Annotated in this window: 48 protein-coding genes, 1 tRNA gene and 1 pseudogene (1 of these 50 running past the window's edge); 27 read left to right on the plus strand and 23 right to left on the minus strand. The window is 66.3% G+C overall.

Translation table 11 applies throughout. The annotated features are described in order from the left end of the window. The 6 genes and pseudogenes from Q0Q36_RS00005 to Q0Q36_RS00030 all read right to left on the minus strand — a co-directional run. A pseudogene (locus Q0Q36_RS00005) lies at positions 1 to 295 on the minus strand (type VI secretion system baseplate subunit TssE); the annotation flags it as partial. A gap of 119 nt (positions 296 to 414) precedes the next feature. Continuing rightward, positions 415 to 897 carry a type VI secretion system tube protein Hcp gene (locus Q0Q36_RS00010; RefSeq protein WP_265059867.1) on the minus strand — a complete coding sequence of 161 codons (483 nt, stop codon included), beginning with the start codon at positions 895 to 897 and terminating at the stop codon, positions 415 to 417. Between the two features lie 139 nt (positions 898 to 1,036). Beyond that, positions 1,037 to 2,542, minus strand: coding sequence for a type VI secretion system contractile sheath large subunit (tssC, locus tag Q0Q36_RS00015; RefSeq protein ID WP_293794670.1), 1,506 nt, complete (start codon positions 2,540 to 2,542; stop codon positions 1,037 to 1,039). A 143-nt stretch (positions 2,543 to 2,685) separates the two neighbouring features. Continuing rightward, a complete protein-coding gene (gene tssB / locus Q0Q36_RS00020) occupies positions 2,686 to 3,216 on the minus strand; it encodes a type VI secretion system contractile sheath small subunit (protein ID WP_293794671.1) in 531 nt (176 codons plus the stop codon). 122 nt (positions 3,217 to 3,338) lie between these two features. Then, positions 3,339 to 4,793 (minus strand): type VI secretion system ImpA family N-terminal domain-containing protein, encoded by a 1,455-nt coding sequence (locus Q0Q36_RS00025; protein WP_293794672.1) that lies wholly within the window; start codon positions 4,791 to 4,793, stop codon positions 3,339 to 3,341. A 70-nt stretch (positions 4,794 to 4,863) separates the two neighbouring features. Beyond that, the gene (locus Q0Q36_RS00030) at positions 4,864 to 5,421 is read right to left on the minus strand and encodes an OmpA family protein (protein WP_265059871.1); all 558 of its coding nucleotides are present in this window, start codon (positions 5,419 to 5,421) and stop codon (positions 4,864 to 4,866) included. A gap of 118 nt (positions 5,422 to 5,539) precedes the next feature. On the opposite strand from Q0Q36_RS00030, the gene Q0Q36_RS00035 reads away from it, so the two are divergent. Genes Q0Q36_RS00035 through tagH form a run of 3 tightly spaced genes read left to right on the plus strand, consistent with a single transcriptional unit; the run spans position 5,540 to position 9,404 of the window. Next, on the plus strand, positions 5,540 to 7,399 hold the full coding sequence (locus Q0Q36_RS00035; protein ID WP_293794673.1) for a type VI secretion system Vgr family protein: 1,860 nt from the start codon (positions 5,540 to 5,542) through the stop codon (positions 7,397 to 7,399). Between the two features lie 37 nt (positions 7,400 to 7,436). Further along, positions 7,437 to 7,985 carry a hypothetical protein gene (locus Q0Q36_RS00040; protein WP_293794674.1) on the plus strand — a complete coding sequence of 183 codons (549 nt, stop codon included), beginning with the start codon at positions 7,437 to 7,439 and terminating at the stop codon, positions 7,983 to 7,985. Positions 7,986 to 8,018: 33 nt separating this feature from the next. Continuing rightward, entirely contained in the window at positions 8,019 to 9,404 is a 1,386-nt protein-coding gene (gene tagH, locus Q0Q36_RS00045; RefSeq protein ID WP_293794675.1) for a type VI secretion system-associated FHA domain protein TagH, read from the plus strand. 125 nt (positions 9,405 to 9,529) lie between these two features. Here tagH and Q0Q36_RS00050 read toward each other — a convergent pair whose 3' ends face one another. The 3 genes from Q0Q36_RS00050 to Q0Q36_RS00060 form a co-directional block, all read right to left on the minus strand. Beyond that, positions 9,530 to 9,883, minus strand: coding sequence for a RidA family protein (locus Q0Q36_RS00050; protein ID WP_293794676.1), 354 nt, complete (start codon positions 9,881 to 9,883; stop codon positions 9,530 to 9,532). Positions 9,884 to 9,942: 59 nt separating this feature from the next. Continuing rightward, complete coding sequence (locus Q0Q36_RS00055; RefSeq protein ID WP_293794677.1) at positions 9,943 to 10,725, minus strand: hypothetical protein; 783 nt, start codon at positions 10,723 to 10,725, stop codon at positions 9,943 to 9,945. 67 nt (positions 10,726 to 10,792) lie between these two features. Further along, on the minus strand, positions 10,793 to 11,296 hold the full coding sequence (locus tag Q0Q36_RS00060) for a PAAR domain-containing protein (protein ID WP_293794678.1): 504 nt from the start codon (positions 11,294 to 11,296) through the stop codon (positions 10,793 to 10,795). Between the two features lie 176 nt (positions 11,297 to 11,472). Here Q0Q36_RS00060 and tssK point away from each other — a divergent pair, with 176 nt between their 5' ends. From tssK to Q0Q36_RS00090, 6 genes are read left to right on the plus strand one after another with little or no spacing between them, the layout of a single operon-like run. Then, complete coding sequence (gene tssK, locus Q0Q36_RS00065; RefSeq protein WP_293794679.1) at positions 11,473 to 12,810, plus strand: type VI secretion system baseplate subunit TssK; 1,338 nt, start codon at positions 11,473 to 11,475, stop codon at positions 12,808 to 12,810. Beyond that, complete coding sequence (gene tssL / locus Q0Q36_RS00070; RefSeq protein ID WP_293794680.1) at positions 12,807 to 14,249, plus strand: type VI secretion system protein TssL, long form; 1,443 nt, start codon at positions 12,807 to 12,809, stop codon at positions 14,247 to 14,249. Before tssK ends, tssL begins: the two co-directional genes overlap by 4 nt. Positions 14,250 to 14,261: 12 nt before the next feature. Beyond that, complete coding sequence (tssM, locus tag Q0Q36_RS00075; protein ID WP_293794681.1) at positions 14,262 to 17,894, plus strand: type VI secretion system membrane subunit TssM; 3,633 nt, start codon at positions 14,262 to 14,264, stop codon at positions 17,892 to 17,894. Between the two features lie 3 nt (positions 17,895 to 17,897). Beyond that, positions 17,898 to 18,605, plus strand: coding sequence for a type VI secretion system-associated protein TagF (gene tagF / locus Q0Q36_RS00080; protein WP_293794682.1), 708 nt, complete (start codon positions 17,898 to 17,900; stop codon positions 18,603 to 18,605). A 10-nt stretch (positions 18,606 to 18,615) separates the two neighbouring features. Beyond that, on the plus strand, positions 18,616 to 19,410 hold the full coding sequence (locus tag Q0Q36_RS00085; RefSeq protein WP_293794683.1) for a PP2C family serine/threonine-protein phosphatase: 795 nt from the start codon (positions 18,616 to 18,618) through the stop codon (positions 19,408 to 19,410). Next, positions 19,407 to 21,491 carry a serine/threonine protein kinase gene (locus tag Q0Q36_RS00090; protein ID WP_293794685.1) on the plus strand — a complete coding sequence of 695 codons (2,085 nt, stop codon included), beginning with the start codon at positions 19,407 to 19,409 and terminating at the stop codon, positions 21,489 to 21,491. Before Q0Q36_RS00085 ends, Q0Q36_RS00090 begins: the two co-directional genes overlap by 4 nt. 242 nt (positions 21,492 to 21,733) lie before the next feature. Here the strand turns inward: Q0Q36_RS00090 and Q0Q36_RS00095 are convergent, their stop codons facing one another. From Q0Q36_RS00095 to Q0Q36_RS00105, 3 genes are all read right to left on the minus strand, one after another. Beyond that, complete coding sequence (locus Q0Q36_RS00095) at positions 21,734 to 22,012, minus strand: hypothetical protein (protein ID WP_265059884.1); 279 nt, start codon at positions 22,010 to 22,012, stop codon at positions 21,734 to 21,736. Between the two features lie 57 nt (positions 22,013 to 22,069). Continuing rightward, complete coding sequence (locus Q0Q36_RS00100; RefSeq protein ID WP_293794686.1) at positions 22,070 to 23,866, minus strand: transglycosylase SLT domain-containing protein; 1,797 nt, start codon at positions 23,864 to 23,866, stop codon at positions 22,070 to 22,072. Positions 23,867 to 23,932: 66 nt separating this feature from the next. Beyond that, positions 23,933 to 25,486 carry a class I SAM-dependent methyltransferase gene (locus Q0Q36_RS00105; RefSeq protein WP_293794687.1) on the minus strand — a complete coding sequence of 518 codons (1,554 nt, stop codon included), beginning with the start codon at positions 25,484 to 25,486 and terminating at the stop codon, positions 23,933 to 23,935. Between the two features lie 373 nt (positions 25,487 to 25,859). On the opposite strand from Q0Q36_RS00105, the gene Q0Q36_RS00110 reads away from it, so the two are divergent. Together Q0Q36_RS00110 and Q0Q36_RS00115 are read left to right on the plus strand one after the other, a co-directional pair. Next, positions 25,860 to 27,989, plus strand: a complete 2,130-nt coding sequence (locus Q0Q36_RS00110; protein ID WP_293794688.1) for a caspase family protein — start codon at positions 25,860 to 25,862, stop codon at positions 27,987 to 27,989. A gap of 273 nt (positions 27,990 to 28,262) precedes the next feature. Continuing rightward, positions 28,263 to 28,336 (plus strand) — tRNA-Gly (locus Q0Q36_RS00115). Positions 28,337 to 28,406: 70 nt separating this feature from the next. Here Q0Q36_RS00115 and Q0Q36_RS00120 read toward each other — a convergent pair. Together Q0Q36_RS00120 and Q0Q36_RS00125 are read right to left on the minus strand one after the other, a co-directional pair. Beyond that, on the minus strand, positions 28,407 to 29,924 hold the full coding sequence (locus Q0Q36_RS00120; RefSeq protein ID WP_293794689.1) for a tripartite tricarboxylate transporter permease: 1,518 nt from the start codon (positions 29,922 to 29,924) through the stop codon (positions 28,407 to 28,409). Continuing rightward, positions 29,924 to 30,346, minus strand: coding sequence for a tripartite tricarboxylate transporter TctB family protein (locus Q0Q36_RS00125; RefSeq protein WP_265059889.1), 423 nt, complete (start codon positions 30,344 to 30,346; stop codon positions 29,924 to 29,926). Before Q0Q36_RS00125 ends, Q0Q36_RS00120 begins: the two co-directional genes overlap by 1 nt. A 344-nt stretch (positions 30,347 to 30,690) precedes the next feature. Here Q0Q36_RS00125 and Q0Q36_RS00130 point away from each other — a divergent pair, with 344 nt between their 5' ends. The 6 genes from Q0Q36_RS00130 (at position 30,691) to Q0Q36_RS00155 (ending at position 35,488) form a co-directional block, all read left to right on the plus strand. Beyond that, on the plus strand, positions 30,691 to 31,410 hold the full coding sequence (locus Q0Q36_RS00130) for an amino acid ABC transporter permease (RefSeq protein WP_293794691.1): 720 nt from the start codon (positions 30,691 to 30,693) through the stop codon (positions 31,408 to 31,410). Then, positions 31,407 to 32,063, plus strand: a complete 657-nt coding sequence (locus tag Q0Q36_RS00135; RefSeq protein ID WP_293794693.1) for an amino acid ABC transporter permease — start codon at positions 31,407 to 31,409, stop codon at positions 32,061 to 32,063. The genes Q0Q36_RS00130 and Q0Q36_RS00135 overlap by 4 nt, the downstream gene beginning before the upstream one ends. Further along, positions 32,060 to 32,788: an amino acid ABC transporter ATP-binding protein gene (locus Q0Q36_RS00140; protein WP_293794694.1), complete on the plus strand. Its 729-nt coding sequence runs from the start codon at positions 32,060 to 32,062 to the stop codon at positions 32,786 to 32,788. The genes Q0Q36_RS00135 and Q0Q36_RS00140 overlap by 4 nt, the downstream gene beginning before the upstream one ends. 7 nt (positions 32,789 to 32,795) lie before the next feature. Further along, positions 32,796 to 33,395, plus strand: a complete 600-nt coding sequence (locus tag Q0Q36_RS00145; RefSeq protein WP_293794695.1) for an XRE family transcriptional regulator — start codon at positions 32,796 to 32,798, stop codon at positions 33,393 to 33,395. Between the two features lie 89 nt (positions 33,396 to 33,484). Continuing rightward, the gene (locus Q0Q36_RS00150) at positions 33,485 to 34,555 is read left to right on the plus strand and encodes an NAD/NADP octopine/nopaline dehydrogenase family protein (RefSeq protein WP_293794696.1); all 1,071 of its coding nucleotides are present in this window, start codon (positions 33,485 to 33,487) and stop codon (positions 34,553 to 34,555) included. 60 nt (positions 34,556 to 34,615) lie between these two features. Then, positions 34,616 to 35,488, plus strand: coding sequence for an amino acid ABC transporter substrate-binding protein (locus Q0Q36_RS00155; protein WP_293794697.1), 873 nt, complete (start codon positions 34,616 to 34,618; stop codon positions 35,486 to 35,488). Between the two features lie 69 nt (positions 35,489 to 35,557). Here Q0Q36_RS00155 and Q0Q36_RS00160 read toward each other — a convergent pair whose 3' ends face one another. The 4 genes from Q0Q36_RS00160 to Q0Q36_RS00175 all read right to left on the minus strand — a co-directional run bounded on the left by Q0Q36_RS00160 (position 35,558) and on the right by Q0Q36_RS00175 (position 40,949). Further along, positions 35,558 to 36,430, minus strand: a complete 873-nt coding sequence (locus tag Q0Q36_RS00160) for an ABC transporter permease (protein WP_293794898.1) — start codon at positions 36,428 to 36,430, stop codon at positions 35,558 to 35,560. 12 nt (positions 36,431 to 36,442) lie between these two features. Then, the gene (locus Q0Q36_RS00165) at positions 36,443 to 37,384 is read right to left on the minus strand and encodes an ABC transporter permease (protein WP_293794699.1); all 942 of its coding nucleotides are present in this window, start codon (positions 37,382 to 37,384) and stop codon (positions 36,443 to 36,445) included. 174 nt (positions 37,385 to 37,558) lie between these two features. Beyond that, the gene (locus Q0Q36_RS00170; protein ID WP_293794700.1) at positions 37,559 to 39,079 is read right to left on the minus strand and encodes an ABC transporter substrate-binding protein; all 1,521 of its coding nucleotides are present in this window, start codon (positions 39,077 to 39,079) and stop codon (positions 37,559 to 37,561) included. Positions 39,080 to 39,119: 40 nt separating this feature from the next. Next, entirely contained in the window at positions 39,120 to 40,949 is a 1,830-nt protein-coding gene (locus Q0Q36_RS00175; RefSeq protein WP_293794702.1) for a gamma-glutamyltransferase family protein, read from the minus strand. On the opposite strand from Q0Q36_RS00175, the gene Q0Q36_RS00180 reads away from it, so the two are divergent. Then, positions 40,948 to 41,853, plus strand: a complete 906-nt coding sequence (locus Q0Q36_RS00180) for a GntR family transcriptional regulator (protein ID WP_293794899.1) — start codon at positions 40,948 to 40,950, stop codon at positions 41,851 to 41,853. The two genes, Q0Q36_RS00175 and Q0Q36_RS00180, sit on opposite strands and share 2 nt — an antisense overlap. Before the next feature lie 14 nt (positions 41,854 to 41,867). Next, positions 41,868 to 42,275 carry a nuclear transport factor 2 family protein gene (locus tag Q0Q36_RS00185; RefSeq protein WP_293794704.1) on the plus strand — a complete coding sequence of 136 codons (408 nt, stop codon included), beginning with the start codon at positions 41,868 to 41,870 and terminating at the stop codon, positions 42,273 to 42,275. A 45-nt stretch (positions 42,276 to 42,320) separates the two neighbouring features. Here Q0Q36_RS00185 and Q0Q36_RS00190 read toward each other — a convergent pair whose 3' ends face one another. Together Q0Q36_RS00190 and Q0Q36_RS00195 are read right to left on the minus strand one after the other, a co-directional pair. Beyond that, entirely contained in the window at positions 42,321 to 45,044 is a 2,724-nt protein-coding gene (locus Q0Q36_RS00190) for an EAL domain-containing protein (RefSeq protein WP_293794706.1), read from the minus strand. After that, positions 45,041 to 46,093: a TRAP transporter substrate-binding protein gene (locus Q0Q36_RS00195; RefSeq protein ID WP_293794708.1), complete on the minus strand. Its 1,053-nt coding sequence runs from the start codon at positions 46,091 to 46,093 to the stop codon at positions 45,041 to 45,043. The genes Q0Q36_RS00190 and Q0Q36_RS00195 overlap by 4 nt, the downstream gene beginning before the upstream one ends. 537 nt (positions 46,094 to 46,630) lie before the next feature. Between Q0Q36_RS00195 and Q0Q36_RS00200 the strand changes: the two genes are divergently transcribed. Continuing rightward, positions 46,631 to 46,948: a hypothetical protein gene (locus Q0Q36_RS00200; protein ID WP_293794710.1), complete on the plus strand. Its 318-nt coding sequence runs from the start codon at positions 46,631 to 46,633 to the stop codon at positions 46,946 to 46,948. 52 nt (positions 46,949 to 47,000) lie between these two features. On the opposite strand, the gene Q0Q36_RS00205 is transcribed toward Q0Q36_RS00200, so the two are convergent. Both Q0Q36_RS00205 and Q0Q36_RS00210 read right to left on the minus strand, forming a co-directional pair. After that, the gene (locus Q0Q36_RS00205; RefSeq protein WP_293794712.1) at positions 47,001 to 47,369 is read right to left on the minus strand and encodes a hypothetical protein; all 369 of its coding nucleotides are present in this window, start codon (positions 47,367 to 47,369) and stop codon (positions 47,001 to 47,003) included. Between the two features lie 25 nt (positions 47,370 to 47,394). Then, the gene (locus Q0Q36_RS00210) at positions 47,395 to 47,697 is read right to left on the minus strand and encodes a DUF6522 family protein (protein ID WP_293794714.1); all 303 of its coding nucleotides are present in this window, start codon (positions 47,695 to 47,697) and stop codon (positions 47,395 to 47,397) included. A 616-nt stretch (positions 47,698 to 48,313) separates the two neighbouring features. Here Q0Q36_RS00210 and Q0Q36_RS00215 point away from each other — a divergent pair. From Q0Q36_RS00215 to Q0Q36_RS00245, 7 genes are all read left to right on the plus strand, one after another. Beyond that, on the plus strand, positions 48,314 to 48,910 hold the full coding sequence (locus Q0Q36_RS00215; protein WP_293794715.1) for a flavin reductase family protein: 597 nt from the start codon (positions 48,314 to 48,316) through the stop codon (positions 48,908 to 48,910). Between the two features lie 23 nt (positions 48,911 to 48,933). Further along, the gene (locus Q0Q36_RS00220) at positions 48,934 to 49,938 is read left to right on the plus strand and encodes an MsnO8 family LLM class oxidoreductase (RefSeq protein WP_293794716.1); all 1,005 of its coding nucleotides are present in this window, start codon (positions 48,934 to 48,936) and stop codon (positions 49,936 to 49,938) included. A gap of 27 nt (positions 49,939 to 49,965) precedes the next feature. Next, positions 49,966 to 51,309, plus strand: coding sequence for an LLM class flavin-dependent oxidoreductase (locus Q0Q36_RS00225; RefSeq protein ID WP_293794718.1), 1,344 nt, complete (start codon positions 49,966 to 49,968; stop codon positions 51,307 to 51,309). A gap of 39 nt (positions 51,310 to 51,348) precedes the next feature. Further along, positions 51,349 to 51,885, plus strand: coding sequence for a GNAT family N-acetyltransferase (locus tag Q0Q36_RS00230; RefSeq protein ID WP_293794720.1), 537 nt, complete (start codon positions 51,349 to 51,351; stop codon positions 51,883 to 51,885). A 38-nt stretch (positions 51,886 to 51,923) separates the two neighbouring features. After that, a complete protein-coding gene (locus Q0Q36_RS00235; protein ID WP_293794721.1) occupies positions 51,924 to 53,726 on the plus strand; it encodes an amino acid ABC transporter permease/ATP-binding protein in 1,803 nt (600 codons plus the stop codon). A gap of 32 nt (positions 53,727 to 53,758) precedes the next feature. Further along, entirely contained in the window at positions 53,759 to 54,691 is a 933-nt protein-coding gene (locus tag Q0Q36_RS00240) for an ABC transporter substrate-binding protein (protein WP_293794722.1), read from the plus strand. A gap of 65 nt (positions 54,692 to 54,756) precedes the next feature. Continuing rightward, the gene (locus Q0Q36_RS00245; protein WP_293794900.1) at positions 54,757 to 55,665 is read left to right on the plus strand and encodes an ABC transporter substrate-binding protein; all 909 of its coding nucleotides are present in this window, start codon (positions 54,757 to 54,759) and stop codon (positions 55,663 to 55,665) included. Positions 55,666 to 55,671: 6 nt separating this feature from the next. On the opposite strand, the gene Q0Q36_RS00250 is transcribed toward Q0Q36_RS00245, so the two are convergent. Next, positions 55,672 to 56,327, minus strand: partial view of a DUF2891 domain-containing protein gene (locus Q0Q36_RS00250; protein WP_293794723.1) — the 3' portion only. 355 nt of this gene lie beyond the right edge of the window; only the last 656 of its 1,011 coding nucleotides appear in the window; its start codon lies off the right edge, out of view; it ends in the stop codon at positions 55,672 to 55,674.

A 56,327-nucleotide genomic window follows, 5' to 3' on the forward strand; every position in this document is an offset into this window, starting at 1 on the left:
GGATCGCATCGACCCGATGCTCGTCGATCGACAGCCGGGTCATGTCGGGAAAGCCGTGGTTGAGCACCGAGCGGCGCACATGCTCCAGCCCGGACAGGTCGAGCGAGGAGCCGAGATTGATGGTGTTGACCAGCGCATCGAGGTCGATCGCGATCTCGCGGCGCAGCTTCTGCTCGGTGATCGCCGCCCGAGGCGCGGCGCGGCGCGGCGCGATCACACGTTCGCCGCCCTCGTCCCTCAGGTCGAGCGCGGTCTTCGCATCCTTCTCCAGATGCGCCTCCCGGAATGCGAACATCAAAGGCGGCCGCAGCCGTTTCTTCGAGATCGGGTCGACCATGGCCTGACGCACCATTGGCAAGGCATAGCGAGACGGAATATCGGCTCCGGCAGATGCCGGAGCCGATATTCTTCGTCTCACTTCGAGTGGGTCTTGATGTCCCAGGTCATGGTGCTCGGCGCATCGAGCGAGCCATCGGCCTTCTGCGGCTTGTATTCGAATTTGATCTTGGCGTAGTTCAGCGAGAACTGGTCGGTCGGGATGCTGGAGCCGCCGGCATGGTCGCCGGACTGGTAGCTCGACACCAGCAGATCCTCGAGCGTCAGCGTATAGTAGTCCTGCTGGGTCTCGCCCTGCTTGCGGACGAAGAGCACCGCCTTCTTGATGTGCTTGCCGCTGGCGCAGGACAGCGCCAGGTTCGTCGAGGCCTTGCCGACCGAGGCCGTGAAGTGGATGTCCTGGAAGCTCGCCTTGCCGGCGCCGCCACCCGCGTTGGAGGCGTGCGAGCCCGCATTGTTGACGCCCCATGAGAAGGAATCGACCTCGATCGTATCCTTGTGGTTCTTGTCCTTGCTTTCGCCCTTGATACCGTCGATCTCGAGCAGGAAGTCGCTAGCCATTGTTACCTCCAGAAATAGGGGTTGCCGTGGGTTGGCGGGTGCGAACCCGCTGTGGACGCACTTCTCCTGTCGCGCCGCCCTCAAGCGGCCGGCGCGCCGAAGATCCTCGTTGTCGCCGTCACCCGGGATCAGGTGACGGTCACTGCTTGGGAGCTGGCAGTCGCGAGACCAGGCTCAGGCCGATATCCATGCCTTCGAGCTGGAAGTGCGGCCGCAGATAGAACTTGGCCGAGTAGTAGCCAGGGTTCTCCTCGTCCTCGAAGACATCGATGCGCGCATCGGAGAGCGGGCGCCGCGCCTTCGTCTCTTCGCTGGAATTGACCGGATCGCCGTCGACATAGTCGGTGATCCACTCCTGCAGCCAGCGGCGCAGAGGCTCCTTTTCCTTGTAGGAGCCAATCTTGTCGCGAACCATGCACTTCAGGTAGTGCGCGAAGCGCGAGACCGCGAACATGTAGGGCAGCCGCGAGGACAGGTTGTCGGATGCGGTGGCCGCCACGCCGTCCGGCCCCGAGAAGGCCTTGGGCTTGTAGAGCGACTGGGCGCCGATGAAGGCAGCCTTGTCGGTGTTCTTGCGGTGAATCAGCGGGATCAGGCCGGATTTCGCCAGCTCCGCCTCGCGCCGATCGCTGATCGCGATCTCGGTCGGGCATTTCAGGTCGATGCCGCCATCGTCCGTCGGGAAGGTATGGGTCGGAAGGTTGAGCACCTCGCCGCCCGACTGGACGCCGCGGATGCGCGTGCACCAGCCATATTCCTTGAAGGCGCGGTTGATGTTGACCGCCATGGCGTAGGCCGCGTTCATCCAGGCGTATTTCTCGCCCTTGTGCCCGTCGGTATCCTCCTCGAAGGCGAATTCCTCGACCGGCTCGGACTTGGCGCCGTAGGGCACCCGCGACAGCACCCGCGGCAGGCAGAGGCCGACATAGCGGGAGTCGGCCGCGTCGCGCAGGCCTTTCCAGGCCGCATAGTCCGGCGTGTCGAAGACCTTGCCGAGATCGCGCGGGTTGGACAGCTCCGTCCAGGCATCCATGCCCATCAGCGTCGGGTCGGCCCCGGCGAAGAAGGGCGCATGCGCCGCCGCCGCCACCTTCGACAGATCGCGCAGGAGCTGCACGTCGGTCGGGACATGGCTGAAATGATAGTCGCCGATCAGGCAGCCGAAGGGCTGGCCGCCGAGCTGGCCGAATTCCTGCTCGTAGACCTGCTTGAACAGCGGGCTCTGGTCCCAGCGCGCCCCGGGGAACGTCTTGAGATTGCGATAGAGCTCGTTCTTCGAGACGTTCATCACCTTGATCTTCAACTGTGCATCCGTCTCCGAATTGAAGACGAGATAGTTGAGACCGCGCCAGGCGCTTTCGATCTTCTGGTATTCGGGTGCGTGCAGCACCTCGTTCATCTGCTCGGTCAGCTTGGCGTCGAGCCTCGCGATCATCTCCTCGATCGTGTCGATGACGTCGCCCTTGATCAGGGTCTGGTCCGCCAGTGCCTGATTGACCAGGGTCGCGACCGCGTTCTCGACCTCGGTCGCCGCGCGTTCCGTCTTGGGCTTGAAACTCTGCTTCAGGATCGCCGAGAAATCGTCGATCTCACGCGTCTCGACTGCTGCCCCGCCGGGCTGTTGGGTTTGTGCTTCCGCTGCCATTGCCGCCTCGCTCGCTTAACCGCCTGCAGGCCCTGCCCCGTCCATGCGGACGGGATCGCTTCAGATTGTCCGGAGCATCGCTTCCGCGAAAGTCGGTTCCCGACCTCTCGCAGCGCGCTCCGGGGCGGGCCTGCGCCCTATCCTCAGTTTGCCGTCTTGTCGTCGGAAGGCTCGCCCTTGCCGAGCCTGTCCTTCAGCGCCGCCATGAGCTGCGGATCGGCCAGTAGCGCCTTGATCTGGTCGCTGGCGGCCATCTTGCCGTCCATGTAGCGCAGCAGGTTGGCGAGTTGCTCGCGTGCCTCCAGCAGCTTGGCCGTCGCCGGGATCTGGCGGGCGATCGCGGCCGGGTTGAAGTCCTCGAATTTCGAGAATTTCAGCGCCACCGAGAGCTTCTCGTTGCTGTCGTCGCCGAGCTTGTTGGGCACGTTGAAGGACACGGCCGGCTCGATCGCGGCCATGCGCTGATCGAAATTGTCCATGTCGAAGTCGAGAAACTTGCGCTGCGAGATGTCGGGCTTGTCGACAGCCGAGGCGTTGCCGGAGAGATCGGCCATCACGCCCATGACGAAGGGCAGCTCGATCTTCTGTTCCGCGTTGTACGGATCCTCATAGGTGATGTGGACCCGAGGCGGCCTGTTGCGGCGGATGAACTTCTGTCCAGAATCTCCGGCCATGTGACGTGCCCCTCTGCATTCGTGCCACGCCGACGTAACGTGACATCCTATCCGGTTTCACCCGTCATCGATATAGTCTCGCGACCGTGACGGGAGGTTCAAGGCAATGACGAAAAACTTCCCTAGCTGTCGGCCTCCGGCAACGGCACGACATCTGGCAGGATGTTGCCGAGAAGCGACATGAAATCATGCTGCGCCAGAGCACAGGCCTTGTCCATCAGAAGCGGCGTCGGGTGCGACGGCTCGATCTGGCGGTAGAACGCCGCGACCGCTCTCATCGCGCTCACCGCATCCGCGCGGCTGCCGATCACGATCGCGGACGGCACGGAAACGACCGGCGCGGGAGCGGCCTCGATCGCCTCGCCATCGCTTTCCTCGGACGTCTCGTCGCTCGCCTCGGCATCGCTGTCGTAGCCGTCGCCGGCGTCATCCGAGCTGTCGCTATAGCTTTCGTCGGAGTCGCTCCCGGCCTGGTATTCGCTGTCCGCCTCGTAGCCATCCGGCGCCGGCAGCCGCTCGAGCGGCAAGCGGAAGCGGCGCTGGTCGCCGATCTCGATCACCGCCTTGTCGACATGGTCGGGAAACATGATCTGGATGACCTCGATCAACGACTTTCCGATCAGCTGCTGCGCCTGCCCGATGAGCAGGACGGCCGGGCTCGAAGGCTCGGTTTTGCGAAAGTAGCCGAGGCAGGCAGACAGCGTATCCTTCACATGGAGGATGCTCGACAGGCTGCCCGGAACGAAGCTGGCGGTGTTTGCTGCCGACCCCTGCGGACCGGTCGCCACGGGCTCCGGTCCCGCCGCCTGATGGCCCGGGACGCGTCGTGCGACCGCCGCATCCAGGAAGGCGGCGATCTGGTCCAGCAGCGCAGCCAGCCGCGGAAAGCCGAGGGGATGATCGACACCGACCTTCTCCAGCCAGATCGTCCGCAGGCGCGCGAGCGCGTCGCGCGCCGCATTGACCTGCCCGAGCACCGCGACGAGATCGTCGACCTCGACCTCCCCCAGCGCCGCCTGGATCGCGCTCGCATCGGGATGCTGCTCGCCTTCGACCAGCTTGGTCTCGCCGCTCGCGACGAGCTGGCTGCGGAACATGAACGGCCCGATCCGGCGGCTGACGAAGAGCGGCGCGTGCTGCAGCGGCAGGACCACGGTGGCCAGTTCGTCGAGCCCCTGCAGGGCGACCTCGCGCATCACGAAATCGCCGTCCAGCGCTCGCGGATGCACCTCCTCCCAATAGGAGCCGAGGAGATCGGCCATGGCTGAGAGAGAGGCGCTGAAACCCGGCACGTCGCGGTTGAGGATCGTGAGCTTCGCCGCGAGCACGAATACCCTGAGGTCGCGCGAGCGCTCCAGCAGCTTGCCGAGCTCGGCGAAGGCGGGCGGGAACTCGATGCTCGTCCGGTCGAAGGCGACTTGCCGCCCGTCGTCGTCGCGGCGGAAATACGAGGCCGGCAGCGCGACCTCGAGCCGCGCCGTGGCGTTCATGAAATCGAGATCGTCTTCGAGATCCGGCCCGCAGGGCTCGTCCGCCGAGACCGGCTTCGTCAGTTCGGCGAAATTCAGGCCCGCCATCGTCCACCCCGCTTGCAGGAGCGGCGGCCCGGCCACGGCCGGGATCGCCGCGGCCGTTTCTTGTTATGCCTCACTCGGTGCGCAGGCGCGTCTCGACCCGGCGGTTGTCGCCGGAGAGCGGATCGGCCGCGATCGGCTTGCTCTGCCCGTAGCCCTTCGCCACCAGATGGGCGGCATTGACCCCGTGTCCACCGAGATAGCGCACCACGGCCTGCGCCCGGCGCTGCGACAGGTTGAGATTGTAGGAAGCGCTGCCGGCAGCGTCGGTATGCCCCTCGACCATGAAGGTCTGCTTCGAGAGCTGCGGCGTCTTCAGCGCCTTGGCGAACTCGTCGAGATTGAGCTTGGCCTCGGGCTCCAGCTCGTCGGAATTATATTTGAACTTCACGACCAGGTCGAAGGCGCTGACCGGCTTTGCCGGCTCGACCACCTGCCCGGCCCTGGCGCATTCGGCCTCCGTGCCGACGCACAGCCCGCGCGTGACGCCGGGCTTCGGTGCGACTGCCGGGCCGAAATGCTTGACGATGTCGTCGGCCTTGTAGGTCTGCGCGCTCGCCGCCTGCGCCATGGAGAGAACCAAGGCGCCGCTCAGAGCGACGAAGGCAGTGAAGCCGGGCTGCTTGCGCATGGGAACACTCCCGCTGAAATTCGCCGTCTGGCAGTTGATGACTTAGGGACGGAAGGATGACTCCAGAAATCACCTACGTCAATATAAAAATAGAAGCCCGAATCGAAAGGTTCAATTGATGCCATCCGCTCTTGGGCAAACTCAAAGAACCGCATCTTTCTCGACGCCAGCGGGAAAAGACGAATTTACACTTATCAAGTTCGAAGCCAACGAAGCTTTGAGCGAATTATTCACGTATAATATCGAAGCGACCAGCAAGACTGAGAACGCTGATCTGCAAAGCATCATGAGCGAGAAATGCTCGATCAAGTTTACGCTCAAGAACAAGAGCGAGCGGGTCCTGAACGGCACGCTGGTCGATGCGCAATGGCTGGGCCAGCAGGACGATCTCTACATCTACCGCTTCACGCTCAAGCCCTGGCTCTGGCTGCTCTCACAGCGGGCCGACTGCCGGATTTTCAAGAACAAGACCGCCGTCGAGATCATCAAGAAGATTTTCGAGAAAGAAGGCTCGGCGAGCGCCGATTATCGTCTCAGCGAGACGCTCCAGCCGATCGACTACTGTGTCCAGTACCGCGAGACCGATCTCGATTTCGTCCTGCGGCTGATGGAGCAATACGGCCTCTACTACTATTTCAAGCACAGCGACGGCGACCATAAGCTGGTGCTCTGCGATTCCCGCTCCGGCCATGACGAGGTCACGGCGGCGGCCGAGCCGAGCTTCCAGGGCGATGCCTCGGCTTACGCCTACGTGCCGCAGGGCAACCGCTTCCCCCGCTCGCAGGTCGAGCATCTGACGCACTGGTCGACGATCCGGCGTCTGCGCACCGGCAAGTTCGAGCTCAAGGACTATGATTTCGAGAAATCCGAGTCCGATCTCACCGCCCGCGCCGAGGAAGGCTTCCCCAAGGCGAAATCCTACGAGGCCTATGACTATCCGGCCGCCTACACCAAGCGCGATCAGGGCGAGCATTTCGCCCGCGTGATGGCGCAGGCGGAGCAAGCCCAGGACGACCGCCGCTATGCCGGCGGCGATGCCGCCAGCCTCTATCCGGGCGCGCTGATGAAACTCTCCGAGCATCCGACCGGCGCCGAGAACGGCGAGTATATCGTCGTCCGCGCGACCCATGCCTTCGGCATCCAGAGCTATCGCTCGTCGGGACGCCGGGACGAGGCGCTCTATCACGGCTCCTACGAGCTCCAGAAAAGCGACAAGCGCTTCCGCGCCGCGATCGTGACGCCCCGCCCCACCGTCTACGGGCCGCACACCGCCAAGGTCGTCGGCGAGAAGAACAAAGGCGAGGAAGGCGATATCGACGTCGACGAATACGGCCGTATCTGGCTGCGTTTCCACTGGGACCGCGAGGACGGCTCGACTTCCTGCCGCACCCGCGTCGCGCAGATGTGGGCCGGCAAGGGCTGGGGCGGGCAGGTCATCCCCCGCATCGGCCAGGAGGTGATCGTCGAATATATCGAGGGCAATCCCGACCTGCCGCTCGTCGTCGGCGCCGTCGTCAACGATCAGCACAAGCCCCCCTACGACTTGCCGGCGAATAAAACGCAATCGGGCCTCAAGTCGGAATCGACGGACGGCGCCGGCATCACCGACACCTATAACGAGATCAAGTTCGAGGACCTCAAGGATCACGAGGTGCTCGAAATCCGGACCGAGAAGGATCACAAGATCACGGTCAACAACATCGAGACCCGCGATATCGGCGAGCGCTACCAGGACGGCGGCTATTCGCGCGAGACCACGCTGAAGAAGGGCGACGACAAGCTCGACGTCCAGAACGGCAAGCTCGACGTCGAAGCCCTGACGGAGATCAATCTCAAGGTCGGCCAGAGCACGATCAAGATGACGCCCGGCAGCATCGAGATCAAATCGCCGACCATCACGATCCACAGCCAGGCCAAGACGGAGGTGAAGAGCGACGGCATGCTCATCATCAACGCCCCGATGGTGAACATCAACTGACCCGGATAGCATCAGCGACAGAACGGCCGGAGCCTCCATGTCACGCCTGCGCTTCAGCACCGCCCGCGAAGTGTTCGAGACCTATCCCGCGGCCCGCCAGGCCGTCACGATGGCGCCGACCACCGAGCCTCCGCTGACTTTCCTCGGCCGTCTCGTCCGGGGACCGGCGCCGACGGAGGCGGCGAGCTTCTGCGCCTTCCTGCTGCCGCGCCGCGAGACGGTGTGGTGGGCGCTGCAGGCGGTGCGCTCGATGCAGCCGCCCGGCACGCAGGATCCAGGCCTTGCCGCGGCCGAGGCCTGGGTGCGCGAACCCGGCGACCGCACCCGCTTCGAAGCCCTGCGGCAAGCCCAGGCCGGCGACAGCGCGCGGCCGGGCACTTTCGTCGCCTGGGCGGCCGGCTATTCCGGCGGCAGCATGTCGGAGAGCCATCCGATCCCCACGCCGTCGGACCTGACCGCGAAAATGGCCCGCATCGCGGTGCTCAACGCGATCAACCGCCTGCCGGCGCGCGAGCGCGAAGGCGCGTTGCGTGCCTGTATCGAAGCATGCATTCGTTTGGCTGAAGATGATGCCGGCAAGCGCTGATCTGCACAGGCGCGCCGGAACGGGACGTCCGCGATGGCGCTGACACTGACGATCGAGAACGAAACCTCCCTGCCAGATGGCGGCCCGCTGAGCGTGACCACCAGCGGCGGGCGCGGTCTCGATATCGGCCGCGACCAGCATCTCGACTGGGCCCTGCCCGATCCCTCGCGCGCCGTCTCCGGCCGGCACTGCGAGATCCGCTTCCGTGATGGCGGCTGGTGGCTGCGCGACATCTCGACCAATGGCACTTTCGTCAATGGCGGCGAGCATCGCGTGCAATCGCCCTACCGCCTGCAGAACGGCGACAGGCTGGAGATCGGCCACTACATCATCGCCGTAGCCATCGTCGATGAAGCTGGACAAGTCTCCGACGCCGCTCCTGCCCCGCCGCCTTACGCAGCCCAGCCGGAATCGCTGTGGGCATCGAGCGAGGACGCTGCCCCGCCGATCGCGCGCCGCGACCTGATGCCGCCGAGCCATGCCCGGCCGGTCCATGCCGGCTTCATCGACTGGGCAGCTGATATCCCCGCCCCCAGTACCGAGCCGGCCCCGCCGCCGGCGCGGGACTGGTCGCCGCCCGCCGCACGGACGGACGAATTCGCCTGGGCGCCATTGCAGCCGCAGCCTCTCCCACCGGAGGAGCCGGTCATGCCGATCCCGACGCCGCGCCGTCCACCGGCGAGCAGCCCGGCCGGCGCCAATCCATGGGACGAGCCGGCCGAGGATGCGCCTCCGCCTGAGCCGGAGACCGAAGCCGCTCCCGCGCCCATGCCGGCCTACACGCCGCCGCCCCTCCCGGCAGAGCCGGCCGCGCCGCAACCCGGCTCACCCCAGCCGATCTCGATGGGCGAGTTCATGCAGCGCTTCGCCAAGGGTGCCGGCGTCTCACCGCAGGCGCTGGCGACGCAGGACCCCGGCGCCTTCGCCGAGCAGCTCGGCGGCCTGATGCGCCTGATCGCCGAGGAGCTGAAGGGTTTGCTCGCTGCTCGCGCCGAAACCAAGCGCATTGCCCGCAGCACCAGCCAGACGATGATCCAGGCACAGGACAACAACCCGCTGAAATTCTCGCCGACGGTCGACGACGCCCTGCAATTGATCTTCGGCCAGCCGCGCAGCGGCTATCTCGACGCCAAGCGCGCCTTCGACGAGAGCTTTCGCGATCTCAAGGCTCACCAGATCAAGACCTATTCGGCCATGCAGCACGCACTCAAGATGCTGGTCGAGGACCTCGATCCCCAGGCGATCAACGAGGCGACGGCGCAGGACGGTGGGCTCGGCGGCCTGATCGGCTCGCGCAAGGCCAAGATGTGGGAAGCTTATGTCGCGCGCTGGGATGCCAAGACCGCGCCTTACGAGAACGGCCTCGTCGACGCCTTCATGATCTATTTCGCCGAGTGCTACGACCGCGGCGGGAAGTAACCGGGCCCTGCCGTCATGCTCGCCCTTGTGGCGAGCATCCACGTCTTGACCACGGCCTTCGACCAGCAAAGACGTGGATGGTCGGGACAAGCCCGACCATGACGCTATCGGGGAACGTGCGAGGATTACCCCTTCGCCGCGACCGCGGTGATCTCGATGGCGTAACCCGGCGAGGCCAGCTTCGCCTCGACGGTCGCCCGCGCCGGGGAATGGCCCTTCGCGACCCACTTGTCCCAGACCGCGTTCATCTCGCCGATCTTGCCGATATCGGTGAGGAAAATCTGGACGCTGAGGATGCGCTCCTTGCTGCTGCCGGCCTGCGCCAGCGTGTCTTCCAGCAACGCGAGCACCTCCGCAGTCTGCTCGGTCAGCGAAGCCCCCTCGGTCTTCTCGGCGACATGGCCGGCCAGGAAGATGATGCCGTTGAAGATGGCGGCGTCGCAGTAGCGGGCGGCCAGTCCGATGCGTTCGATGGTCATGGGCTTTGATCCTGTCGCGGGAGGGAAAGCACCCGCTTGGCCTGCCCGGCCTCGGCGGGTCAAGCCGTCGGCAGCGCCAGGATCTCGCGGATCGCCTGCAATTTGAGCTGACGTGGCGTTTGGTTCATGGCGGCCCTGTAGTAGCCGAGGATACTGAGCTGCTCGTAGGTCGCCCAGATCGAGTCGTCCTCGAACGCCGCCATCCGCTCCTCGAAGTTCAGGATCATCCCGTATTCCATCCCGACGCCACGCTCGATCGGCGGCGGGGTCGGCTTGCTGCGCTTCTGTGCCTCGGCCGCTGCGAAGGCCGCGAGCGCGCCGGGAATCCAGGCCTGCTCATAGGCGGCGGCGATATCGGCGGGGGCCTCGCCCTTGCCGACGAGCACCCGCCGGCAAGCATCGGCGAAGGCATCGGTCAGGCCGTTCGCCTCGGCGGCGGAATCAGCCTTGTTGTAGTCGGCCCGCAGCGGCTCGACATAGGCGAAGAGGTTTTCGAGCTGCCGCGCCGCCGGCCCCGCGAGGAACAGCCAGGGAAGAGCGCCGTCGATCGAAAGCTGGCCCGGCAGCAGATGCGCCGCCTGCTCGCCGTCGTCGGCTCGAAAGAACTGGCGGACCGCTGCGGTGCAGGTCACGGTCGGCACCGGCAGGATCGGGCGCTTGCGCCGCGCCGGATCACGGATCAGCGCCATGTAGCAGAGCGCTTCGACGACACGCCCGTTGCGGGCGAGCCCGTGGTTGACCGCCCGCTGGTGATCAGACGAAAAGCGCTGCACCATCTTGTGGCGGAAGCGCTCCAGCTTCGCCTCGACCCGATCCGGGACCGTTCGCCTGCCCTTCGCCATCGCACCCCGCAGCGAGAAAACGATTCCGGTTCAGCGGCTTCCGCCGCTGTCTTGAATCAACCTGCGATCAGCCGCCGATGATCACGGTCGGCAACCCCATCACGATCTTGTTGGGTGGCCCCAGCGCCTCGATGATCGTGTCGCCGACCCGGCAGGCCGGCAGGTTGTTGATCAGCACGGTCTGCGAGCCGTCGATGACGACACCGAGGCCGTGCGGCACAGGCGGCGGAACCGGCGTCAGGCAATTGTGGATGTCGGCGCCGCCTGACGCTCCGGTGATCATCGAACCCATGCTGGCGGCAACCGCGTTCTTCGTCGCGATCTCGGCGGCCAGAGCCGCAGGCGCACCGGGCGTCCCGGCGGCAGCCAAAGTCGCGGCTTCCGCCGCCTGCACCGTCGCGTCCGCCGCAGCTTTTGCGGACTGGATCGCAGCCGCGGCAGCGGCCGGCACGCCGCGCCAGGCCGGCATGCCGCCGATGATCACGTTCATGCTGCCCGGGCCGGGCTGGAGCATGCCCGGCAGCGGATGCAGCACCGGGTCCATGACGCGTGCGGCCGGTCCCTTGGGCATGCAAGCCTCCTGCTGGAACGGATTCGTAGCGACGAGGACTGCCGCGAAAATCGCTCCCCCGCATCCTTCAAGTCAATGACGGCGGTGCCTGAACGGCGCGCTAGCATTCGTTTGGTGACGCTTGGGTAGGACCCGTATAAGCTCGCCCAGCCTGCCTTCGAGTGAGCGAGACCGGAATGTCGTGGTACAGCAAGGTCGTCTGGTCGGAAGGACTGTTTCTCAGGCCGCATCACTTCCAGCAGAGCGATCGCTATCTCGAAAACCTGCTGGAAAGCCGCGTCAGGAATGTCACGCCCTACCCATGGGGCTTCTCGGTGCTGGAGATCGACCGCGACCTCGCCCAGCAGAGCCGCATCGGCCTGCGCCGCGCCGTCGGCGTCCTGCCGGACGGCACGCCCTTCGCGCTGCCTGATAATAGCCCCCTACCGGCCGCGATCGAGGTGCCGGAGAACGCCGCCGGCCAGATCGTCTGGCTCTCGCTGCCGCTCGCCGCCGCCAATACGCGCGAGGTCGAGGACACGCTGAACGGCTCTGCCAGCCGCTATGTCCCCGCCAACGAGATGCTGATCGATTCGACCGCCTCGCTGCGGACGGAAGAAGAGATCGACGTCGCCCATCCGCGCCTGACGTTGGAGCTGCGCAAGACCTCGAAGGCCGGCTATGTCGGCCTGGCGCTCGGCCGCATCCTCGAAGTGCGCGACCGCGCCATCCTCTTCGACGAGAAATTCGCCCCGCCGGTCCTCGTCTGCTCCGCCTATCCGGTGATAGAGGGCTGGCTCGACCGCGTCATTGGCTGGATCGACAACAAGCTGGAGGAGCTTGCCCGCTACGCCGCCGATCCGACGGCCGGCGGCGGCCTGCAGAGCGCCGATTATTTCGTGCTCCAACTCCTCAACCGCAGCATCCCCGTGCTGAAGCACATGCGCCGCTCGCGCTTCGTCCATCCCGAGCGGCTGTTCTCGACCTTCCTGGCGCTGGCCGGCGAGCTTGCGACCTTCACCACGGCCGAGCGTCGCGCCCGCGACTACCCGGCCTATGATCATGACGACCTGGAGAACTGCTTCGCCCCGGTCGTGCGCGACATCCAGGACTTCCTCTCGGCCAATCTCGGCCGCCGGGCGATCCGGCTGGAGATCGTCGAGCGCGCGCAGAACGCCTTCATGTCGACGATCCGCGACCGCAGCCTCGTGCGCAACGCCACGCTGGTGCTGGAAGTCGCGGCCCGCCGGCCATTGACCGAGATCCAGGCGCAGTTCCCGCAGCTCTTCAAGGTCGGCCCCAACACCAAGATGAACGAGATCGTCCATGCCCATCTGCCGGGCATCAATCTCGTCCACCTGCCGACGCCGCCGCCGCAGATCCGCGCGCTCACGGATCATGTATACTTCTATCTCGACCGCACCTCGCCGCTCTGGCCCGAATTCAGCACGGCAAGTTCGATCGGCATGCATTTTTCCGGTGACTGGCCCGATCTCGAGCTCGAGCTCTGGGCCGTTCTGGAGGGCAGGCGATGAGCGATCCGGGTTCGCCCTCAGATCCGTTCGGCCGCTCCGAGCGGACGATCATCAGGCCGAACCCCGGCGGGCGCCGCGCGCCCCTGCCGCCCGCTCCCGCCGCGCCGGCACCCGCAGCGCCGCAGGCACCCCAACCCTACCAGCCGCCGCAGGGGCCCTCGCCCGGCGTGCCCGGCACCGGCGACGAATGGATGTCGCAACCGGCGCCGATCCCGCAGCGGCAGGCCCCGCCGCCTCCGGCCGGCGGCCAGTCCCTGCCACGCCGCGACCAGTTGCTGACGCCGAACGCGAACCCGCTGTTGCGCGCCGCAGGCCCGCTCCTGCTGCTGCTCGGGCGGATGCGCGCCAATCTCTCGAATGCGCCCTTCGCTCAGCTCCTTGGGCAGGTCGGCGATTCCATCGAAGCCTTCGAGCATGAGGTCCGCACCGCCGGCGTCTCGGCCGATACAGCGCAGACCGCGAAATACGTCATTGCCGCCAGCGCCGACGACATCGTCCAGAACATCCCCGGCGACGACCGCCATGTCTGGACGCAATACAGCATGCTCTCGCGCTTCTTCGGCGAGCGGATCGGCGGCGTCCGCTTCTTCGAGATGCTCGACAAGGCGAAAGCCGATCCGTCGGTCAATTACGACCTGCTGGAGCTGATGCATGCCTGCCTGGCGCTGGGCTTCCAGGGCATCCACCGCACCTCGGCCGGTGGCGCCAACAATCTCCAGATGATCCAGCGCAATCTGTTCGAGACACTGCGCCGGGTGAAGCAGCCCGATCCCGAGCTCTCGCCACGCTGGCGCGGGCAGGCGATCGCGCAGGCCGTCGCGGGTTTCAAGATTCCCGTCTGGTCCGTAGCCGCGATCGCGGCCGTCGCCCTGCTGGGCGTTTATTTCGTCTTCCGTGCGCTGCTCGCCGGCAATGCCGAGGCGGCCTCGACCGCCCTGCTCTCGGTCCACCCGAAGGGCGAGATCGGCATCATGCGCAAGGTCTTCTCGGCCCCGCCGCCGCCTCCCCCGCCGCCACCGCAGCCGCCCAAAGTCTGCGCCGCCGTGCAGCCGCCGATCGTCTGCCTGGTGACGCCCAATGTCGTCATCGTCCGCCTCGTCGGCATCACGCTGTTCGAACCCGGCCAGGCCGCCGTCCGGGCCGAGTTCCAGCCCCTGATCGAGCGCATCGCCGCGGTGCTGGAAAAGGAGGGCGGTGCCATCAAGGTCGTCGGCCATACCGACAACGTGCCGATCCGCACCGCCCGCTTCCCCTCCAATGTCGAGCTCTCGCAGGCCCGCGCCAAGGCGGTCGGCGACGGCTTGAAAGCCAAGCTCAGCAAGCCGGACAGGATCAGCTTCGAGGGCAAGGGCGCGGATACGCCGATCGCCCCCAACAACACCGCCGACGGCCGCGCCCAGAACCGGCGCGTCGAAATCCTGATCCAGCGTCAGAACTAGGAGGGCGAAGCCATGAACCTCGCCACCTGGCTTCGCATCGTAGCCATCCTGATCGGCGCGCTCGCGCTCGCCGCGCTGATCTGGTTCGGCGGTCCTTTCGTCGCGTTCGGCGAGGTCCGGCCGTTCGAATCCTTCTGGGTGCGCCTGCCCATTGCCGTGCTTTTGCTCGTCTGTGCATTTGCCTGGATTGCGGTCATCGTCATCCGCCGCCGCAAGGCGACAGCGGCGTTGACCGAGGCGCTGGAAAAGGAAGAGACGACCGGCGACGGCGCCGCCCTCTCCAGCGCGATGAAGGACGCGCTCGCGACGCTGAAGAGCGCCCGCGGCAAAGGTGGCGATTATCTCTACGACCTGCCCTGGTATGTCATCATCGGCCCCCCCGGTGCCGGCAAGACCACGGCTCTGGTCAACTCCGGCCTGAAATTCCCGCTGGCGCGCGGCGCGACGCCAGCCGCCGTCGCCGGCTCCGGCGGCACGCGTTATTGCGACTGGTGGTTCGCCGAGGACGCGGTGCTGATCGACACCGCCGGCCGCTACACCACGCAGGACACCGACACCAGGGCCGAGAAGTCGAGTTGGCTCGCCTTCCTCGACCTGCTCAAGACCAACCGCCCGCGCCAACCGATCAACGGCGTGCTCGTCGCGATCAGCGTCGAGGATCTGCTGACCTCATCCCCGGAGGAGATCACCGCCCATGCCGACGCGATCCGTGCCCGCCTGCTCGAACTCCACGAGCGGCTGAAGGTCGATTTCCCGGTCTATGCGGTCTTCACCAAGGCCGACCTGATCGCCGGCTTCAACGAGTTCTTCGGCCAGTTGACCGAGCCGCAGCGGCGCATGGTTTGGGGCCACACATTCCAGACCGCCGACAAGACCCGCAACATGATCGGCGACGTGCCGCCGGAATATGACGCGCTGATCGAGCGCCTGAACGAGCGCCTGCCCGATCGTCTGCAGGACGAGCACAACCCAACCGCGCGCGCCCAGATCTTCGGCTTCCCCAGCCAGATGGCGACGCTGAAGCGCTCCATCGTCGAGTTCCTCACCCGCGTCTTCGAGCCGACGCGCTATCATGCCAATGCGACCTTGCGCGGCTTCTACTTCACCTCCGGCACCCAGGAAGGCACGCCGATCGATCAGTTGATCGGTGCGCTCTCGCGCAATTTCGGCTCAGACCATGCCGGCGCCGCCTCCTTCTCCGGCAAGGGCAAGAGCTATTTCCTGACCGAATTGGTGCAGAAGGTGGTGATCGGCGAATCCGGCTGGGTCTCGACCGATCTCGGCGCCGCCCGCCGCACGACCGCGCTGCGCATCGCCGGCTTCGCCACGGTGGCGCTTGTATCGCTCGCCGCGCTTGGCCTGTGGTGGATGAGCTTCTCGCGGAACAGCGACCTGATCACCGCGACCAATTACGGCCTGTCCGACTATCGCAGCGCCGCCGCGCCCGTGTTGCAGGAGACCACGATCTCCGATCGCAACTTCAGCCGTGTCCTGCCGCTGCTGCACAAGCTCCGGAACATGCCGGCAGGTTACGCCACCCAGGCCGAACCGACGCCGACGCTTGCCACCTTCGGCCTCAGCCAGCGCGAGCGCCTCCAGAACGCGAGCGAGATCACCTACCAGCAGGGCCTGGAGCGGATGCTGCGCCCCCGCATCATCTTCCGGTTGGAGGAACAGCTCGAGCAGCAAGCCAACAATCCCGGCTTCGTCTACGAGGCGCTCAAGGTCTATATGATGATCGGCGGGCAGGCGAAGCTTGACCGTGATCTCGTCACCTCCTGGATGCGGCTGGACTGGGCCGAGAACCTCTTCCCCGGCCCGGCCAACGCCAAGGGCCGCGAGGCGCTGGAGGAGCATCTGACCGCCATGCTCGACCTCGACGAGGGAACGGGCGAGCCGATGGTCAAACTCAACCAGTCGCTGATCGAGCAGAGCCAGCGCACGCTGCGCCGCCTCAGTATCGCCGAGCGCGCCTATGAGCTGCTGCGCACGCAGTCCCGCAGCGACAGCGCCAAGGACTGGGTCGTCTCACAACGCGGCGGTTCCGATGTCCGGCTGGTTTTTGAAGGTGTTGGGGGCGAAGACCTCGACCAGATCCGCGTGCCCTATTTCTACACCTATGACGGCTTCCAGAGCGCCTTCATCGGCCGGCTCGGCGATATCGGCGACCGGATTGAAAAGGAGCGCTGGGTGCTGGGCGAGAATGTCGACCAGCAGGCGATCACCGCCCAGTACGCGACATTGTTTCAGGACCTGATGAAGCTCTACAGCCGCGACTATGTCGCGACCTGGCAGAAGACACTGCGGCGGCTGAAACTCCGGCCGCTCAACGCCGACAAGCCGCGCTATGTCGCGCTGAGCGCGATCTCGGCCGCGACCTCGCCCTTCAAGCAGGTGCTGGAATCCCTGCGCGACGAGACGCAGCTAACCAAGGAGCGTCCGAACGCGAAGAAGGCCGTGGCCCAGGCCGCCGCGAAGAATGTGGCGCAGACGCTGGACGAGCGCGCCAGCCAGGCGCTCGGCCGGCTCGGCACCAACCTGCCGATGGCCTCGGCCGGCGTGGACCGCGTGCTGGCCAATAGCGGCGACGTCTCGCTCGGCGCCGATATCGAGGCGCAGTTCAAGCCCTACCATGTCCTCGTCGACGGCGATCTCGGCCGCCGGCCGGTCGATCAGCTCCTCCAGACCTTCTCGGAGATCAGCCAGAACCTCGCCATCGCGGCGACCAACCCGGCCCAGTCGGCGGCCGCGAACGCCGCGCTCGTGCCGCTGATCGCGACCTTGCGCGCCAATTTCTCGCGTTATCCCGCCCCCTTCGACGGCATGATCGTGCAGGCCGTCAACGATTTCGAGGGCGATGCCACCGGCGCCACCGTCGCCCTGCTGCGGCAGGCTCTGGCGGAGCAGGTCACCGGCGTCTGCAACGAGATCGTCACCAACCGCTATCCCTTCACCAAGGCGAGCGCCCGCGACGTGCCGCTCGCCGATTTCGCCCGGCTCTTCGCGCCCGGCCAGATCATGGACAAGTTCTACAAGGAGCGGCTGGAGCCCTTCGTCGATACCTCCAAGCCGCAATGGAGCTGGCGCGTCGACAGCCGCGTCGCCCGCGCGCTCTCGCCGACGACGCTGCGCGAATTCCAGCGCGCCAGCGAGATCAAGGAGGCCTTCTTCCCGACCGGCGGCAACCTGCCCTCCTTCCAGATGGTGGTGACGCCGACCGCGCTCTCGGCCGATGCGTCCACCGCGAAGCTGGAGATCAACGGTTTCACCGTGACGAGCCAGCAGGGCGTCAACACGCCGGCCCCGGTGATGTGGCCGGGTGGCGGCGTCGGCAAGACGGCAGTGACGCTGACGCTCGGCGGCGGCAGCAGCAATTCCGGCGGCATGTTCAGCGGCGGCTTCTTCTCCTCGGGCTCGCAGAGCGGCGGCGGCGTGCAGGGCGAGGCCAAGCTCTTCGAGAAGGACGGCACCTGGTCCTTCTTCCGGCTGCTCGATGCCGGCTCGGTGCTGAAGCAGGGCGACAATGTCGGCTTCAACCTGAATGCCGGCGGCCGGCAGGTCGGCTATTCCTTCGGAGTCGGCTCGCTCAAGAACCCGCTGATCCTGCCGGCGCTGCGGGAGATCCGCTGCCCCTCCGGGATCTGACCCTTGAGCTGCGGCCTCTTCGGCAAGCTTCCGGCCAAGCGCGATTTCATCGCGCTCAACGCCCCCTCCGGCTTCCTCGGGACTTACGAGAAATGGCTGCAAGGCGGCTTGACCGCGAGCCGGCTCGAACTCGGCAACCAGTGGCAGGAGGCCTATCTCAACGCCCCGATCTGGCGCTTTTGGCTGGGCAGCGCGCATGGCGGGCAGACAGTGGCGGGCGCCTTCATGCCCTCGGTCGACGGCGTCGGCCGCTATTTCCCGCTCACCGTCTTCGCTGCCGCCAGCCCGGGCGCCGCGATCCCCCCGCCGGAACTCGACCCGCAGGACAAGTGGTTCGAGGCGATCGAGGATTTCCTGCTCCAGGCACTGGAGCCGCAGGCGAGCTACGAGACCGTGGCGCAACGCCTCTCCGCCCTGCCCGTCCCCAACGACCACCACCTCGCCGCGCCGCCGCAGGACATGGTCCGCCTCTCCGACGGCACGATCGTCAGCGCCGCGATCGCCTCCGGCTTCCCGGAGCGGCTCGCCACCCTGCGCGTCGAGGATCATGCCCGCGCCTATGCCCATTCATGCTATCTCTGGACCGTCGGCGGTCCGAATTTCGAGCCGCTGGCCTTGACCGGCCACGCCTTGCCCGATTCCTATCTCTTTGCCGGCCTGCTCACCGGCCGCTTCGACGGCCATCTCGCGCCCGAGCGCGCCGGATCATGAGGGCGATGCCATGAACGACGCCCCTCGCCAGAGCCCGGATTTCGAGACCGGCTGCATCAGCCATACCGGCAAGGTGCGGAAGGCCAACGAGGACAATTTCATCCTGCGGCCGGAAATCGGCCTCTGGGCGGTCGCCGACGGCATGGGCGGGCACGAGAACGGCGCGCTCGCCAGCGCGACGGTGGTCGCGGCGCTGGAGGCGGTCGGCGCCGCAGGCTCTGCGCCGGACCTGCTCGCCATGCTGGAAGCCGGCGTGCTCAAGGCCAACGAGGACCTGCGCGCCGAGATCGACCGGCGCGGCGCGACGATGGGCGCGACGCTGGTCTGCCTATTGATCCACCAGCGCCATTTCGCCTGCCTCTGGTCCGGCGACAGCCGCGTCTACCTGGTCCGCGGCGGCATCATCGCCCAGGTCTCGCGTGACCATACCGAGGTCCAGGACATGGTCGATCGCGGCCTGCTCACGCCTGAGGAGGCGAAGCGCTCGCCGCGCCGGCACATCATCACCCACGCCATCGGCGTCCACGAGACGCCGGAGCTCGATCTGGAAAACGGCGAGATCGCGGATGGCGACGCCTTCCTGCTCTGCTCGGACGGGCTGACCGAGCATGTCGCTGACGCGGAGATCCTGGCCGCCGTCGAGGCTGGCGGCGCGCAGGAAGCCTGCGACGCCCTGCTGGCGCTGACGCTGGAGCGCGGCGCGCGCGACAACGTCACCGTCGTCATCGTGCGCTATCGACAGGGCACGCGCGAAAAGACACGCTGGATGCCGAACCGGTCCATGCGAGGGAGCCCCACGTCATGAGCGACGACTCCGAGCGCACCGTCTTCGCGCCCCGCGCCAATGCCCGCATCGGCACGAAGCTCAACGGCATCTACGAGATCGAGAGCCTGATCGCCGTCGGCGGCATGGGCGAGGTCTACAAGGGCCGCGCCATCCAGACCGGCGACGCCGTCGCGATCAAGATGATCCGCCCGGACATGGCCCGTGACGAAGCCGTGCTCGCCCTGTTCCGGCGCGAGGCGGCTGCCCTGCACAACCTCTATAACGAGGCGATCGTCCGCTATTACGTCTTCGCCATCGACCCGGTGAGCGAGACGCCCTATCTGGCGATGGAATTCGTCGATGGCCAGCCGCTCTCCGAGCGCATCCAGCAGGGGCCGCTCAGCGTCGAGGAGGCCGATATCCTGCGCCAGCGCGTGGCGCCGGGTCTGCATGCCGCGCACCGGCTCGGCATCATCCATCGCGACATCTCGCCCGACAACATCATCCTGCCGGGCGGCGATCCTTCCCGCGCCAAGATCATCGATTTCGGCATCGCCCGCTCCAGCATCCTCGGCGAGGGCACGGTGATCGGCTCGGGCTTCGCCGGAAAATACAACTATGTCTCGCCCGAGCAGCTCGGCCTCTATGGCGGCGAGGTCTCCGGCCGCTCGGACATGTATTCCTTCGCGTTGGTGCTGGCGCAGGCACTGACCGGCCGCGCCATCGACATGGGCGGAAGCCAGGTCGACATCATCGACAAGCGCCGCCGCCTGCCCGATCTCTCGGGCGTCGATGCGCGCATACGTCCGCTTCTTGCCCGCATGCTCGCGCCCGATCCGAAGGACCGCCCCGCCGACATGGCGGAAGTTGCCGCTTGGCAGGCACCTGCTTCGGGCAAGAAGCCCCCCGCCAAAGCGCCAGTCGGCAAGCCCGGTACGGACAAATCGGGCCGCTCGCCCCTGCCGCTCGTCGCGGGCTTAGCCGCCCTCGCCTTGCTGGCCGGCGGCGGCTTCTATGCCTGGACGACGATGGGCGGCAGGCCGACGACACGCGTGGCCACCAACGAGCCACCGCCACTCTCGGAACAACCCTCGACTGCCCCGGCCAACAGCGCCCCAAACGCGCCTCCGGCGCTGACGGAACCTCCGGTCGCGACGCCCCCGCCCGGTTCCGGTCAGCCCCCCTCGCAGCCGGCTGTCACGGAACAGGCACCTTCGCAAGCAGCCCCTCCGTCGCAGGCGCAAAATCCGGCCCCGCCGGCGCAGCCATCCCTGCCGAGCCAGCCCGAAACTCGGCCCGCCCAGACTCCGCCTGGCTCCAGGCCCGGACAGGTCGCGGGCAAAACGGACGCTCCCGGGACCGGACTACCTGCTGCCATCGAGATCCCGATCAAGCAGCCTCCGCCAACCGAGCCAAAGACGCCCGACCGACCGCAGGCGCCGAGCACGCAGCAGCCCCCCGTCCAGCAACCGGCCTCGATCCAGCAGGAGCCCGAGCCGCGCACGCCGGCCGAGCGGATCGAGCGCTATGTCCGCGACTACGATGGCGGCTCCTGCTTCTTCCTCTGGCCGCTGGAGATCGGCGACCGCAAGGCGACGCTGGAAGGCTTCGGCAGCTCGTCGGCACCCTTCGTCGCCTTCGACGGCGCCTTCAAGGCCGCGCAGGGCTTCGAGGCACAAATCCACCTGCGGCCGATGACCGAGGCGCAATGCCCGATGGTCGATTTCCTGCGCCGGCCCGGCATCGCCATCGACCGCAGCCCGCGCGTCCAGATCGGCGCCTTCAACATGAAGAGCGGCGACATTCTCAACGGCTCGGTCGAGGCCGGCGGCGGCCAGAATCTCGACGTCGTGCTGATTGGCGACGATGGGCTGGTCTACAATCTCGCCAGCTTCGCGAAGCGCGAGGGCGGCAAGGTCACCTTCAATCTCAAGCTCGAATCGACCGGCGGCGCGGCTCGCCCGCAGACCGTGCTCGCACTTGTCACCAAGGAGGCCCTGCCGGCGCTGTCGGGCCCGAACCCGTCCCCGGCGAGCGAGTTCTTCGCCAATCTCAAGCTCGATCTCGCCCGCCAGAGCGGCAAGCTCGGCCTGGGGATCAAGTATTTCCGGATCGAGTGAGGCGGCGGCCAGGCGCCGCCGATGTTGAATCCCCCCTGCTTGGCGCTACCCGATTGTCATTCCGGGGCTTCGCGCAGCGAAGAACCCGGAACCCACGACTGGGTGAGCCGTCCAAAACCGGAATAGGAGGTCCGACCCAGTCGTGGGTTCCGGGTTCGCGCCTGCGGCACGCCCCGGAATGACAACGAGCGGAGGGGATGCTCAGGTCGAGCCGGAGGATGGCGGCGTTGGCATCCGCCTCTTCAATCCTCCCGGTACAGCACGCCCCATTCGTCCTGCCAGACGCCGGCCTTGTCCTCGACCACGATCGGCGCGCGGATCTCGTTGGCGAGGCGGATCGCGGTGCGGAAAGCTTCTTTCGCGGCAAGCTCGTCGCTGACGAAGTCGTTGACCAGATGCCCGGCGGCGAGGTCGGCCGGACAGAGAACATGCCCGAAGGCCTCCCCGCCGCGCTCCGACAGCTTGAGTGTGATCGCATCGGTCGGCGGTTCGTCGACCTGTTCGAAACGGTTGGCCGGCATGGGCTTTCTCCTTTCGTTGCTCACAGGGAGCGGATGGCCGCCGGCGGCGGCGGAACGTCATTTCTTAGGTTGCGGCCGCGCGATGCCCCCGCCCCCGCCTGGCCTGACCGCGCTGTAGCGATCGAGCCTGATCTTGATCATGTCGTTGAACTTCTTGTGGACCTCGGAGACCGAGAGCGTCTTCGTCTCGCCGCCGGCATCGGCATAGAAGATCGGGCGGTTGGCCTGGGCCGGCTTGGGCAGGAGCTCGGCCGCCTTGACGCCCGGCTGCTCCTCCATGGTCTCGATGAAGGTCTGCGCCGCGTCGGGGCCGAGGAAGTGGATCAGGTAGATCTCGCCACCGGTGAGGTGGCGCCCGAGCGCCCGCTCCAGCCTGAGCGTGTCGCGCTTCAGCATCTCGGCCGCCAGCAGCGCCGAGATATAAGGCTCGCGGCGCATGTCGAGAATACGCTGGCGCTGCGACCCGTCGGTCACGACGAACTGCCGGCCGGACTTGCCGATCAGCTTCGCATCGGCAGCGAGTCCATGCTTGGCGCCGAACTCGTAGATCACGCCAAGCCAAGTCTGTTCGATGAACTGGTAGAGCCCCGTCGCCGAGGAGGTCTGCGCTTTCACCGCCGTCGAGAACGACGATTCCTTGTCGGCGACGGCCATCAGCAGCGTCGGATCGGCGCCGACCACCTTGCTGGCGCGCACGATGGTGTCGACGAGATGGCGGCGGATCTTGATCGGTCCGAAGGTCAGCACCTGGTCGGGATCGCCGCTGGAGATCTGCGGCGGCGGCTGCGGCGCACCGCTGGGCGAAACCGGCCCCGGCGGCGGCCCGCCCTGCATCTTCGGCGGCACGAGCAGGATGTTGGACGGCAATTGCAACTGATTGACCGGCACCTGCTGGGTCGGCGCATCCTCCTGCGGCTTGATCGCCGCCAGCGAGGGATCATTGTCGAGGGCGAACTGGGCGGCCTCCCGCGCGCCTTCCAGATCCTGCTCGACCGACGACAGGATCAGCGAAGGACGGGCCGGCGCATCCTTCAATGCCGGAGCCTCCACGGCGGCGACATCGATCCCGCGCTCGGGCTCGGGCCGCTCCTGCTGCTGGAGCCTTGCATAAGCGAGACCGAGCACGGCGGCCACGACACAGGCCACGCCGGCCGCGACAGCTGCAATCGCCTTGCGCCCGGAAGACGCCTTCCTCGGCGGCACATCGCCCGATCCGGGAAGGTCCACCATTTTAGCTGGAGCGATCGACGAAGCGGCCGGAGAAGCAGCCGCCGGCCGCGGAACGGGAGACGGAACCGGCACAGCGGCAGCCGGCGGCGCGGGAACCGAGCGTGGCGGCTCCGGCACCTCCCGTCGCATCCGAGCGGAAGCGGGCGGGATCGGAGCAGGCGTTAGACGCGGAGGCGACGAAGCTGCCACCATAGGCGCCGCCCCCGCTTCCGGCTTCCCCGTCACGAGGCTGCGCAGCTTCTCCAGCCAGCCGGCATCACCGCGCCCGGCCAGGGTACTCAGGTCGTCGACAAGCCGCTGCGCGGTCATTTGCGGCACGCTCGCATCGCGCGCGATCACGCCCGCTACAGCCTTGCCCGGCTGCTCGGATACCGCCTTCAGCGCGTAGAACCAGAGCTGGAGCGGGGTACGCCGGCTTTCCAGCGGCGTCCCCGCCGCTGGATGGATCATGTAGTGGCAATGCTGGCAGGCGAAGCCGCGCAGCTTCGGGCGCGGCTCGAACTGCGCCGGCCGGCCGCAGGCGGAACATGTCAGGCTCGTGCCGCCATGGCGCAGGCGCATCAACGCGGCGAGGCAGTCCTCCTCCGGAAACAGCGCCTGGAATTGCCGGAAGCGCTCGCTCATTCCGCTGGCCCGCGCTCCATCGCCCCCTGCCGCAAGGTTACCCCTCGGAGGGGCGCTTCACAATCGTCACGCCCGCAGCAGCCCAAGGCGCGCGACATCCTTCAGATGCATCGCCACCTCCTCCGCCGTCGCCCGCTCGGGCAAGCCCGGAATGGCGATGCCGGATCGCCGTGTCTCGTCGAGGAAGGCGTTCATCGCGTCGAGCAGCATGCGCTGGTCACGCGAGCCGTCGAGCAGGCTGACGAACTTGCGCACGACGACGCCGTCGAGCTGCACGGTCCGGTGGCGCAAATCGGTAACCTCGGCGGATGTCGAGGCCTGCCAGCGCGCAATCTCGCTGGCCGCCGGCATCGTGCTGATCGCCGTCGTCAAGGGTGGCGGCTCCAGCCGGATGTCGAGCAGACCGGCCTTGAAGATCGCGATCAGGGCTTCGTCGAGCCGCGCGATCTCACGCGCACGGTCCGGCCCGAGCTCGCTCGCCGCCTCGCGGCAGGAGCGTTCCACGAGATCGTCCCAGGCGATGCTCGCCGGCCAGATCGCGCTGAGAATGCCGAGTGCGGCCTTGCCCAGCGGCAGATCGACGGCGAGTTGCACGCCTTCGTCGAAGCTGAAGCGCTGGACGCCAGGTTTCTCGCCGTCCTTGGCCGGGGCCAGCCGCGCGTTCGCCGCGAGGTGATAAGGCTTGAGCGAGCCCGGCCGCACACCGCGCTTGAGCGGGATATCGACCCGGCACAGCAACGTCTCGCGGAAGGCCCGCCCGATCAGCAGGTCGAGCGTCTGCTCGCGCACCGCCATCTGCTCCAGCGGCATCTTGTCGAGCATCTGCTGCGCCGGCCCCTTGGCGGCACCGTAGAGGTTCGGGAACGACGCCTCGGCCAGGAACTGCAGCCCGTTCCGCTCGGCGACCGACAGAACCTCGTGCAACGCGAAGGCGCGCGCGCCGGGGTTGAGATCGTCGTGGTAGAGGACGTTGTCCGGCACCTCGTCGATCTGCTTCAGCCTTTGCCTCAGGGCGGCACCGTGGAAGCTGTCGGGATCGCTGGCTGCGGCGATCTCCTTCAGAGCAGCGCGCGCGACCCGGACGCGCTCGCGCGGATCGTCGATATCGCGCACTGCGAACAGCATGACGTCGCGCGCCAGGTCGCGCAGCCGGCAGCCGGGCAGCGCGTTGTAGCTGACATAGGCGACGCCCTGCGGCGCCAGCAATTGCCCGAACAGGGCGACGATCCGCTCGCGCACCACCTCCGGCACCCAGGAATAGACGCCGTGGACGATGATGTAGTCGAAGGCGCCGATCTCCTCGCCCACCGTGAGGATGTCGCGCTGTTCGAAGGCGAGATTGGTCAGGCCCAATTCTGCGGCATTGATGTTCGCCTGCCGGATTGAATCCCCGCTGAGGTCGATACCCACGAAGCGGCTGCCTGGATATTGCGCTGCCATCGGGATGAGGTTGCCGCCTCGCCCGCAGCCCAATTCGAGCACGCGCATCTTCGTCGGCAGCGCGGGGTTCATCCCGTGGAAATGAGCGATCGTCGCCAGGCGCGACGGATGGGTCTGCGAGAAGGCGTGGCCCGGATAGGCCACCGCATCATAGGGATTGATGGCTGGATCGTTCGTCATGGCCGCTCGCGCCCGGCTCCGTCCCTCTCATTCGAACTGAAGCCCCGCCTTGACGCCTCATCCATTTGAAGGAGCGTGGCCGCGACACTGCGCCTCCGGGCTTGGTCGGGCAAGTCTTCCGACCGGCTGACAATTAGGTCACACAATTGGTTTTGGACTTGAATCGTCACGGCAACCGACACGACTAAAGCAAGGCAGATACTGGGGAATGAGGCCGTCAACTTCGATGGGCGGCGATGGTCTTCCGATGCCGTTTCGACATTGCTTTGGCCGCCTGGCTCCAGGGACCTCCATCATATGGCGGACGCCCGTTCGAATCGCGAACGTCAGACAGGGTCGAGCGAGTCGTTACTTCTCGCGCAGGGGAAGCAGCATGCGGTTTCATGCCCGGGACTATGCGTATCTCGTCGCCGCATGGATGGCGGCCTTCGCGGCGCTGAGTCTCGGCGCGACGCCGGCCCTCGCCCAGAAGCGCTTCGCCTTCGTCATCGGCAACGGTGGCTATGCCAACGTCACCAAGTTGCCGAATGCACTCAACGATGCCGGCGCCACACGCGCGATGCTGCAGGAGGCGGGTTTCGACATCACGCCGGCCCTCGATCTCTCGCTTGCCGGCCTGCGCAGCGCGCTCGATGTGTTCGTTGACAAGGTGCGCCACGGCGGCCCCGATGCGACGGCCCTGGTCTATTACGCTGGCCATGCCGTGCAGCTCGACGGCGCCAACTACATCCTGCCCACCGATATCCGCCCGCAGATCGGCACGAATATCGCAGAGCAGTCCCTCTCGCTGAGCGACATCCTGCGGCGCCTCGACGGCGCTGGCGCCAAATCCAAGATCGCGATCCTCGACGCCTGCCGCGACAACCCTTTCGCCGGCCGCCAGATGGCTCGCGGCCTCGCGCTCCAGATCGTCGACGGTGCGAATGACGGCGTGAGCAGCGAGGCCGGCCTCGCCCGCATCGATTCCGGCAGCGGCACCTTCGTCGCCTTCGCAACCTCGCCGGGTTCCACCGCCGCGGACGGCACCGGCGCCAACAGCCCCTTCACCACGGCCTTCCTGCGCGAGGCGCGCGAGCCCGGCCTGGCCGTCGAGCAGATTTTCCGCCGCATCCGGCTCGCGGTCTACGATTCCACCAACGGCACCCAGATCCCTTGGGACACCTCCTCGCTGATCACCGAGTTCAGCTTCTTCCAGCGCCCTGCCGGCGCCCCGGCGGCACAGCCTGCGACGGCCGGGAACGTGCCTCTGACGGCGCGGCCGACGCTCGCCTCGCTGCGCGGCATGTCGCCGGCCGATGCCGCCCGCACCGCGATCGCCTGGGACCGTAGCGACATCTACGGCAATGCCCTAGCCATCAATCCGGAAGACCAGAACGCGCTGCGCCTGAACCGCATCCTCGCACAGCGCACCGACGAGCGCGCCTGGGCAGAGGCCGTGCTCGCGGGCGATGCCGAATCCTTCAAGCTCTATGCCCGGCTCTATCCCGTATCCGAGCATACCGCCGCCGCCTTGCGGCTGGCCGCGACCGCGCCGAGCCGCAACCGTGTCCAGGTGGCCCAGACCTGCCCGGTCTGCCCGGCCGTCCAGCAACCCCGCACCCGCCGTGCCGACTACACGCCGCGCGGTGTTTCGCCTGCGCATGCCGGCGCGCCGCGCCAGGCCCCTGTCACACCGCCTTACGCGCCGCCTCCCCCGCCGGCCGGACGTCAGGCCCAGGCGCCGGAGGTGCCGACGCTGTTTCCGGAACGGCCGCGCTGGACGGGATTCTATGCCGGCGGCTCGCTCGGCGGCGGTCGCCAAAGCGGCAATACGAGGATAGCGGGCCCTTTTGGCAGCCCGACGATTCAGACATCGACGACGGTCGTGGTGTCGACGACGCCCGTCCTCGTAACCGCGACCGTGCCGGGTCCCACGATCGTTTCCCCCGCTGCGATCAATCCGGCAGCCGTGCCGGGCCGGCTCTCGCCGGATGGCAGCGGCACGGTCGGCGGCGCACAGTTCGGCTTCAACTACCAGATCGGCGCGGTCGTCATCGGTGCTGAGACCGACCTGTCCGCGACAAAGCTCGGCGGCGGTCAGACGACGGCAGCCAATCCCGGCGGCACCCGCTTCACGACGCGGGCGGAGAACGAGGTCTCGATGCTCGGCACCGTCCGTGCCCGCGCCGGCTTCGTGCTCGGCGATTTCATGATTTATGGCAGCGGCGGCTATGCCTATGGCCTCGTCGACCAGAAGGGCTCGATCAGGCCCGACAATCCGGCGACCACCTCCGGCGCGACGGCCTCGCGCTCAGGGCTCGCCAGCGGCTGGGCGCTGGGCGGTGGCGTGGAATACGCCATCCTGCCCGGCATGACCCTCAGGCTCGATTACACGCATTACGATCTCGGCAATCAGAAGCTGACCCTGCAGGACTATACCGGACTCGCCCCGACCCAATACGCGACCATGCGTGCCCGGACCGCAGGAGACATCGTCAAGGCGGGCTTCAACTTCGGCTTTTGAAACGGTGAGGCGACGCTTCGCGTCGCCTGAGCGCAGCTGTCATTGCAGCCCGCTGTTAAAATCGGCGGGCGCGGGATGCCCGAGGCATCGTTCGGCGAATCGCCGACGCAATCGCCTGCTCCGTCGAGCCAAAACGTCACTCTCGTTGCGCCGAGCTGCGGCTGCCGGCCTTTTCTCGCAACAGCCCGCGACAGCATTGACGACGATATGGAGTCGAGAACGGCGGCACGCCCCTTGACACCGGCCGGTGCGATGGGGAATTTGGCGCCCGATGCGGGTGTAGCTCAATGGTAGAGCAGCAGCCTTCCAAGCTGAATACCCGGGTTCGATTCCCGGTACCCGCTCCAAAATCTCCCCTCTGTTCGAAATACAGCGACGAGCATGGCCGAGCCGCGCAAGTGGCGCGACGTGTGTGTGTCAGCTTGAGGCTGGTTGCGTCTCGCCTTCGGTCGCGGCCGCGGCCTTGCGACCGCGCAGCGTCGTGAAGATCTGCCAGCCGATGAACAGCGCCAGCAGCGAGAGCAGCGTCGCGCTGATCGGGTGCTCGAAGAAGGTCAGGAAGCTGCCGCGGCTCAAGAGCATCGAGCGCCGAAAATACTCCTCCAGCATCGGCCCCAGGATAAAGCCGAGCATCAATGGCGCCGGATCGAAGGCCAGACGCATCATGATGTAGCCGATCAGGCCGAAAGCCGCGGTCGTATAGATGTCGTGCAGGCTGTTGTTGATACTGAAGGTGCCGACGCAGCAGAAGAACAGGATCGACGGGAACAGCACGTTGTAAGGGATCTTGAAGACCGAAAGCCAGAACCGGACCAGCGGCACGTTGAGCAGGAGCAGGAAGCAGTTGCCGACCCACATGCTCGCGACCAGCCCCCAGAACAGGTCTGGATGCTTGGCGATCATGTTCGGGCCGGGCTGGATGCCCTTGATGATGAAGGCCGCCATCATCAGCGCCATGACGGCGTTCTCGGGGATGCCGATGCTCATCAGCGGGATGAAGCTGGTCCGCGCCGCCGCTTCGTCGGCTGCGGCTTGGCCCGCGACCCCCTCGATCGCGCCCTGGCCGATCTCGTCCTTGTACTTGCTCACCTTCTTGTCGAGACCGTAAGCCGCGAATTGCGCGATCACCGGCCCGCCGCCCGGCAGGATGCCGAGGAAGGAGCCGACGACGCTGCCCCGCAATGCGCTCGGGATGATGCGCTTGAACTCCGGCCAGGTCGGCATCAGCTTGATCTTGCCGTTGAACGGCGTCCGCTCCTCCTTCGCGTCGAGATTCTTGGTGATCTCTGCGATGCCGAAGCAGCCAAGCGCCAGGCTGACCAGGCTGACGCCGTCGATCAGCGACGGCAGGCCCATGGTGAAGCGCTCCATGCCGGTTTCGAGATCCGTGCCGACCTGCCCGAGCAGCACGCCGAGCAGGCACATCGCCAGGCCGTTGAGCAAGCTGCCGGTGGTGACGAAGCTGACGCAGACGAAGCCGAACAGCATCAGCGCGCAGTAATCGGTCGGGCCGAATTTCAGGGCGATGCTGCCGAGCAGCGGCGCCAGCGAGGCCAGGACCACGATCGCGACCGTGCCGCCGATGAAGCTGGAGACACCGGCAGTGAAGAGCGCGAGGCCTGTCTTGCCCTTCAGCGTCATCTGGTAGCCGTCGATACAGGCGACGATGCTGGACGCATGCGGGATCTTCATGGTGATCGCGCTGACGCTGTCACCGTATTGCGCGCCGTAATAGATGCCGGCGAGCATGATCAGCGCCCCGCCGGTCGGGATCGAATAGGTCAGCGGCAGCAGGAGGCTGATCGTCGCCAGCGGGCCCAGGCCCGGCAGCAGGCCGACCAGCGTACCGACCACGCAGCCGACGGCGCAGTAGAGCAGGTTTTCAGGGGTGAGTGCGTGGCCGAAGCCGAAGGCGAGGTTCTGGAGGACTTCCATCAGATCAGCCTCAGGTTCAGGCCGAGGAAGCGCTGGAAGACATAGGCCACCACGATCAGACCGAGCGCGATCTTGATGTTGCGCACCCAGGAGTAATTCGTCCCTGCGAAGCCGGCGATGAAGACCAGGACGACGATCCCGGCGATCGCGTTCACATATTCCGAGGCAACCACGAAGCCGACGAGGCTCGCCATGATCAGCACGATGTTCTTCGGATTGAATTGCAAGGGCACGGGAGCAGAAAGCCGCGCCTGCCAGATGATCGCCCCGGCGATGATCAGCAGGGGCACGCAGATCAGGAGCGGGAACAGGCCCGGCCCCGCATGCGCCAGGTCGCCGATCGGATAACGCAATGCGTTGGAGGCGAAGAACAGCGCCACGGCAGCGAGGAAAACGCCTCGCGCGACATTCTGGTTGAGCATCCCCTGCCCCGCAATATTATTTCCTTTGATTGTTAAGACACGCGGATCAATGCCGCAACGGGCATAATGTTTGACATAACAGGGAAATATGCGGATGAGCGGCTCCGCGATCTCCCGTGGACCTTTCGGGGCGAAAGCCTTCGTGATCGGTCGATCGGGTCGCTGGGAATCGGGTTGGCGGGGCTGCTACTGCCCCTGACACGTTCGCATCGGACACGATGGCGTTCCCGGCCAACATGCATGAACGGCCACCCCGGGCCGCCTTGACAATTCCATCAAACAGGAGGCCAATTCCGATATACCGGAAACGGAGCATCCGAAGAGATGACCACGGGTAGGGCAGGATGAATTATCGCTGGGACTGGTCGGTCCTGATCCGGGAGCCGTTTGTCGGCTGGCTGTGGAGCGGCGTGCTTCTGACGCTTGCGATCAGCCTCCTGAGCTGGGCGGTGGCCCTGACGATCGGCATCGTCGTCGGCATCGCCCGCAGCGCGCCCTCGCGGACGGCCCGATTGCTCGCCGGCATCTATATCGACGTGTTTCGCAGCGTGCCGCCGCTGGTCCAGCTCTTCCTCTGGTATTTCGTCTTCCCCGAAGTCGTTCCCGACGCGATCGGCCTCTGGCTGAAGCGGGACCTGCCCTACCCGGAAATCGTCACGGCGGTCCTCGCCATCGGCCTGTTCGCCGGCGCGCGGGTCGCCGAGCAGGTGCGCGCCGGCATCGAGGCGGTCGGCGCCCCTCTCCTGCCGGCGGCGCTCGCGACGGGCCTGCGTCCGGTCCAGGCCTTCCGGCTGATCGCGCTGCCGCTGGGCCTGCGCGCCATCGTCGGGCCGCTGACCTCGGAATTCCTGATCACGATCAAATTGTCGTCGCTCAGCCTGACGATCGGCGTCCTCGAACTGACCGCGCAGAGCCGCCATGTCGAGAACTACACCTTCCAGGGCTTCGAGGCCTTCACCTTCGCGACGATCGGCTATCTCGTCATCGGCCTCAGCGCGACCGGGCTGATGCGCCTGATCGACAACCGGATCGGCGGCGCCGCCTTGCGGAAGGCCAACGCATGAGCGATTTCGACTGGGGCGTCATCGCCCGCTCATCCAGCTTTCTCGCCGAGGGCATGCTGCTCAGCGCGCTGCTGGTCTTCGTCGCGACGGTCGGCGGCCTAATCGTCGGCTTCGCGCTCGCCTTGATGCGGCTTTCCTCGCACCGGCTGATTTCCGCGCCGGCAGCCACCTATGTCACGGTGATGCGCTCGCTGCCGCTGGTGCTGGTGCTGTTCTGGTTCTACTTCCTGATGCCGCTCGCCATCGGCCGCCCGGTCGGCTCGCTGACCTCGGCGCTCATCGCCTTCGTGCTGTTCGAAGCGGCCTTCTATTGCGAGATCATTCGCGCCGGCATCGGCAGCGTCCGCAAGGGCCAGAGCGATGCCGGGCTGGCGACGGGCCTGCGCCGCTGGCAGGTGCTACGGCTGATCGTGATGCCGCAGGCGATGCGCGCGATGGGGCCGCTGATCCTCAACCAGATCGTGATCGTCTTCCAGGACACCTCGCTGGTCTATGTCGTGTCGCTGCACGACTTCCTCACCGCTGCGAGCGTCATCGCCTCGCGCGACGGGCGTGCGACCGAAATGTATTCGCTGGTAGCCGTCGTCTATCTGGTGATCTGCCTCTCCATCACGAAAGCTGCCGAATTCTACAGGAGAAGGCGTCCGTCATGATCGTTCTCGACGACGTGCATAAATTCTACGGCTCACAGCAGATCCTGCGCGGCTGTTCGGCCACGATCAGCCTTGGCGAGGTCGTGGTGGTCTGCGGGCCGTCGGGCTCCGGCAAGAGCACGCTGATCAAGTGCATCAACGGCCTGGTGCCGTTCGAGCGCGGCACGATCACGGTCGACGGAGTCTCGGTCTCGGCGCCGAAGACCGATCTGCCGGCCCTGCGCGCCCGCATCGGCATGGTCTTTCAGAGCTTCGAGCTCTATCCGCATATGACCGCATTGCAGAATGTCAGTCTGGCGCAGGTCCATGTGCTCAAGCGCTCGCAGAAGGACGCCGACGAGCGCTCCGAGAAGATCCTGACGCGGGTCGGCCTTGCCGGAAAGCTCGGCAACCGCCCGGCCCAGCTCTCCGGCGGGCAGCAGCAGCGGGTCTCGATCGCCCGCGCGCTCGCGATGAACCCGCAGGCGATGCTATTCGACGAGCCCACCTCCGCGCTTGATCCAGAAATGATCAACGAGGTCCTTGAGGTCATGCAGGAACTCGCCCTCGAAGGCATGACCATGATCGTCGTCACCCATGAGATGGGCTTCGCCCAGCGCGTCGCGAACCGCGTCCTGTTCATGGATCGCGGCGAGATCGTCGAGGACACGCCTAAGGAGCAGTTCTTCACGGCCCCCTCCTCGGAGCGGGCCAAGCAGTTCCTCAACCAGGTCCTCACCCACTGAGCCAGCGATGAGCGAGCTGAATCCCCCTCAGATCGGCCCGCTTATCCAAGACCGGCGCAAAGAGCGCGGGTTGACGCTGCAGCAGCTTTCGGCGCTCTCGGGCGTCTCGAAATCGATGCTGTCGCAGATCGAGCGGAGCGAGGCCAATCCGACTTTCGCTGTGCTCTGGAGCCTGACCCGCGGATTGGGCATCGATTTCGTCGCTCTGCTCGGTGAGGGACAGGCGATGGCGGGCGCCGACAGCTTCATCGAAGTGCTCCCGCCGGAGCATACGCCGACGATCCGCAGCGCCGACAATTCCTGCCAGCTCCGCATCCTGAGCCCGCCGAGCCTGTCCGGCGCCATCGAATGGTACGATGTCGAGATCGCGCCCGGCGGTTGCCTCGACAGCGCGCCGCACGCCCCCGGAGCCGTCGAGCATTTCACGGCGCTGTCCGGCGAATTCGCGATCACCAGCGGAACCTCGCGGCACCTGCTCCGGCAGGGAGAGACCGTGCGCTATCCCGTCGACGTCGCCCATTCCATCAGCAATCCGCTATCGACACTCTCTCGCGGTCTGATGGTCCTGCTCTATCGGCAATCGTCGCGAGGGCGGAATGCCGTCTAGGATGCGAATCCATTTGAAACTCGATGTCCCGGAAGCAGTCCGCCGCCCATGCGGCGAGCTGCCGGTCTCGGCAGAAAAGGCGATCTGATATGCGCGTTGGTATCTTGGGTGCGGGGGCCGCGGCCTGCGGCGCGGCAGCCCAGCTCTCGGTTCTCGGGCACGATCCGATCCTCTGGTCGCCATCGGGCCGGAGCACCGCAGCCCTCGCGGCCGGAGAGCCGCTGCGCGCGACAGGCGCGATCGAGACGAGCTTCAACCCGCGCATCGCGGCGAGCGCCGAGGAAGCGGTCATCGGCACTGACGCCGTGATGCTGGCCATGCCGGGCTATGCCCACAAGCTCGCCTTCGATGCGATCGCGCCTCATCTCAAGCAGGGGCAGCCGGTCATCATCAGCTCGCATGCCTCCTTCGGTGCGCTGTACCTCGCGCAATTGCTCGCCGCTCGGAAGGTCAGCGTCCCGATCATCGCCTGGGGCACGACGCTGACCACCGGCCGCAAGGCTTCGCCGACCGAGGTCGCGGTCAATTCGCTGCGCTCGAAGATCGATCTCGCGACGGTGCCGGAGAGCGCGGCCGCCGAGGCGCTGGTGCTTTGCACCACCTTGTTCGGCGAGCGCTTCGTGCCCCGCGAGGGCCTGCTCGCCATCGCGCTGAGCAACCTCAATCCGCAGAACCATCTCGCGATTGCCCTGTTCAACCTGACGCGGATGGAGCGGGGCGAAAGCTGGGGACAGGCGGAGAATGTCACCCCCGCGGTCGGGCGGGTGATGGAAGCGCTCGATGCCGAGCGGCTGGCCATCGCCGGGGCTTTCGGCGTCGCGGTGCGGACGATCCGCGAGCACTACGCCTTTTCCTATCAGCTTCCGGTCGCCAGCATCGCCGAGATGAATGCCGAGCTGCACGGCCGCGGCCAGGGCGGCTTCGGGCCGACCACCCTCGAAAGCCGCTATGTCCTGGAGGATGCGCCTTATGGCCTGCTGCCGACCGTGCTGCTCGGCCGGCTCGTCGGGCGTCCTGCGACATTGCACGAGGCTGGGCTGACGCTGCTGTCTTCCGCCTATGGGCGCGATTTCACCGGCGAAAACGACCTGCTGCCTGCGCTTGGCTTCGACGCGATGACGCGCGAGGAACTGGCGGCGCGTTCGAAGGACGGATTCTAGACGCCGCCTTTCGATCGAAGGCGGATATCGAGCGAGCAATCGCAAAAGGGAGAGAGATCGATGAAATTCCATCTTGCAGCTGCCGCAGGCGCCATTCTGGCGCTGAACCTGGCGAGCTCGGCCGCCGGGGCCCAGGAGGTCGACGGCATCGTCAAGAAGCTGAAGGAGACGCAGACCATCACCATGGGCGTCCGCGAGGCGCTGTTCCCGTTCAGCTATCTCGACGACAACAAGAACCCGACGGGCTACGCGGTCGAGTTCTGCAAACGCATCATCGACGACATCAAGACCGAGCTGAACCTGCCCGAGATCAAGATCAAATACGTCCCGATGACGATCCAGAACCGGCAGGCACTCGTCGCCAACGGCACGGTCGACCTCGAATGCGAGGGCACGGTGAACACCTTCGGGCGCAACCGGCAGGTCGATTTCTCGGCGGTCAGCCACGTCTCCGCGAGCCAGCTCCTGGTGCTCAAGAGCGCCGGCATCAAGAACTACGACGACCTCAACGGCAAGATCGTCGCCGTCGCGACCGGCGGCACCAGCGAGCCGGACCTCAAGAAGCTCATGGCCGAACGCAAGCTCAACCTGCGCGTCCTCAATGTCGACGACCACGCCGCCGCCCTGATCGCGGTCGAGACCCGGCGCGCCGATGCCTATTTCAGCGATAATGGCGCCTTCTACGGGCTGATCAAGCAGTCGAAGAAGCCCGATGCCCTCGAGATCGTCGGCGACGAATACGGCTACGCGCCGCAGGGCTTCATGGTGCCGAAACTCAACCCGACCATCCTCTGGATCGTCAATCACACCATGGGCAAGATGTTCAAATCGGGTGAGGCAGAGGCATTGTACCTGAAGTGGTTCGGCCCGCTCGGCGCCCATGTCGGCCCGAAGCTGAAGGCGGCCTGGGCAACGCAGTCCTACGCCGAATAAGCACTGAGCCAGACCACCGGACCCAAGCCGAACCCGCCTTGTTCAAAGAGCGGGTTCGGCACAGCGCCGTCAGCGCGAGCGCGGATCGAGAGCGTCGCGCAGGCCGTCACCGAGCAGATTGAACGACAGCACCGTCGCGAAGATCGCGATACCCGGCCAGAGCGCCATCCAGGGCGCGTTGCTGAGGAAGCGCTGGGCCGAGTTCAGCATCGAGCCCCAGGACGGCGCCGGCGGCTGAAGGCCGAGGCCGAGGAAGGACATGCTGGCTTCCGCGATGATCGCCGTCGCGATCGTCAGCGTCGCCTGGACCATGAGCTGCGGCAGGATGTTCGGCAGGACATGACGCACCGCGACGCGCCAGCGCGGGTTGCCGACCGCCCTCGCCGCCTCGACATAGTCTTCGCCCTTGATCGACAGCACCTGGCCGCGCGTCAGACGAATGAAGAAGGGCGTGGCGGTGATGCCGATTGCCAGCATCGCATTCGTCAGGTTCGGGCCCAGGAAGGCCGCGAGCGCGATCGCGAGGATCAGGAACGGGCAAGCCAGCATCGCGTCGGTGAAGCGGCTGATGAAGCCGTCGACGAGACCGCCGAGGAAGCCGGCAGCGAGCCCGAGCGGCACGCCGATCGCCATGGCGATGCCGACCGAGGTGAGGCCAGCCAGCAGCGAGGCTCGCGCACCCCAGATGATGCGCGACAGCATGTCCCGGCCGGCCTCGTCGGTGCCGAACCAATGCGCCGCGGAGGGTGCCTTGCGAACAGCCGTCCAGCTCTGGGCGGTCGGGTCATAGGGCGCCAGCAGCGGCGCGAAGACGGCCACGAACACCATGAACAGCACAACGGCGAGGCCGACCAGCGCGCTCTTGCGCTGCGACAGGTGCCGCCAGAGGCGGCCGCGGAAGAGATTCGTCACCGGATTGGCCGAAGATTGGGTTTCCGAGATCGTCGACACGGATCAGCCTCTCAGTCTCGGATTGACGAGGATGTAGCCAATGTCGGCCAGCAGATTGAGGATGATGTAGAAGAGCGAAGTCACGAGCACGACGCCCTGCACCACCGGGTAATCACGGGTAAAGACCGCATCGACGATCAGCTTGCCGAAGCCCGGAATCGTGAAGATCTGCTCGGTCAGCACCGCGCCGGACAAAAGCGCACCAAATTCAAGCGCCCCCAGCGTGATGATCGGCGTCAGCGCATTGCGCATCGCGTGCTTGAGCACAACGGACCGCTCATTGAGGCCCTTGGCGCGCGCCGTGCGGACATAATCGCTGCTGAGCGCCTGGAGCATCGCGCCCCGTGTATGGCGCATGATCACACCGGCGATCCCGATGCCGAGCACGAAGGCCGGCATGATCGTGGTGGCAAGGTTCATCCCGAGGTCTTCCGAGGGGCTGACGAAGCCGGAAGCCGGTAGCCAGCCGAGATGGACGGAGAAGAACAGGATGAGGAGGATGCCGAGCCAGAAATTCGGCACCGAAATGCCGGCGAGCGACGCGATATTGGTGGCGTAGTCGACGGCACTGTTCTGGCGCAGGGCCGAGATGATGCCGGCCGTGATGCCGACCACGAGCGCGATGCCGATGCCCATCACGGCCAGTTGCAGCGTCACCGGCAGCTTGAGCAGGATCAGGTCTAGCACGGGGCGGTTATGGCGCATGGACTCGCCGAGATCGCCGGTCGCCACGCCCTTCAGCCAATAGAGATACTGCACGATCAGGGGCTGATCGAGATGGTACTGGGCGCGGATGGCGGCCAGCGTCGCCTCGTCCGGATTCTCGCCGGCGAGCACGAGCGCCGGGTCGCCCGGCAGGAGATGCTGCAGCGAAAAGATGATGACCGACAGCAGGAGGACCGTCGGGACGAGCTGCGCCAGGCGGCGGGCGATCAGTGTCGGCATCGTTCAATCGCCCGTCAGGTTCGGGACCGGCGGCGCGGCCGTGGCTTCGAGAACAAGTTTGCGTGTTTCACGGATGAGGCCACAGGCGAGCCGGTCATGACGGCTCCGGGCGTGGACGCGCCCGGCGCCTGAACGGATCGCGGATGAGATCCTCATCGCAGCGCCGATGCCGGCTCAGTTCTTCCGGCTGACATTGGTCAGGCGGATGATGCCGTCCGGCGCCGGCTTGAACCCGGTGAGCGCCGAGCTGTGCGCGAAGATCCACTGCGAGTGGTAGAGATAGACGATCGGCAGGTCCTTCAGCAGGATCGCCATCGCCTTGGCATATTCCGCCTTGCGCGCTTCGACATCCCCCAGCGAGCGGGCTTTCGCCAGGATCGTGTCGAGCTGCTCGTTGCAGTACTTGGCATCGTTCGTCGCGGCGCCGCAGGCGAGCATCGGCGTGATGTTCAGGTCGGGATCGACGCGGCCGCTCCAGCCGACGAGATGGGCCTGGAACTTGCCCTGGCGGGCAACATCGAGCAGCGTCATCAATTCGGTCGGCTTGATCGAGACCTTGATGCCGATCTCCTGCACCATCGCCTGGATGAGCTGGGCGACCTGCTGGCGCTCGGCATCGGTCGGCACGAGCAGTTCGAGATCGACCGACTTCACGCCGGCTTCCGCCATCTTCTTCTTGGCGGCATCCAGATCGCGGGCCGGAACCGGGAACTTCTTGTCGTAGAAGGGGCTGGACGGCGGGAACGGCTGGTTGCCTGTGCTCGCCTGGCCATCGAAGACGACATTGCTGATCGCCTGCCGGTCGATCGCGAGGCTGAAAGCTTCGCGGATCGCGGCCTTCTTGCCGGCATCCAGATTGGCACCCTCGCCGCCGATGTTGAAGGTGACGCCGTAATAGCCGAGGCCGACCACGGGATCGACCGCGAGCGCCTTGTCCTTCTTGACCGCATCGACATCGGTTGCGGCAAGACGCTCGATCAGGTCGAGCTGGCGGGAGCGCAGGTTCAGCAGGCGGACATTCGAATCCGGCATGCCGCGATAGATCAGGCGATCGAAATGATATTTCGCCGCATCGTAATATTGCGGAAATTTTTCGAGGACGATGCGGTCCTGGACCACGCGCTCCACGAACTTGTAGGGGCCAGAGCAGACCGGGGCATCGGTGAACTTGTCGCCGAGCTTGGCGCCGGCGGCCGGGCTGATGATCATGCCGGCGCGGTCGCTGAGCGCGGCGAGCAGCGGAACCGAAGGCTCCTTGAGATTGATCTTTACGGTCGTCGCATCGACGGCGTCGACACTCTTGATTGCGCTGATCTCGGGTTTGCGGCGCGAGATGCCGGAGGTGAGCGCCCGCTCCAGATTGTACTTGATCGCCGCCGCGTCCACGGGCGTCCCATCATGGAAGACAGCGTCCTTGCGCAGCTTCAGAGTCAGCACGGTGCTGTCCGGGCTCCACTCCCAGCTTTGCGCCAGCATCGGGATGATCTTGCCGGTCTCGTCGATGTCGACGATCTTGTCGCAGAGCGATTGCAGGACGTGACGACCGACGAAGCTCCAGTTGGAGACCGGATCCAGCGTATCAGGATCGTCCTGCAGGCCGATCTTCAGGACGGACTGGGCCATGGCGGGCGCCGTCGCGGCGGCGAGGCCGCCGAGCGCCAGGCCGGCGGCGAGAGCAAGATATGCCGGTTTCATCGATAATCCCCTCTTCTGTTGTGCTGTACCGGTCGCGCACTCAGCGGGCGACCGCGTAACCCTGGACGCCGCGCGGATTGGCGCCGGCCTTGATCAACTGCACGTCGCCATCCATCTCGCGTGCGACCGCCGACAGCCGCCCTTCGGACCAGGCGTCCCCGACCGTGATCTTGTGCCCTCTCGCCGCGAGATCCTCGCGAACCGCCTCCGGGAAGCGGGCTTCGAGCGTCACGGCACCATAGCTGATCTCGCGCGGCCAGAAGGATGAGGCGAGATGGTCCGTGTGGAAAGACGGGGCATCGATCGCCTCCTGCAGATTCATGCCCTTGTGGATATGGCGCAGCAGCATGATGAGCTGCCACTGATCCTGCTGGTCGCCGCCGGGCGTGCCGAAAGCCATATAGGGCTTGCCGTCGCGATAGACGGTCGAAGGTGTCAGCGTCGTGCGCGGCCGCTTCGACGGCGCCAGGGTCGAGTTCAGCCCCTCTTCGAGCCAGAACATCTGCGCGCGGGTCGTCAGGCTGAAACCGAGGCCGGGAATGACCGGGCTCGACTGGAACCAACCGCCGGACGGCGTCGCGGAGACCATGTTGCCCCAGCGGTCGACGGCGCTGACCTGCACGGTGTCGCCGCGCTGCGCGCCTTCACGGGTCAGCGCCGGCTCGCCCTGCTTGTCGTTCGGCAGCTTGGCTTCGCGGACGGTCGGCTCGCCGCCGCCAAGGCCGGGCTGCGCGATCGTGCCGACCTTGCGCAGCGGCGGCAGATTGGGATTGCGGCCGTCGGGCGTGCCGGGAATCACCTCCATCGACGCCGTCCCCGTGATCAGCGCCCGCCGGATATCGGCATAGCCGGAGGACAGCAGCGCCTTCATCGGCACGTCCGAGCTGTCGCCGTACCAGGAATCCCGGTCGGCCATCGCAAGCTTGGCGGTCTCGACGACGAGATGCACGAAATCGGCGCTCATCGGATCGAGATCGGCGATATCGGTGCCCTCAAGGATCTGCAGCATCTGCAACAGGACGGGCCCTTGCGACCACGGCCCGCATTTGAAGACCTCGTAATCGCCATAGGTCACGGAGACCGGCTTCTCGACCAGCGGCGTGTAGTCGGCCATGTCCTGCGCCGTGATCAGGCCCTTGTGGCGGCGGCCCGAGACGTCCCAGACGTCCTCGGTCGCGCAGAACTGCTCGATCCGCTCGGCGACCGGGCCGCGATACCAGAAATCGAGGGCGGCATTGATGCGCGCCTCGCGGTTCTTGCCGGATTTCGCGTGGTCGAGGATCTGCTGGTAGAGCGCGGCGATCTGTGGATTGCGGAACAGCTTGCCCGACTGGGGCGCGACGCCGCCCGGGAGGTAGAGCTCCGCCGAGCTCGGCCAGTGGGTCTCGAAAAGCTCCCGCATTTCCCCGATCGTCCGGGCGATGCGCGGCACCAGCGGATGGCCCGTGCGGGCATAATAGATCGCCGGTTCCAGCACGTCCTCAAGCTCGGCAGTGCCGTAATCGCGCAGCAGGGTCAGCCAGGCGCCGAAGGCCCCGGGTATGCAGGCGGCAAGCAGGCCGGTGCCCGGAATGATGTCGAGGCCCAGTTCCTTGAAATAGGCGACGGTCGCCTTCGACGGGGACGGCCCCTGGCCGGAGATCACGATCGGCGTATCGGCGCCGGCCGGCGTGACGATGATCGGCACCTCGCCGGCCGGGCCGTTGAGATGTGGCTCGACGATCTGGAGGACGAAGCCGGTCGCGACGGCGGCATCGAAGGCCGTATGCCCCTTCTCCAGGATGGACATGCCGACGGTCGAAGCGAGCCAATGCGTCGAGGAAACCGCCCCGAATGTGCCCCTGAGCTCGGGGCGCGTCGTGAATGTCATGGCAGATCCTCACCTCGCCCCGCTGATGACGCTCGACATAGATTGTCGACAAGATGGGGCTCTTACGAAATATTACATACAAGACTCGCTTCTTGATGCGCAATTCGATGCAGACGCGACTTTTTTGTATACTGCGCGCTCAAGCTGCAATGAGATCGTGCCGTTCACGCTGCCAGCCGAGGTCGCGCGCTTGGGAATTGAGGACCCTGTGATGCTGGACACGCCGGTCTCCATCAAGAAAAGCCGGAGCGATTTCATCGCCGAGCAGTTGGAGGAGGCCGTCATCAACGGCCGGATTCCAGCAGGGTCGCGGCTCGACGAGGCGTCGATCGCCCGGCAATTCGGCGTGTCCCGTACGCCGGTCCGGGAGGCCCTGCATATCCTCTGCGGCCGCGGCCTGGCCGAGCGCGAGCCCTATAAGGGCGTGGTCGTGACGCAGATTTCCGCAGAGCGCATCGGCGAGATGTTCGAGGCCATGGCCGAGCTCGAAGCGACATGCGGGAGGCTCTCGTCGCACCGGATGACGATGAGCGAACGCGCCGAGCTCGAAAGCCTGCACAGCCAGATGAACGTGCTCGCAGAAGACGGCGACAATGACCGCTACAACGACCTCAACACCCGCTTCCACAACCTCCTCTTCCAGGGCTGCCACAACAGCGACCTGATCGCCGCTGCCCAGACGCTGCGTTTGAAACTCGCGCCATTCCGCAAGTTTCAGCTCAAGGACAAGGGGCGGATCAAGCAATCCTGCCGCGAGCACCAGCAGATCGTCGACGCGATCCTGGATCAGGACGCCAAGGGCGCGGAGAGCGCGCTGCGGCGCCATCTCGTCTCGGCGGCACAGGAAGTCCTGATCCGGCGGCAGCGTCAGGAAGACGACGCCGGGGCGAAGAACACACCCTGAAAGGCAGATTCCAAATGTCCGACGCAACCGAGGCCGACGCCATCCGCGCGCTCATCGCCACCATGCAGGCGGCCTGGAACCGCGGCGATTTCCACGGCTACATGGCCGGCTTCGCCAACCCCGATGTGGTCTTCGTCTCGCGGGGACGTATACAGAAGGACTGGCAGGCGACGCTGGACCATTACATCGCCGATTATGGCGGCGCCCCCGGTTCGCAAGGGCAGCTTACCTTCACCAATATCCGCGTCGAGATGCTGGCTCCCGATGCCGCCCAACTGATCAGCGACTACAGACTGGAGCGAGCCGCGGGTAACCAGACCGGCGTCAACACACGCCTGATGCGCAAGCGCGACAAGGGATGGGTCATCGCCCTCAACCACGTCTCCCAGATCGAAGACGATCGCACCGCCGACAAGGCATGACGGCCATCCCGATCTGATACCGCGGCGAGCGATCCGCCGAACGGCCTACAGCGTATCGGACGAGTCGCGCGTGCGGCCGCCCCGCCGCCCGCCCCGGCTCCGGGAGGACCGCCTGAACAGGGTCGTGTGGACCGCTTGCAGGATCGGCTCCGGCTTTCCCAACAGATAGCCTTGCGCCTCCGTGCAACCCGCCCGATCGACCGCGTCGAGCTGGTCCTGCGTCTCGATTCCTTCCGCCGTGGTCGTCATGCCCAGCTCGGTCGCGAGCGCCGCGACCGCGGTGACGATGGCAGCGCTGTCGGAATGGGCGGTCATGTCGCGGACGAACGAGCTGTCGATCTTGACCTTGTCCAGCGGGAAGAGCCTGAGATGGCTCAGACTCGAATAGCCCGTCCCGAAATCGTCCAGCACGATGCGGACGCCGAGTGCCTTCAGGCTCCTCAATGTCCCGAGATTGCGGTTGTCATTGGCGAGCAGCGCGGTCTCGGTGATCTCGAGTTCCAGCCGTGCCGGGTCGAGCCCGGTCTCGGCGAGAATCTCGCGAACGGTCGCAACCGCGTCGCCGAAGATCAATTGCACCGGCGACAGGTTGACGGCGATGCGAAGGTCGCCCGGCAATTGGGCGGCGTCTGTACAGGCCTGCCGAAGGACCCATTCGCCGAGATCGACGATCAGGCGCGTTTCTTCCGCCAGCGGCACGAACTCCGCCGGCCCCACCAGGCCGCGTTCGGGATGGTGCCAGCGCAGCAAGGCCTCGAAACCGCAGAGCTTGCTGGATTTCAGATCGAAGATCGGCTGGTACGACAGCTCGAATTGCCGCTCCTCGATGGCCTTGCGCAGATCGGCTTCCAGGGCGAGGCGCGCGCGCAGTTGCTCGTCCATCTCGGCCGTGAAGACGCAATGGATGCCGCGGCCCAGCGCCTTGGCCTGATAGAGCGCGAGATCGGCCTGTTTCAGGAGGAGGTCCGCATCGAAGTCCGGCCCTTCGGCGATCGCGATGCCGACGCTTGCGGAAATCGAGATCGTCCGCTCCTGGATGAAATAGGGTTGGCTGAGAACCTCGATGATGCGGGCACCCAGCGCTTCGGCCTGCTGCGGCTGCTCCGGATCGAGACACAAGACCGCGAACTCGTCTCCGCCAAGACGAGCCACGCAGTCGGTATTCCGCACGCAAGTCCCCAGACGCTCCGCGACCGACAGAAGCAGGAGGTCCCCGACGGGGTGCCCGAGCGTGTCGTTGACGTCCTTGAAGCGATCGAGATCGAGAAACAGCAGGGCGACGGCCCCGGCCTCCTCCGCGACCCGCGGCAGCAATCTCGCAATCTGGCCGCGGAACGCGAAGCGGTTCTGCAGGCTGGTCAGATCGTCGTGATGCGCCAGGAAGCGGATGCGGCTTTCCTGCTCGATGAGCGCGACATTCTGCTGCCGGGCCTCCTCCGCCGCCTCGTTCGCGCGCGCGTGGGCTGCGGCCAGCTCGGCGAGCGCGGCCTTGAGCGCTGTGATGTCGGTGCGGATGCCGACGATGCCGCCGTCCCTCATCGGCCGCTCGGTGATCAGGAGCCAGCGGCCATCCGGCAATAGGCGCTCGATCGAGCCGCTGCCCTGGCGGTGCCAGAACGAAACATCCTGCACGAATTCCTCGATATCGCCGGTCGCCTGGGGATATTGGCCGAGCTGCGCGCCTCCGCGGATGATGTCTTCGAAATGCGCTCCGGCGGCCATGAAGGGCGCGCTGAGGGAATAAAGCTCGCGGTAGCGCTGGTTGCAGGTCACCAGCCGGTCATTCTCGTCCCACATCACGAAGCCGTCGGACATCGCCTCGATTGCGTTGTCGAGGACCGCCGATGCTCGTGCCCGCTCGGCATCAGCCCGTTCGCGCTGGTGGATCGCCAGCAGGATCGCCCCGGCAAAGGCCGAGAGCAACAGCACGGCAATGATCGCGCCGGTCACCGTCCTGTCGCGATCCTGGCGCCAGTCCGCCAGAACCTCCTTACCCTCCACGGTGAGCACGACCCGGAGATCGCCGTAGAGCGAACCTCTGATCACGTTCAGCGTGGCTGTATCGCTGCCCCGGTTCCCAATCAGGAAGGCTTTTCCATTCACCAGCTGCGCAGGCAGCGCGGGCGCACGCGATTTGCCGATCTGCAATTCGTCATGCGGCAGCATCGCCACGACCTGACCGCTGGCGCGCTCCAGCGAGATCTGCGTGTCGGGGCTGACTCCGGCCTCCGCCAGAAGCTTCATCAGCGTGTGCAGAGGCACTTCGGCGACCGGGACGATGCCGTTCCAGGCCGGTACCCTGCGCGCAACATAGAGCGACCAGTCGCCCGTGACCGCGTTGCGAAGCGGGCCGATCAGATTCGTCGGCGCCTGCCCAACCATGGCGACATCCAGCGGCAGTGCATGACGGGCGCCGCTGGGCTTCGCGGAAGCGATGACGCTGCCATCCGGCCCGACAAGCAGCAGGTCCCGAAACGCCATCGTCTGGAAGTTGAGGCCACGCAGCAGGCGGCTGGCGGAATCCCTCTGTCCGGGCCCGACCTGCGCGACCTCGAACAGGTTCGCAAAGCTCGCCAGCGCGCCATCGACCTGCAGCAATTGCCGGTCGAGCGCGTTCTCGACAGCCGCGGCAGAACTCTCCAGCTGCTGTTCGGCGGCCCGCCAGGCAGCATCTTCCCGCTTCCGGACCAGATTGGCGGCACCGATGGCTGCCACCGTCAGGATGACCGTCGTCCCTGCTACGACCATGAATTTCAGGCGATTGATCACGGCGTGCGGGGCTCGATGGCATGAAGCGGCTTGAGATAGGTGTTCCAGGCCGACACGCAGTCCTGGCCGCAGCGCTCGAACCAGCGCGGCAGGACGACTTCGGCAAGGAGGCGCCGGCGCGTCTCGTCCGCAGGCCGGGCCGGCACCACGGTCATCGGCCGCTCGGGCTTGCCGGCACAGGGCTCCGTCCCCGCATTGCAGGCGAGCCCGCGTTGCGTATCGGCTTCCGCCTGCGACCAGATCCGCTCTTCAAGCTGCCCCACGCCTTGCCGGATGATGTCGCGCACATCCATCGGAAGCCCGTCCCAATAGGCCCCGTTGGCGCCGAAGATCGAAACGCCCCAACTGAGCGCAAAGGCATGGACGGCAACAGCCACGCGCGGCAGTCCGATCTCGTAGCCGCTCAGCGTGCCCGTGATCGCGCAATCGGCAACCCCGTCCCGGAGCGCCGCGACGATCTCGGCGAAAGGCAGGATCACCGGCACGGCGCCCATCGCCGTCATCAGCTCGGATTGCGCGACCGAAGAGGTCCGCACCTTCCGCCCGGCGAGATCGTCCAGCCCTTTGAAAGGCTTTGCGCAGAACAGTACCTGGGCCGGATAGGCATAGACCCCAAGGAGTTCGATATCGTAGCGCTCGCGCAGCACCTCGCGCAGATGCTCGCGAAACGCGGCAACCGTTCGGCGCAGCGTCGCGACATCGGGATTCAGCACAGGCAGGTCGACCGCGCCCAGTTCCGGCTCGTCGCCCGCGACGACGCTGAGCAGGGCCGTGCCGAACGACACCACGCCGAGCCGCATCAGCTGGAGCATTTCCTGGTTGCGCAAGCCTCCGGCGTCGAGCGGCCGGATCGTCGCGCTGATGCGGCCCTTGGACAGCTCCTTGATCTCGGACTGCCAGAACGGCTGCTCGATCTTGGTGTATTGGGTGACGCCTGCGAGCCCGCCGATGATCTGCAGCTTGATCGGCTCTTCGGGGCGTGTCTGGGCAAGGGCTTCGGAGCTTGCGAAAGCGAGCATCGCGACGACAACTGCAATCAAAGGCTGCATACGGCATGGGCCTCTCGTGATGGCATTGTCGCAGGCCTTTGCCATCGTCCCCCCGGTGCGAGCCCTGACCGATCGGCGGATAATCGGCCTGGCCGGTTAACCGCGGTTAAACCGGAATCTCAACTTTGAGGCGAAGATGCATGTTTCCCCGCTTTCCACGACAGAGCGGCAGGCCGGCTCATCGATCGCACGCCTGCTTGCGCCTGTTACGGGAGCGCAGCAGCAATCCTCACAGGGTATTGCCGAATACCGAACCGGCAAACGCCAACGCTGTATTGCAGAGGCGAGATAAGTACGAAACTGTCGGCAACAACGTCTGCAGGCAGGTTTCGGTATTGCCGTGCAACGTCGAGTTGATATGCTCGATGATCTATCGCTCCGGCGTCAGAACGTTTCACCCGGCGTCGAGACTCTCCTTTCATCACGCGTATCCGGCCGCGGCGCGGGACACAAAGTGAGGGAAGCAGCTGCGGGCAGACGAGGAAGTGCGGGAGCAACCAGGGGAACGCCGCGAACGACAGGAAGCGAGGGCGGAAGATGCGTCTGTGGACGGTGGCGGCGCTGTGGGTTCTGACATGCCCGGTGGCGGCGACGGGCGAAGTTCTGCGCCAGGGCGAGTTCCTGCAGGACTACATCACCTGCGAAGCCTGGATGAAGCGCGAGGCCGCGGATACGGAGATGCACGGACTGATCGGCCGCTGGGTGGTCGACGCCATGCGTCAGACCTCTCCCTCCCGATTGTCCAGATATGGCGACGGCGAAGTTCTCGAAGCCGTCGAACGGCAATGCCGGGCCCAGCCGGCCAAGACGTTGACGGTCGCCACCTTCCTGGCCGGGCTTCGATTGCCCGAATAGCGCGTCCGCGACCTCAAGCCAGGCCGCGACGCATAACCGGCAGCCAATCGCCTCAGAAGGAGGGCAGCACGCCGCTGCCGAAGCTGTCGGAGCGGCCGGCAAAGTTCGTTCCGCTATCGCGCAGATAGCTCGGCGCATTCGGCCTTGCCGGAGCCGGACCGGCATCGAGATAGCTGCGCTGCGACGGCCGGATCGACATGCTCTGGACCACCGGCGGCTCAGAATAGGCCGTTGGCTCGCTTGAAACACAGCCGCCGAGCGCCGCAAGGAGGATCGTGGCCGGGGCAAGGTGGAGAAGACGCATCGTTCCCTCATCAGAAAGCGCAGGAGGAAAGCGAAGACCGGCAACGCCGATGCGATTCACCCCGCTGATCGCTATTATCGAGAGCGCGGCGGCAAATGTACACAGGGCCGCCGCCAATCCTCGAGCCAAGCGGGCGGCTTCATCAGGCGCAGCTGCGACGACCTTGCGCCGGCACGAATTCGAGCTGTTCCTCAGCCATCGTGCCATCGGCCAGGACGATGGCGCGCCAGCAGCGGTTTCCGCAGTGAACGGAAAGGCGCCAGCGCCCTGCATCCTCGCCCTCGCCGCGCTCGACCCGGCTGGTCACCAGCCCGCGACGCATCAAATCGCGCAATTCCGGCTCCGACCAGCCAAAGCGGCCAGCCAATCGTGCGGCATCAAGCGTGAAGGAGCCATCGGCATCGCGGGTGAACGGAGGCTCCGGCGAAACGGCATCGGCGACCATGACGCGCCCCTTTAAGAGATGGCTCGTTCCGAGCCCTTTTGGCTCGAAGAGTCAACCGTGTCTCGGAGCGTCATGCGCCCTGCCCGGCAAGGCTCCTCACGGACTCGTCGAGTTCTGCGGCTGGTGGCCGCAAAGTGGCAACGGGATCTCCGCGAATGAATTTCTCCCGGACGAAGCGATCCTTGTGGCGCTTCCGCCTCCGGGACAGGCGATCTTTGAAAGGCTGTTTCATTGACCGCGAAGCATCCAGTGGAAAGAATGAACAGTATCGAGCGGTGTTCGCATCGCTCTTTCGCGGGATTTGCTGGAGCAGCTTGCACCGCGTCAACAATGCTAAAAGCACCACGACGAAATCGTGGGCTCCGAGATACGGAGACGCGTCGGTGACGACATGCACGAATTCAGAAAATCCTGTTCAGGCACCTGGGCGCCGATGTTCCTGATAGGATGTCGGGCTTCCTGAGCGCCTGAGATCTTTCCATTCCAATGCTGCTGCGCCGCCGGTTCTTCCGGCGATCGCGACCGCTTGTCCCGTTCTCCGCACGGCAATTCGCGGCATCGCCATCGAGCGCCATGCCGCCCTCACGAATCCGAACATCCTTCATCAGAGGTTCCCATGGCGATCCTGTCCCTTGCATCTTCGCTTCCGACCCGCGTCCCGGCTGGCCCCGCCCCGCGCACCATCCCGGCGGCGAGCGGCGAGTTCCGCACCGCGCTTCGCCATCTCGCGGGCGGCGTTTCCGTGATCACGACGGGGCACGGCGAGGACCGCACCGGCCTGACCGTGACCTCGCTCGCCTCGCTCTCGGCCGAGCCGCCGACCGTGATGTTCGGCCTCAACCTCTCCTCCTCGGCCTATCCCGTTCTGGCGCGCCATCGCAGCTTCGGCGTGAACTTCCTCACCGCCGCGCAGAAGCAGGTCGCGGACCGCTTCGCCGGTCGCGGCGGCGAGAAGGGCCCGGCTCGCTACGCCGATGCGGAGTGGAGCGAGGGTCGTACCGGCGCGCCTCTCCTCGCAGGCGCGCTGGCCGCGCTCGATTGCGAGCTGGAAGAGCTGATCGAGCGGCACTCCCACGCCATCGTCATCGGCCGGGTGCGCGAAGTCCGGCTCGGCAGCAACGACGCCGCCCTCCTCTACTGGCGTGGCGATTACGAGCGGCTCGGCTGGATGGCCGAGGAGGCGGTAACCGCCCTCGGCCTCCGCTCCGCCTGACCTCCCAAACGGTATCGAAATCCATGACCTACGCACTCAGCCTGCTCGACAAGACCCCACTCATCGAGGGCGAAACCGCCGGCGTGGCGCTCCAGCGCACGGTGAGCCTCGCCCAGGCGGCCGAGCGCCTTGGCTATCATCGCTTCTGGCTGGCAGAGCACCATGACTTCCCCGGCCTCGTCAGCCCGGCGCCGGAGGTGTTCGCCGCCTATCTGCTGGCGCGCACGCAGCGCATCCGCATCGGCTCCGGCGGCGTCCTGCTGCCGCATTACAGCCCCTACAAGGTCGCCGAGACCTTCAACCTGCTGGCCTCGCTCGCGCCGGGCCGCGTCGATCTCGGCATCGGCAAGGCGCCCGGCGGCCTGCCGCTATCGACCAAGGCGCTGCGGGTGCTGCACGATCCCGCACGCGCGCCGTCCTTCGAAAGCTTGCTCGACGAGCTCGACAGCTTCCTCGTGCCGCCCGCCGCGACAGACGGCCCGCGGGACAAGGCCCGCGCCCTGCCCGTCCCGCCCGTGACACCGGAGCGTTTCCTGCTTGGCGCGAGCCCAGACAGCGCCCGGCAGGCAGGCGAGCGCGGCTGGCACTTCGTCTTCGCTGGCCATCACAACGGCGATCCCAAGGCGATCGAGGTCAGCCTGAACGCCTACGCCAAGGCCGGGGGCACGGCCGGCCTGCTGCTCGCGATCGCGGCCTTCGCCGCCGAGACCGCCGAGGAGGCGCTGAGCCTGACGGAGAGCCACCGCGTCGTCCGCCTGACTCTCGACAACGGCCAGAACCTCAATCTCGGCAGCGAGGAGCAGGCGGCCGAATATGCGCGCCAGGCCGGCGCCGCCTCCTACAGCACCGAGATCCGCAGGCCGCATATCCTCGCCGGCACGCCCGATCAGGTCCGGCGCGAGCTCGACGGGCTGCACGCCCGCTTCGGCATCGCCGAATTCGTCATCGACACGCCGACGGCCCTGACCAGCCGGCGCCTCGCCTCCCTCACGCTGCTCGCCGGCGAGAGGCCGGCGCTCGCGGCCTGATCCCCCCGCTCGAAAGGACTTAATCCCATGTCCCGCACCCGCCTCACCTTCGGCCTGATGCTCCAGGGCGCCGGCAGCCACATGAACGCCTGGCGCCATCCGAGCAACCCGGCCGATGCCAGCGTCAATCTCGACTTCTTCACCCGCAACGCCCGCAAGGCCGAAGAGAACGGCATCGCCTTCGCCTTCGTCGCCGACGGGCTCTACATCAACGAGAAGTCGATCCCGCATTTCCTCAACCGCTTCGAGCCGCTGACCATCCTCTCGGCGCTGGCCACGGTGACGAAAAAGCTCGGCCTCGTCGGCACGGTCTCGACCTCCTATAGCGACCCCTACACGATCGCCCGGCAATTCGCCTCGCTCGACCTGATCTCGGGCGGCCGCGCGGGCTGGAATGCTGTCACGTCCCCCCTGGAAGGCTCGGGCCGCAATTACAGCCGCCCGCATCCCGAGCATTCGCTGCGCTACGAGATCGCGCAGGAATATCTCGATGTCGCCAAGGGGCTCTGGGATTCCTGGGACGACGACGCCTTCATCCGCGATCGCGAGGCCAGCCGCTTCTTCGATCGCGACAAGCTGCACACGCTGAACCACAAGGGCCACTTCTTCCAGGTCGAAGGCCCGCTCAACATCCAGCGCTCGCCGCAGGGCCAGCCGGTGCTGTTCCAGGCCGGTGCCTCGGAATCCGGCATCGGCCTCGCCGGCCGCCATGCCGATGCGGTCTTCGCCAATCATGTTCCGTTGAAGGAGGCGCAAGCCCTCTACCGCGCCATCAAGACCAGCGCCGTCGCCCATGGCCGCAGCGCCGACGACGTGAAGCTCTTCCCCGGAGCCGGGCCGATCGTCGGACGCACCACTGCCGAAGCCGAGGAGAAGTACCAGGCCATCCGCAACCTCGTCTCGATCGAGGACGCGCTCGCCTATATCGGCCGCTATTTCGACCATCACGACTTCAGCGCCTATCCGCTGGATGCGCCCTTCCCGGAACTGGGCGATATCGGCAAGAACAGCTTCCGCTCGACCACCGACCGCATCAAGCGCAACGCCGTCCTGAAGCGCCAGACGCTGCGCGAGGCGGCGCTGGAAGCCGCGACGCCCCGCACCGACCTGATCGGCTCGGCCGAGGAGATCGCCGGCAGGCTGATCGAGCGCGTCGAGGCCCAGGCCGCCGATGGCTTCGTGCTCGGCTTCCCGGTGATCGGCCAGGGCCTCGACGATTTCGTCGAGCTGGTCATCCCGGTGCTGGAAGAGCGCGGCGTCTACGATCGCAACCTGCCCGGCACGACGCTTCGCAACCATCTCGGCCTGCCCCGGCGCGAGAGCCGCTACGCGATCCCGTCGGACGCGGAACCCGCGCGTCGCGCCAGCTGAGCCTCGCACTCTGCACTTCGTCACGGAAAGGCTCACGCCATGGCCGATGAATTCTTCTACACGACCCCACTCCATCCGCTCGCCCAGCCCCTGGTCGAGCAGCTCACCTGGGAATATGCCACCCGCTACGGCAGCCAATTCGGCGAGCCGCCCGGCGCCGAGATGAGCCGCTATCCGGCCGAACTCTTCGCCCCGCCGGACGGCAACTTCGTTCTGCTGCTGCGCGACGGCCGCCCGATCGCCGGCGGCGCCTTCAAGCGCTACGACGAGCGTACGGCCGAGATGAAGCGCATCTGGACCCATAGCGATTTCCGTCGTCAGGGTCTCGCCCGCCGCATCGTCGCCGAGGTCGAAGCGCAGGCCATCCGGCAGGGCTACGGCAAGATCTTCCTGACCACCGGCTTCCGCCAACCAGAAGCCAAGGGGCTCTATCTGGAGACCGGCTACACGCCGCTCTTCGACGTCTCGGTCGATCCCACGTTCTACCGGAAGCTGCCCTTCGAGAAGGAGCTCTCCGTGCCTCCGGCCTCGCTGCCGCGCCGGCCGGACGCTCTCGCCGCCCGCGACGCTGCCTGACCCGGCCGCCCCCTCTCCCATAACAAGAAGAGCCAGCCATGACCCTCGCCAGCGACTTCGCGGGCTTGCCCACGCACGCCCAGAATCCAGCACCGCACCGCGATTTCAGCCGCTATCGCATCGTCCCCGCGCGCTATCCGGGGCGGACCATCGGCACCGTCTTCGCCGCTGTCGTGATCTTCGCGGTCTTGAATTCGGTGCTCTCCAACCCGCGCTGGGGCTGGGATGTCTTCGCCGAGTGGTTCCTCGCCGAACCCGTGCTGGTCGGGCTAGGCCGCACGCTCTTGCTGACGCTGCTCGGCACGGTCTTCGGCTTCCTGCTCGGCACGGTGCTGGCACTGGCGCGGGTCTCTGGCTCACCGCTGCTCGCCTCGCTGTCCTGGGGCTATGTCTGGCTTTTCCGCTCGATCCCGCTGATCGTGCTGCTGCTGATCCTCAACAATCTCGGCTATCTCTACAGTACGATCTGGCTCGGCATTCCCTTCACCGATATCGGCTTCGGCTCCTGGCAAACGACGCAGCTCGTCACGCCCTTTTTCGCGGCAGTGCTGGGCCTGACGCTCAACGCCGCCGCCTTTTCCTCGGAGATCGTGCGCGGCGGCATCCTCGCCGTCGACCAGGGCCAGCATGAAGCGGCCGCCGCACTCGGCCTGCCGAAGCACCGCCAGGTCTCGCGGATCGTGCTGCCGCAAGCGATGCGCTCGATCCTGCCGACCGCCTTCAACGAGATCATCAGCCTCGCCAAGGGCACGAGCCAGGTCTACATCCTCGCCCTGCCCGAGCTGTTCTATACGATCCAGGTCATCTACCGGCGCAATCTTGAGGTGATCCCGCTGCTGATGGTGGCGACGGTCTGGTACCTCGTCATCCTCAGCGTCTTGTCCTTCTTCCAGCGCCATATCGAGCGCCACTATGCCCGCGGCGCCCTGCGCAATCCGCCGCCTTCGGCCATCGACACCGCCCTGCGCTGGCTCGGCCGGAATCGCGTCGCCGCGGCGGCCGCTGGCACCGGCTTTATCGCCCCGACCCAGGTCGCGACCGCGCCGCGCACGGCTTCGCTGGCCACCCTCTCCCCGCGCAGCGGCGGCGAGATCCGCATCAGCCATGTCTCGAAGAGCTTCGGCCCGCTCAAGGTGCTTGACGATGTCAGCCTGTCGCTGCGCCCCGGCAGCGTCACCGCGATCATCGGTCAGTCCGGCTCGGGCAAGTCGACGCTGCTGCGCTCGATCAACCATCTGGAGCGCGTCGACGAAGGCTTCATCGCCATCGATGGCGAATTGATCGGCTACCGGCAGGACGGCGAGACGCTCTACGAACTGAAGGAGAAGGACATCCTGGCCCGGCGCGTCGATGTCGGCATGGTCTTCCAGAACTTCAATCTCTTCCCGCACCTGACCGCGATCGAGAACATCGCCGAGGCGCCGGTGACCGTGCGCGGCCTCTCCCGCGAGCAGGCTCTGGCGGAAGCGCAGGAACTGCTCGCCCGCGTCGGCCTTGCCGAGAAGGCGAACGCCTATCCCCGCCAGCTCTCCGGCGGCCAGCAGCAGCGCGTCGCCATCGCCCGCGCACTCGCCCTCAAGCCCAAAGTCCTGCTCTTCGACGAGCCGACCTCTGCGCTCGATCCCGAGCTCGTCGGCGAAGTCCTCGACGTCATCAAGGAGCTCGCCCGCTCCGGCACGACGCTGGTCATCGTCACTCATGAGATCGGCTTCGCCCGCGAAGTCGCCGACCAGGTCGTCTTCATGGAGGCCGGCCGCATCGTCGAGAGCGGCGCGCCCGCCGATGTCCTCGTCAATCCCAGCCACACCCGCACCCGCGAATTCCTCGCCAAGGTGCTCTGACCTTACCCGCCCGCCAGACAAGGAATCCGATCATGATCACGCGACGCTCTTCGCTCAGCCTCCTCGCCGGCGCCGCCTCGGCCGCCATCCTCCCTGCCCGCGCCTTCGCACAGCAGGGCATCGACCTATCGCCCGAGCAGCCCGGCCGCCCCCGCGCGCAGATCGACGAGGCCGCGATCAAGCTCATCGCCAAGGATGCCAAATTCGCGAAGGACGGTGTCTTCACCGTCGCCAACAATACTGGGCGCTTCCCCTTCGGCGGCTATGCCAGCGATACCAAGACGATCATCGGCGCGGAGCCCGATATCGCCCAGCTGGTCGCCGACGCGCTCGGCCGCAAGCTCGAGGTCATCCCGACCGCGTGGGCCGACTGGCCGCTCGGCGTCACCTCCGGCAAGTTCGATGCGGTGATCTCCAACGTCACCGTCACCGAGCAGCGCAAGGAGAAGTTCGACTTCTCGACCTATCGCAAGGACCTGCTCGGCTTCTATGTGAAGAAGGACAACGAGATCGTCATCCGCGAGCCGCGCGATGTCGCCGGCCTCAAGATCATCGTCGGCGCCGGCACCAATCAGGAGCAGATCCTGCTGCGCTGGAACGAGGCCAATCTCAAGGCCGGGCTGAAACCCGTCGACATCCAGTACTATGACGACGATGTCGTGCTCTATCTCGCGCTCGAATCCGGCCGTGCGGACGCCTATCTCGGCCCCAATGCGCTGCTGAGCTTCAAGGCCGCGCAGGAGGGCAAGACCCGGCTCGCCGGCAATTTCTCCGGCGGCTGGCCGATTCTCGCCGAAATCGCGGTGACGACGCGCAAGGGCGCAGGCCTCGCCGAGGCGATCACCCAGGCGCTCAACACCCAGATCAGGAACGGCACCTACGCCAAGGTTCTGGCCCGCTGGAACCTCTCGGCCGAGGCGATCGAGGAATCCCGCACCAACCCGCCTGGCCTGCCGAAGGCGTGAGCGCCTCGCCCGACCGCAGAAGCTTTCGAGAACTGGAGACCAGCGTGATCCCGCGACGGACCCTCCTGTCGCTGCTCGTCGGCGCGCTCAGCGCCGCGAGCCTGCCCGCCCTCGCCCAAGCCCCCTTCGATCTCGGCCCCGAACAGCCCGGCCGCATTCGCGCTGAGAAGGACCCGGCCGCCATCGCGGCCGTGCCCAAGGGCTTCACCCTCGTCGAACCCGGCTCCTTCACCGTCGGCATCAGCCCCGGTGGCCCGCCGCTCGCGACCTATGCCACCGACGCGAAGACCGTGGTCGGCGCCGATCCGGATTTCGCCCAGCTCATCGCCGACAGCCTCGGCCTGAAGCTCAACCTCGTACCGCTGGCCTGGGCCGACTGGCCGCTCGGCCTCGCCTCCGGGAAATACGACGCCGTCATCTCGAATGTCGGTGTCACCGAGCAGCGCAAGGAGAAGTTCGATTTCTCGACCTATCGCCTCGGCCTGCACGGCTTCTTCGTCAAATCGGACAGCAAGATCGCCGGCATCAAGGAGCCGAAGGATGCGGCTGGCCTAAGCCTCAGCGTCGGCGGCGGCACCAACCAGGAGCGCATCCTGGTGGAATGGAGCAAGCAGAACGTCGCGGCCGGCCTGAAACCGCTCGAATTGCAGCTCTTCGACGACGAGGCCGCACGGCTGGTGGCATTGCGCGCCGGCCGGGTCGATGTCGTCGTCCAGCCCCATGCCCAGCTCGTCTTCATCGCCGCCCGCGACAAGGACATCAAGCGCGTGGGCACGCTGAGCGCCGGCTGGCCGCTGAAATCCGATGTCGCGATCACCACCCGCAAGGGCAGCGGCCTCGTGGATGCCCTGACGCTGGCCACCAACAACCTGATCAAGACAGGCCAATACCGGCAGGCGCTCGCCCGCTGGGGCATCGAGGAGGAGGCGGTGGAGCGCTCCGAGACCAACCCGCCCGGCCTGCCGAAATACTGACTGCTCTCAGCGCTCCTCGATCGCCAGCACAGCGAAGGTAGCGAGCCAGTGCTCGCCCATGTAATCGCCCGCGATATGCGGCAGCCCGGTTTCTAGATGCAGCCTGGCCGCATCGGCGATGATTGGGCGCCGCACGTCCCAATCCGGCAGCGCCGCAGCCAGTGCATTCCAGCACCAGGCGCGGCTGAGATTGAGCCCGTCGAGATGGGCGATCTTGCCATCGGTCCGATCCGTCACCGTCGCCGGCTTGAACAGGATCGCCGGCTGCTGCTGCGCGATGCGCGGCAGGAAGCGCTCGAACCAGGGCAGGAAACGCTCCGCCGGCAGCAGGCGACGCATGCATTCCGCCTCGATCAGCGCCGAGGACTGGAAGTCGTCACCGCTCGGCTCGCCCCAGGCCGGGCAATCCTCGTCGGCGCCATACCAGCGCAGGGCTGTCTCGCGCAGCAGCGTCAGGAAGGCGCCGTCGCCGCTCGCATCGGCATAATCCGCCGCCATGCGCAGGCCGAAAGCCGTGTTGAAATGCGTGCCGACCCGCACCGGATAGGTCGCGATCGGCAGGAAATCGCGGAAGCGCTGGGCGAAGGCCTCGGCCAGCGGCGCCAATGCCCGGCCCCAGCGCCCGTCGTCGAGTCCGTTCAGCTCGGACGCGAGCTTCAGCA

The organism is uncultured Allobosea sp. (genome assembly GCF_945957345.1).
Taxonomy (GTDB): domain Bacteria; phylum Pseudomonadota; class Alphaproteobacteria; order Rhizobiales; family Beijerinckiaceae; genus Allobosea.

What these genes read in the sequence shown, in the direction of transcription:
- Q0Q36_RS00010 (WP_265059867.1), bottom strand. Translation starts at nt 897, where the DNA reads ATGGCTAGCGACTTCCTGCTCGAGATCGACGGTATCAAGGGCGAAAGC.
- tssC (WP_293794670.1), bottom strand. Translation starts at nt 2,542, where the DNA reads ATGGCAGCGGAAGCACAAACCCAACAGCCCGGCGGGGCAGCAGTCGAG.
- tssB (WP_293794671.1), bottom strand. Translation starts at nt 3,216, where the DNA reads ATGGCCGGAGATTCTGGACAGAAGTTCATCCGCCGCAACAGGCCGCCT.
- Q0Q36_RS00025 (WP_293794672.1), bottom strand. Translation starts at nt 4,793, where the DNA reads ATGGCGGGCCTGAATTTCGCCGAACTGACGAAGCCGGTCTCGGCGGAC.
- Q0Q36_RS00030 (WP_265059871.1), bottom strand. Translation starts at nt 5,421, where the DNA reads ATGCGCAAGCAGCCCGGCTTCACTGCCTTCGTCGCTCTGAGCGGCGCC.
- Q0Q36_RS00035 (WP_293794673.1), top strand. Translation starts at nt 5,540, where the DNA reads ATGCCATCCGCTCTTGGGCAAACTCAAAGAACCGCATCTTTCTCGACG.
- Q0Q36_RS00040 (WP_293794674.1), top strand. Translation starts at nt 7,437, where the DNA reads ATGTCACGCCTGCGCTTCAGCACCGCCCGCGAAGTGTTCGAGACCTAT.
- tagH (WP_293794675.1), top strand. Translation starts at nt 8,019, where the DNA reads ATGGCGCTGACACTGACGATCGAGAACGAAACCTCCCTGCCAGATGGC.
- Q0Q36_RS00050 (WP_293794676.1), bottom strand. Translation starts at nt 9,883, where the DNA reads ATGACCATCGAACGCATCGGACTGGCCGCCCGCTACTGCGACGCCGCC.
- Q0Q36_RS00055 (WP_293794677.1), bottom strand. Translation starts at nt 10,725, where the DNA reads ATGGCGAAGGGCAGGCGAACGGTCCCGGATCGGGTCGAGGCGAAGCTG.
- Q0Q36_RS00060 (WP_293794678.1), bottom strand. Translation starts at nt 11,296, where the DNA reads ATGCCCAAGGGACCGGCCGCACGCGTCATGGACCCGGTGCTGCATCCG.
- tssK (WP_293794679.1), top strand. Translation starts at nt 11,473, where the DNA reads ATGTCGTGGTACAGCAAGGTCGTCTGGTCGGAAGGACTGTTTCTCAGG.
- tssL (WP_293794680.1), top strand. Translation starts at nt 12,807, where the DNA reads ATGAGCGATCCGGGTTCGCCCTCAGATCCGTTCGGCCGCTCCGAGCGG.
- tssM (WP_293794681.1), top strand. Translation starts at nt 14,262, where the DNA reads ATGAACCTCGCCACCTGGCTTCGCATCGTAGCCATCCTGATCGGCGCG.
- Q0Q36_RS00085 (WP_293794683.1), top strand. Translation starts at nt 18,616, where the DNA reads ATGAACGACGCCCCTCGCCAGAGCCCGGATTTCGAGACCGGCTGCATC.
- Q0Q36_RS00090 (WP_293794685.1), top strand. Translation starts at nt 19,407, where the DNA reads ATGAGCGACGACTCCGAGCGCACCGTCTTCGCGCCCCGCGCCAATGCC.
- Q0Q36_RS00095 (WP_265059884.1), bottom strand. Translation starts at nt 22,012, where the DNA reads ATGCCGGCCAACCGTTTCGAACAGGTCGACGAACCGCCGACCGATGCG.
- Q0Q36_RS00100 (WP_293794686.1), bottom strand. Translation starts at nt 23,866, where the DNA reads ATGAGCGAGCGCTTCCGGCAATTCCAGGCGCTGTTTCCGGAGGAGGAC.
- Q0Q36_RS00105 (WP_293794687.1), bottom strand. Translation starts at nt 25,486, where the DNA reads ATGACGAACGATCCAGCCATCAATCCCTATGATGCGGTGGCCTATCCG.
- Q0Q36_RS00110 (WP_293794688.1), top strand. Translation starts at nt 25,860, where the DNA reads ATGCGGTTTCATGCCCGGGACTATGCGTATCTCGTCGCCGCATGGATG.
- Q0Q36_RS00120 (WP_293794689.1), bottom strand. Translation starts at nt 29,924, where the DNA reads ATGGAAGTCCTCCAGAACCTCGCCTTCGGCTTCGGCCACGCACTCACC.
- Q0Q36_RS00125 (WP_265059889.1), bottom strand. Translation starts at nt 30,346, where the DNA reads ATGCTCAACCAGAATGTCGCGCGAGGCGTTTTCCTCGCTGCCGTGGCG.
- Q0Q36_RS00130 (WP_293794691.1), top strand. Translation starts at nt 30,691, where the DNA reads ATGAATTATCGCTGGGACTGGTCGGTCCTGATCCGGGAGCCGTTTGTC.
- Q0Q36_RS00135 (WP_293794693.1), top strand. Translation starts at nt 31,407, where the DNA reads ATGAGCGATTTCGACTGGGGCGTCATCGCCCGCTCATCCAGCTTTCTC.
- Q0Q36_RS00140 (WP_293794694.1), top strand. Translation starts at nt 32,060, where the DNA reads ATGATCGTTCTCGACGACGTGCATAAATTCTACGGCTCACAGCAGATC.
- Q0Q36_RS00145 (WP_293794695.1), top strand. Translation starts at nt 32,796, where the DNA reads ATGAGCGAGCTGAATCCCCCTCAGATCGGCCCGCTTATCCAAGACCGG.
- Q0Q36_RS00150 (WP_293794696.1), top strand. Translation starts at nt 33,485, where the DNA reads ATGCGCGTTGGTATCTTGGGTGCGGGGGCCGCGGCCTGCGGCGCGGCA.
- Q0Q36_RS00155 (WP_293794697.1), top strand. Translation starts at nt 34,616, where the DNA reads ATGAAATTCCATCTTGCAGCTGCCGCAGGCGCCATTCTGGCGCTGAAC.
- Q0Q36_RS00165 (WP_293794699.1), bottom strand. Translation starts at nt 37,384, where the DNA reads ATGCCGACACTGATCGCCCGCCGCCTGGCGCAGCTCGTCCCGACGGTC.
- Q0Q36_RS00170 (WP_293794700.1), bottom strand. Translation starts at nt 39,079, where the DNA reads ATGAAACCGGCATATCTTGCTCTCGCCGCCGGCCTGGCGCTCGGCGGC.
- Q0Q36_RS00180 (WP_293794899.1), top strand. Translation starts at nt 40,948, where the DNA reads ATGGCAGATCCTCACCTCGCCCCGCTGATGACGCTCGACATAGATTGT.
- Q0Q36_RS00175 (WP_293794702.1), bottom strand. Translation starts at nt 40,949, where the DNA reads ATGACATTCACGACGCGCCCCGAGCTCAGGGGCACATTCGGGGCGGTT.
- Q0Q36_RS00185 (WP_293794704.1), top strand. Translation starts at nt 41,868, where the DNA reads ATGTCCGACGCAACCGAGGCCGACGCCATCCGCGCGCTCATCGCCACC.
- Q0Q36_RS00195 (WP_293794708.1), bottom strand. Translation starts at nt 46,093, where the DNA reads ATGCAGCCTTTGATTGCAGTTGTCGTCGCGATGCTCGCTTTCGCAAGC.
- Q0Q36_RS00200 (WP_293794710.1), top strand. Translation starts at nt 46,631, where the DNA reads ATGCGTCTGTGGACGGTGGCGGCGCTGTGGGTTCTGACATGCCCGGTG.
- Q0Q36_RS00210 (WP_293794714.1), bottom strand. Translation starts at nt 47,697, where the DNA reads ATGGTCGCCGATGCCGTTTCGCCGGAGCCTCCGTTCACCCGCGATGCC.
- Q0Q36_RS00215 (WP_293794715.1), top strand. Translation starts at nt 48,314, where the DNA reads ATGGCGATCCTGTCCCTTGCATCTTCGCTTCCGACCCGCGTCCCGGCT.
- Q0Q36_RS00220 (WP_293794716.1), top strand. Translation starts at nt 48,934, where the DNA reads ATGACCTACGCACTCAGCCTGCTCGACAAGACCCCACTCATCGAGGGC.
- Q0Q36_RS00225 (WP_293794718.1), top strand. Translation starts at nt 49,966, where the DNA reads ATGTCCCGCACCCGCCTCACCTTCGGCCTGATGCTCCAGGGCGCCGGC.
- Q0Q36_RS00230 (WP_293794720.1), top strand. Translation starts at nt 51,349, where the DNA reads ATGGCCGATGAATTCTTCTACACGACCCCACTCCATCCGCTCGCCCAG.
- Q0Q36_RS00235 (WP_293794721.1), top strand. Translation starts at nt 51,924, where the DNA reads ATGACCCTCGCCAGCGACTTCGCGGGCTTGCCCACGCACGCCCAGAAT.
- Q0Q36_RS00240 (WP_293794722.1), top strand. Translation starts at nt 53,759, where the DNA reads ATGATCACGCGACGCTCTTCGCTCAGCCTCCTCGCCGGCGCCGCCTCG.